Here is a 48,430-nt window from a genome sequence, read left to right as displayed (position 1 = left end):
AGGCAGGTCCCGAGAAGTACGACCGGCTCGCCAAGCACGAGATCCCGTGGACCGACGCGACCGTGGTGAAGGCCCTGACCACCCTCGGGAAGCTGTTCGTGCGCGGCCGTGGCCTCCCGCGCGGCCACCGGCGCCGGGGCCCCCGACGCCTGCGAGGCGGTCAGCGCCGCCATCGCCGCCGCCGCCAGCGCGGTGCCCCTGACGGCCCTGCCCTTGACCGCCCCGCCCTTGAGCGCCCTGAGCCTGACCGTCCTGCCCTTGTCCCCTGCCATGACGTACGCCCTCCCTGTTGCGGCTCCTGTCACCGGCTCTACGGGGCCAGGCCGCCGGTCCGTCGCACCGAGCGGCCCGTAATTTCCGGCCGGGAGACAGGGGCCCGGCAAGATCGGCGGGGCAGGGCCTACCGTGGGGGCATGCAGCGACTGAGAGTGGAGTTCACGACAGAGCCTTTCGACCTGGACGAGGCACCGGCCCACGCGGTCGTGGCCCGTGAGGTCATCCAGGCGGCCGACCTGGACGCCGTGGACGTGGGCCCGTTCGGCAACACGGCCGAAGGCGGGGCGGACGCGGTGCTCACCGCCGTCGACTCGCTGCTGCGCCGGGCCCTGGGCGCCGGCGCCACTCGCGTCTCACTGCAGGTCAACGTGATCGGGGAGACCGGGGAGGACGAGAAGTGACCGAGCCGCGAGATCACCCCCTGATCACCGCCGTGAAGCCGCTGGTGGACGCCATGGGCGCCCGGATTCTGGGGCCTGAGCAGGCGACGGCCGACGATGTGGTCCTCTCCTGGGAGGGCGAGGAGGTGCTCGCCGTACGGCTGCCGCAGCTCGCGGACTCGCTCGACCACATCCTGGCGGCGATGGAGCGGCGGCACGGCATGCCGCTGTCCGAGCTGGACAGGAAAACCAAGCAGGCCGTCGTCCGCACCCTGGAGGCGCGCGGCGCCTTCTCCGTCCGGCACGGCGTGGAGACGGTGGCGGGCGCCCTCGGGGTCAGCCGCTTCACCGTCTACAACTATCTGAACAGGGAAAACGCAGCGAAGAGTGAGTAGCTGAGCACGCTGCGCGGTCGGCCGCCGTCCAGATGCCGGGACGGCGGCTTTTGTGTCACCGAAGTTTCAACAAAGTGTTGACGGGGCGTTGGGCAAGGGCGTTAGCTATCCGCAGCCCGTCCAAGCACAGGAAATACAGCCACGGAGGCTCCCGTGACTTCGAGTACACAGCGCCTTTCGGGGGAGACCCCCGAACCCCCCGCGGGCCTCACACGGTTCAACACCTCCGCGGACAGCGACGCGCTCGCCGCCCTGCACGAGGTGTGTGCCAGCTCGGCGTGGGGGAGCAAGCTGCTCGCCCAGCGCCCGTACGCCACCACCGAGGCCCTGCTCCTCGCCAGCGACGCCGCCATGGCCGAGCTGACCGCGGAGGACCTGGCCGAGGCCATGGCGGGGCACCCGCCGATCGGCCGCCCGAAGCCCGGTGACCCCACCTCCTCCCGCGAACAGAGCGGGATGGCCGGCGCCTCCGAGGAACTCAAGGCGGAGATGCTCGAACTGAACCTGGCCTACCAGGAGAAGTTCGGCCACGTCTTTCTCATCTGCGCCACCGGCCGGACCGGTGAGCAGATGCGCGACGCGGTCCGCGAGCGGATCGGGAACTCGCCCGAGCAGGAGCGGGAGATCGTCCGCGCCGAACTGGGCAAGATCAACCGTATTCGGCTGACCCGTCTCGTAGAGGAAGAGAGCGCCGCATGAGCACCGGAACGACGGCATCGGTGTCCACGCACATCCTGGACACCAGCATCGGCCGCCCCGCCGAGGGCGTCGCCATCTCCCTGTCGGCCCGCAGCGGGTCCGGGGCGGAGTGGGTGGCGCTCGGCGGCTCGGCGACCGACGCGGACGGGCGCTGCAAGGACCTGCCGGCCCTGCCGGAAGGCACCACCCACGTACGTCTCGACTTCGAGACCGAGGCGTACTTCACGCGTTCAACCAAGCCAGTGAAGCAAGCCGAGGCGCAGCAGGACGCCCCCCGCGTAAGGGACAGCGGCGCGTTCTTCCCGGAGGTGGCGATCACGTTCGCCGTCGTGCCGGGCGAGCACTACCACGTACCGCTGCTGCTCAACCCGTTCGGCTACTCCGTTTACCGAGGGAGCTAGCAGACACATGCCCACGATTCTCGGCCAGAACCAGTACGGCAAAGCAGAGAACCGCGTCGTCAAGATCACGCGGGACGGCGACACCCACCACATCAAGGACCTGAACGTCTCGGTCGCCCTCTCCGGCGACATGGACGAGGTGCACTACTCCGGCTCCAACGCCAACGTGCTCCCGACCGACACCACCAAGAACACGGTGTACGCGTTCGCTAAGGAGTACGGCATCGAGTCCGCCGAGCAGTTCGGCATCCACCTCGCCCGTCACTTCGTGACGTCGCAGGAGCCGATCCACCGGGCGCGCATCCGCATCGAGGAGTACGCCTGGGAGCGCATCGAGACCTCCGACGCCAACTCCAAGTTCATCGGCGCGGATGAGGTCAAGCACTCCTTCGTGCGCAAGGGCCAGGAGACCCGCGTCAGCGAGATCACCTACGACGGTGAGAACTGGCAGGTCATATCGGGCCTGAAGGACCTGGTCGTCATGAACTCCACCAACTCGGAGTTCTGGGGGTACGTGAAGGACAAGTACACGACCCTCAAGGAGGCGTACGACCGCATCCTCGCCACCCAGGTCTCCGGCCGCTGGCGGTTCAACTGGACCGACGACGAGCAGCGGATGCCCAACTGGGAGAAGTCCTACGAGCAGGTGCGCAAGCACATGCTCCAGGCCTTCGCCGAGACGTACTCCCTGTCGCTGCAGCAGACGCTGTACCAGATGGGCGCGCGGATCATCAACAATCGCGCGGAGATCGACGAGGTGCGCTTCTCCCTGCCGAACAAGCACCACTTCCTGGTCGACCTGGAGCCGTTCGGGCTCAAGAACGACAACGAGGTCTACTTCGCGGCGGACCGCCCGTACGGCCTGATCGAGGCCACCATCCTGCGGGACGGCGTGGAGCCGCGGATCCCGGTCGACATGACCAACCTCTGAGCCACACCTGAGCCACACGAAGGGCCGATGACCGCCCCGCCCCTCCCGCCCGCGGCCGGGCGGGGCGGCACCGGACCGGAGGGACCAGCAATGGCACACCCAGCGATGGCACAGCCCGCAACGGCACGGTCAGCGATGGCACGGCCAGCACCGGCACGGCCCGCGAAGGGGCCCGGCAGCGCCCCGTTCTGCGTTCCCCGTAGGCCGGCGGGGGAGCGCTCGTCGCGGTCCGGCCCACCTTTCTCTCACCTCCTCGGCACCCGGAGCCGTCGCACGGTCCCGGCACTCAAATCCTCCTAGGGTCCTGCCGTGCCCTCATCGCCACTGCCACTGAAAGAAGAAGGAAGCACCATGGCACCTTCGGCAGCCCAGAGCGCTACCCAGCGCATCGTGATCGAGAACTGTGCGATCGCGACCGTCGACGCCAACGACACCGAGTACGCCTCGGGTCACGTCGTCATCGCGGACAACAGGATCGAGTCGATCGGAGCGGGCAAGGCCCCCGAGGGCCTGGAGAACGTGGTCCGGCGCATCGACGCCACCGGCCACCTGGTCACCCCCGGCCTGATCAACACGCACCACCACTTCTACCAGTGGATCACCCGTGGCCTCGCCACCGACCACAACCTCTTCAACTGGCTCGTCGCCCTGTACCCGACGTGGGCGCGCATCGACGACCGGATGGGGTACGTGGCGGCCCAGGGCTCGCTGGCGATGATGGCCCGCGGCGGCGTCACCACCGCCATGGACCACCACTACGTCTACCCGAAGGGCTCCGGCGACCTGTCCGGCGCCATCATCAAGGCCGCCTCCGAGATGGGCGTCCGCTTCACGCTCGCCCGCGGCTCCATGGACCGCAGCGTCAAGGACGGCGGCCTGCCGCCGGACTTCGCCGTCGAGACCCTCGAAGGCGCGCTCGCCGCCACCGAGGAGACCGTCAAGAAGCACCACGACGCCTCCTTCGACGCGATGACCCAGGTCGCGGTCGCGCCCTGCTCCCCCTTCTCCGTCTCCACCGAACTGCTCAGGCAGGGTGCCGAACTGGCCCGCCGCCTCGGCGTGCGCCTGCACACCCACGGCTCGGAGACCGTGGAGGAGGAGCAGTTCTGCAAGGAACTGTTCGGCATGGGCCCGACCGACTACTTCGAGTCGACCGGCTGGCTCGGTGAGGACGTGTGGATGGCGCACTGCGTCCACATGAACGACTCCGACATCGCCGCCTTCGCCCGTACGAAGACCGGTGTCGCCCACTGCCCGTCGTCCAACGCCCGCCTCGCCGCCGGCATCGCCCGCGTACCCGACATGCTCAAGGCCGGCGTGCCCGTCGGCCTCGGCGTGGACGGCACCGCCTCCAACGAGTCGGGCGAGCTGCACACCGAACTGCGCAACGCCCTGCTGATCAACCGCCTCAACCCGGTGCACCGCGAGGCCGCCCTGAACGCCCGCCAGGCGCTGCGCCTGGGCACGTACGGTGGCGCCCAGGTGCTCGGCCGGGCCTCGCAGATCGGCTCCCTGGAGGTGGGCAAGCTCGCCGACCTGGTGCTGTGGAAGCTCGACACCCTCGCGCACGCCTCCATCGCCGACCCGGTGACCGCCCTCGTCTTCGGCGCGGCGGCCCCGGTCACCGCGTCGTTCGTCAACGGCAAGCAGATCGTCGAGAACAACCGGCTGCTGACCGTCGACGAGGACGCCATCGCGCGCTCCACCCGGGACGAGGCGCAGCGCCTCGCCCGTATCGCCGCCCAGGGCTGATCGCCCAGGGCGCACATCGCCGCCCGCGTCCAGCGACGCGGGTGGGCGATCCACGAAGTCCGGTCGAGGGGGACGGCCCTCGACCGGTCGCCGTGGACCCGAGCGGGGTCCATGGCAGCCGGACCGGGGGGTGCGTACCGCCAGTGGTACCGCCCCCCGGAACGGTGACGCGTGTCGGCGTCCCCGGCGACACGCTTCCGGGCGCAAGACCTGCAACACCTCCCTGAAACCCACGTCGCCAGTACGTGTAACCGACCGGAGGAACCGCTGTGGCCGCCAAGCCCAGGTTTCGCAACGACGCAGACGCCACCGACGCCACCGACGCGAACGCGGACGCGGACGCCCCCGAGGCGCCTGACGCCCCCGACGCTTCTGGCGCCACCGACGCCGGAGCCGCCCGGGACGACCGGAAGCATCCGGTCGACGAGACGCTCCCGCCCCTGAAGATGTTCACCAGCGGCCTCCAGCACGTGGCCGCCATGTACGCGGGCGTGGTGGCCCCGCCGCTGATCGTCGGCGCGGCCGTAGGGCTGTCCGGCACCGAACTGACCTTCCTCACCGGAGCGAGCCTGTTCACCGCGGGCCTCGCCACGTTCCTGCAGACCCTCGGCATCTGGAAGATCGGCGCCAGGCTGCCCTTCGTCAACGGCGTCACCTTCGCCGGTGTCGCCCCGATGCTCGCCGTCATCGACACCACCGACGACAAGGCGGACGCGCTCCCGGTCATCTTCGGGGCGATCATCGTCGCGGGCCTCCTGGGCTTCATCGCCGCGCCGTACTTCAGCAAACTGGTCCGGTTCTTCCCACCGGTCGTCACCGGCACCGTGATCACCCTGATCGGTATCTCGCTGCTGCCGGTCGCCTTCGGCTGGGCCCAGGGCCCCAACCCGGCGGCGAAGGACTACGGTTCGACCACCTACCTCACCCTCGCGGCGTTCACCCTTGTCGTGGTCCTCGTCCTGCGGCGCTTCACCCGCGGCTTCGTCAAGCAGATCGCCGTACTGATCGGCCTGGTGATCGGCACGCTCGTCGCGATACCGTTCGGCGCCACCGACTTCAGCCCGGTCACCGAGGCGGCCGTCGTCGGCTTCCCGACGCCGTTCCACTTCGGCGCCCCGCAGTTCGCGCTCGCCGCGATCATCTCCATGTGCGTGGTGATGCTCGTGTCGATGACCGAGTCGACCGCCGACATGCTGGCGCTCGGGGAGATCGTCGAGCGGCCGGCCGACGAGAAGACGATCGCGGCGGGCCTGCGCGCCGACACCCTCGGGTCGGCGATCAGCCCGCTCTTCAACGGCTTCATGTGCAGCGCGTTCGCCCAGAACATCGGGCTGGTCGCCATGACCCGCATCCGCAGCCGGTTCGTGGTCGCCTGCGGCGGCGGCTTCCTGGTCCTGATGGGCCTGTCACCGGTGGCCGCCTCGCTGATCTCCGTCGTACCGCGCCCGGTCCTGGGCGGCGCGGGTGTCGTCCTGTTCGGCTCGGTCGCGGCCAGCGGCATCCAGACGCTGGTCAAGGCCGGCCTGGAGAAGGACAACAACGTCCTGATCGTGGCGGTCTCCCTGGCGGTCGGGATCATCCCGATCACGGCGCCGGAGTTCTACCACGCCTTCCCGGAGACCGCGAAGATCATCCTGGACTCCGGCATCTCGACGGGCTGCGTCGCCGCCGTCCTGCTCAACCTGGTCTTCAACCACCTGGGCGGCCGCCGCGACGACGATGAGGTGACCGCCCCGATGGAACCGGGTGAGGACATCTCCGGGACACGCGGGACGAAGACCGCCGCCGCGCACTGACGGCGGGCCCCGGCGGGGCGCGTGCGGCCCCGGCGGGTACCGCACGCGCCCCGTCACTCACCGGACCGGGGCGAAAAACAGCGCGCCGCGCCCCGGCACCATCACGCAGGGCCACGCCCCCGAGCGCCGGGGCCTTGCCTCGCCTGCGACGGCCGGGGCGCCCCCCGCCGCCGCGCACCCGAGCCCCCGCGGTCTTGCCCCTCCCCGGCAGGGGTGACCGTGTCAGGAACCCGGCTGCCAGTCCGGGCGGCGGCCGCTGAGGCCGACCACCCGGTCCAGCAGGGGCGCGTCGTCCGGTACCGGGACCGGAGACCCGAACACGCCCTCCTGGCCCGGTCCGCCGGCGGCCGGGGCCAGGAGGGCGCAGCACGCCCGCAGCGAGGCCACGTCCGGCGCGTACTCCTGGCCGGTCGCCCGCGCCAGGTCCCAGCCGTGGACCAGCACCTCGTACAGGGCGACGGCCCCCGCGACCTCGCCCGGCAGGGTGACGCCACCCGCCCGCGTGGTGCCCTGCCAGGCGTCGGGCTCCCGGCGGCGGCGAGTTCGTCGAGCCGGCGGGGAAGCACGGCGCGCCAGTCGTCGCCGAGCACGGGACGGGCGCGCGGGTCCGTGTCCGTGGTGGGCCCGAAGTCCTTTCTCCCCGCGTCCCGGAAGGTGACCGCGAGCCCCACCAGATGGCCCAGCAACTCCCGTACGGCGTAGTCCGGGCATGGCGTCGGGGCGTAGGCCGGTCGTCGGTGATGCCGTCCAGCAGCTCCGCCACCCGGCGGGTCGCGGGTCCGAGATCCAGCATGGTTGTCTCCGTGTGTGCGTCCATGTGAGGGCAGACCGCCCGGGCCCCGGAAACTCATCGTCGCCCCTCACCGGATCCGCCGCGCGCACTCCGCCGCCAGCCGCGGATACGCCTGCGCGATCGCCCGGTACACCCGCTCCCGCAGCAGCCGCTCGGCCTCCGCCCGCCCCGTCGCCCCGAACAGCCCGTCCAGCAGCGCGTCGTACCGGCTCAGCGCATGGCGCAAATAGTCCACCTGCCACCGCACCAACGCCCCACCGGCCGCGGCCCCTCCGGGCGTGGCCCCTCCGGGCCGGGCCACACCGCCCACGGCCGCATCCCGCTCGGTGCCTCCGAGCCCGGCCCCACCGGACCCGGCCCCGCCGGGCGCGGACCCGCCGGGCGCGGTCCCACCGCTGGCGGCCCCACCGCCCCCAGTCCCTCCGCGTCCAGCCCCACCGCGTCCACCCGCGCCGCGCCTTGTGGCCGCGCCGTTCCCGTCCGGCATCCCGCCTCCCCGTGGCCCGTCCAGCAGCCGCCGGTGGCGTACCGCTCGGCGTTCCAGTTCGGCTTCCGGCAGGATCGGCACCCGGATCGGCTCCGCGCGGATCGCCGCGAGGACCGCCTGCCGTCGTCGCTCCGCCGCCACCCGCGCGGCGGCCGCGCCCCGGGCCGCCGTCGCGCAGGCCGCGAACTCCGGCGCCCGCTCCACGGCCTGGACCCGCGCCAGCAGGTACAGCCGTACCGGCGCCACCGACCACCGCCGCGGGTCGCGCCCCTGCACATCGGGCTGGCCCAGCAGGTCCCGCACCATCGCGTCCGTCCACCCGCGCTTGCGCAGCCCGGCGAGCGTCAGAAACGTCATACGATCCGTCATCGTTCCCCCCTGCTCCGTAACGGAGAGTGACGAACCCAGTGAAGCGCACGCCACTGACAATCAGCCCCACCGCCCCCGCCCCACCGCCGACCGACCGCGCCGATCACCCGATTGAGCCATCCGCGCGCGCGAGCGCCGCCCTTCCCCGCCGGGCGGCCCATAGGCTCCCCGAGTGACCCTTGTGACTGTGCTGAACACCGGGCTCGACGACTTCCTCGCCTGGGCCGAGACCCGGCAGGGCGGCGGCGCCCTGCCCGCACGTCCCGCGGACGCCGTGCTCACGCTGCTCGCCCTGCGCGGCGCCGACCGCCGCGCGGGCGTGCCCGAGCCGACGCCCCAGCTCCTGCACCGCGTCCTGCACGAGGACCTGCCCGTGCTGTTCGAGCCGACCGAGGAGGAACGCGCGGCCCTGCCCGGCGTGCTCACCGCGCTCGCCGACCGGGTCAGGGCGGCGAACCGGCTCAACGCCAAGCGTCACGCACGCCTGCTCGACGCCGTACAGGAGGCCCTGCCGGAGTTCGACCGGGTCATGGACGCCCCGTTCCACCTGACCTGGCCGCGCTGGTACGCCCGCCTCCTCCACGCGGCCGGCGTCGACACGGCCGACCCCGAAGCGGTTCGGGCATGGCTGGACGCCTACGCGCGGGGCCCGCGCGCCGCCCGCGCCCCGCTGCCCGCCGGGATCACCCGCGCCCACCTGGCCGGCCGTACCCTCGCCGCCCGCGCCGTGCTCACCGAAGCCGCGCTGGAGGCCGCCGCCCGCGACACCGAGGCTCCCTCACCCGCCGGTCCCCTGCTGCCCGAGCCGCTCACCGAAGCGGCGCGCCCCGACGAAGTGGAACGGCTCGCGGCCGAGCTGAGCGACCGCTGGACCGCCGCCGGTCTCAGCGAGGCGCTCGCCGGACCGTACGCCGACCTCGCGCCCGGTCCCGAGTCCCTTCCGCACAGCGACCTGGCCGACCGCATGCTTGACGAACACCTCGACTACTACGGCTACTCGGGCTACCCGCTGCCGCCCCCGCTCACCCTGCCCGACCCCGACGAGATCCGCGGCCTGCTGCACGCCGCCCCGCTCCCCGCCGCGCTGGCCGAGGGCGCCGACGACGACCTGCGGGAGCTTGCCGAGCGGTGCGGATTCCCCGGTCCCGCCACCACCGTGTGGACCGAGGGAACGCCGCAGGAGCTGACCGAGCTCGCCGCCGACATCCTCGCCGTGACCGTCGAACGCGTCGCCGCGGAGGCCGGGCCCGATGACGAGTACGCCCTCGACGCGGCCCACCTGCTCTACACGCTCTACGAGCGCGGCGGCACTGCCGACTCGGTGGCGCGCAAGGCGTCCGACGTCGCCGGCTGGCAGGTCGTCCCGGAACTGGAGGACGCCCCGGTCCGCGTACCCGACACCGCGCCCGACGCGTACGAGACACCCTCCCCCGAGGACCTGTCGGAGCTGCTCGGTCTTCCCGGGGTCACCGAGACCGACCGGGAGCGACTCGACAGCCACGCCCACGCGCTGGCGGCCCTGATCGACCGGCTGGCCGAAACCGGCTGCGTCTTCCGCACCGGTGACGCCTACGGCCTCACCCCGCTGGGCAACGCCGTCATGCGCCACGTCTTCACCGCCGGTGACGTCGCCGCCCCCGACCGGGAGACCGTGGCCGGCTGGGACGCCGCCGAAACCGTCGTGGCGGTCCAGTTCTGGCCCCCGGCCATCGCCGCGGAGACACTCACCCGGTGGACCGCCGACCGGGGAGGCACCGACGAGGCATGGGAGGAACTGCTCAACGCCGTCTCCGCCACGCACACCGCGGCCGCTCCCCTCCTGCTCAGCACCCTCTTCGGGCACCTGGACCTGGCCGGCATCCCGAGCGGCCCGCTCCGTACCGCCGTCGGCGACCCGGTCATCGGGGCCTATGCGCACCGCCTCCTGGAAGCGCGCAAGGAGGCCCCGCCGGTGGAGGAGGTTCCCCTCAGTGCCCGCGCCGTCCTGCTGGTCTCCGAGCTGCACCGCTTCTGGATGGAGGACATGCGCGCGTCCCTCGCCGCCGCGGCGGGGGAGGAGGAGCCGGAACCGGGCGCCGCGACCCTCGCCGAGGCCTTCGACACCGTCGCCGCGGCCTGGCCGGGCGGCGCGGCCTCCCTCCTCCCCGCCATGGCCGCCGCCGACCCGCCCGGCAGCCTGCCGGTCCTGCGGGCCCTGCGCGACGTGCATCCGGACGGCCGGGTACGGGATCTGGCGGGGCACGCGGCGAAGGCGGCCGAGCGCCGGCTGCCCGCCCACAGCACGCCCGCCGACCGCCACCACTGACCCGGACGCCGACAGCCCGGCCCGCTGTCCCGGCGAACCGGGCCGGCCGGCCGGGTCGCGAACCCTTGAAGCCACCGCCCTCCTGTGCCATACAGGTCTGGACCATTCTCCGTCGTACGCGGAGGTCCAGCCGTGCCACGTCCTCCCGCCATCGCCGCGTTGGCCCTTGCGGCCGCCTTCCTCCTCGCCGCCTGCGGCGGTGAGGACAGGGACACGCAGGCCCCGTCGAAGCCCCTCGGCGTGACCGCCCAGGCCGGCAGCGCGACCTCGGTGCACGTCATGTGGGAGCCCGTCACCGACGACACCGGGGTCACCGGGTACGAGGTGTTCCACCAGGGCCGGAAGGTCAAGACCGTGCCGGGCTCACGGCACATGACCGACGTCGACCGCCTCACCCCGAACACCGCGTACCGCTTCACCGTCCGGGCCCGCGACGCCGCCGGGAACCTCTCCGAACCGAGCGCCACCATCCCCGTGACCACCCCGGCCCGGACCCCCGACGACCGCCGGGCGCCGTCACGGCCCACGTCACTGCGCGGCCGAGCGGAGGGCAGGACGGTCACGCTGACCTGGGCCCGCGCCACCGACGACGTCGCCGTCACCGCGTACGACGTCTACCAGGAGGACTCCCGCGTCCACAGCGTCCCCGCCGGCACCACCACCGCCCGCCTCACCGGACTGCGACCGGGCACCGTCTACACCTTCACGGTGCGCGCCCGCGACGCCGCCGAGAACTCCTCCCCCGACAGCGCTCCGATCGACCTCACCACCGCCCCCGCCCCCGGCGACGGCCCCCCAACCGCCCCCACCCACCTCACGGCGACGGCACTGCCGGGCAGCATCCGGCTGACCTGGACCCCGCCCCGGACGGCCGCCCCGGTCAAGGAGCACCAGCTCCACCTCAACGGCAGGTTCGCCACGACCATCGTCTGGGGCGCCGAACCCCCCGCCGGCACGGCGACATACACCCTCACCGTCACCGACCCACCCGGCACCCGCTACACCCTCAAGCTCCGCGCCAAGCTCCCCGACGGCACATGGGGCGACTTCTCCGCCCAGCGCACGGTCGTGATCGGCCAAGGCTGAGCATCGAGGAGAATCGTCCGTGCAGTGTCACGAACGCGCCAACTCCGAGAGGTGTACCGCCTGATGCTCCACGTGCTCATATCCCCCTCCTATGGCAAGCCGGAGGCACGGCAGCACTGGCACGACACACTCGACCAGGAGGTGCAATTCGATACGCCGTCGCACCGTGGACTCCTGTCCGGCGAGCAGTTCGACGCGCTGATCGGGGTACATCCGGAAGGAAGGGCGCGGTTCTGGGGTGCGAAGCCTTCGCACGACAAGAAGATGGCGCTGGTGGCGCCCGGCGACGTGGTCCTGTTCACGGGCAAGAAGCATGTGCTGGCGATAGGTGAGGTCGGCGTCATCTTCCGGAACGCGGACTTCGCCGCCCGCCTGTGGCCTCCGAAGGGAAGCGCCCCGGGGTGGCACACCGTATACAGCCTGGTCGCGTTCGAGCGGACGGACATCACGTACGCGGAGCTCAACGAGATCATCGGCTACAAGAACAACCATGATTTCCCAGGGCAGATCCTGCTCACCGACGACCGGGCTCAGGCCGTCTGCGAGGCCTTTCTGCTCACACCCCGTCAGAGGCCGGCCAGAGTCACCGACACCTTGTCCGACAGGTCCGTACGCATCGCCGCTGCCGAAGAGGTGCGCACCGCGCACACCACGTATGAGCGGCCCGGCGCCACCCAGCTCGTGCGGCGCCGGGAAGGTGCGCTCGTGCGGGAGTACCGGAGAGCTTCCGGCCTGACGCACGGCACAAGGTATTACTGCCCAGCGGGGATCACCGACCTGTACGTGGAATCGCCGGTCGTGGAACTCATCGAGGCCAAGGGTGGTACGACGCGTGGACATGTACGCCAGGCGCTGGCGCAGCTGCTGGACTACGCACCTCACTGTCCCAAGCCGGCCGCGCGGCTGACGGCTCTCTTCCCCGCGCCGCTGGAGTTCGCGGAGACAACGCTTCTGCACCGGTACGGAATCGACTGCGTGCACCGCGTCGCGGAAGGTCATTTCGAGCGGCTGCCCGCACCGGACGAGACGCGCAAGCGCATGGTCGAGCTGGTGCGGCGCGACGCGTGACCGCTGACACGCCACCGCCCCCCGGTGCAGTGCGGCACCAGGGGGCGGGGGAACTCGGTGACAGCGGTCAGCCGACGAGTTGTTCGTAGGCCGGGAGCGTGAGGAAGTCCGCGTAGTCGTCGTCGAGCGAGACCTTCAGCAGCAGGTCGTGGGCCTGCTGCCACCTGCCGGCCGCGAAGGCGTCCTCGCCGATCTCGGCGCGGATGGCGGCGAGTTCCTCGGCCGCGACCTTGCGGGCCAGGTCGGGGGTGGCCTGTTCGCCGTTCTCGAAGACGACGCCCGCGTTGATCCACTGCCAGATCTGCGAGCGGGAGATCTCGGCGGTCGCCGCGTCCTCCATCAGGTTGAAGATGGCGACCGCGCCCAGGCCGCGCAGCCACGCCTCGATGTAGCGGATGCCGACCTGGACGGCGTTGCGCAGGCCCTCGTACGTCGGCTTCGCGTCGAGAGAGTCGATGGCGATCAGGTCGCCGGGCGCGACCGAGACGTCCTCGCGGAGGCGGTCCTTCTGGTGGGGCCTGTCGCCGAGGACGGCGTCGAACGAGGCCATCGCGATCGGGACCAGGTCGGGGTGGGCGACCCAGGAGCCGTCGAAGCCGTCGTTCGCCTCGCGGTCCTTGTCGGCCTTGACCTTCTCGAAGGCGACCTTGTTGACCTCGGGGTCCTTGCGGGAGGGGATGAAGGCCGCCATGCCGCCGATCGCGTGCGCGCCGCGCTTGTGGCAGGTACGCACCAACAGTTCGGTGTACGCGCGCATGAACGGCGCCGTCATCGTCACCGCGTTGCGGTCCGGAAGGACGAACTTCGGCCCGCCGTCACGGAAGTTCTTCACGATCGAGAACAGGTAGTCCCAGCGGCCGGCGTTCAGCCCGGAGGCGTGGTCGCGCAGCTCGTAGAGGATCTCCTCCATCTCGTACGCCGCCGTGATCGTCTCGATCAGGACGGTCGCGCGGACGGTGCCCTGCGGGATGCCGACGTAGTCCTGCGCGAAGACGAAGATGTCGTTCCAGAGGCGGGCCTCCAGGTGCGACTCCGTCTTCGGGAGGTAGAAGTACGGGCCCTTGCCCAGGTCGATGAGGCGCTGCGCGTTGTGGAAGAAGTACAGGCCGAAGTCGACCAGCGCACCCGGGACCGGGCGGCCGTCGAACCGCAGGTGGCGCTCCTCCAGGTGCCAGCCGCGCGGGCGCATGACCACCGTCGCGAGCTGGTCGGCGGGCTTGAGGGCGTACGACTTGCCCGTCCGCGCGTCGGTGAAGTCGATCTTCCGCTCGTAGGCGTCGATCAGGTTGAGCTGGCCGAGGACGACGTTCTCCCAGGTGGGGGCGGACGCGTCTTCGAAGTCTGCGAGCCAGACCTTCGCGCCCGAGTTCAGGGCGTTGATGGTCATCTTGCGGTCGGTCGGGCCGGTGATCTCGACACGGCGGTCGTTCAGCGCGGCCGGGGCCGGCGCGACCTTCCAGCTGTCGTCCTCACGGAGCTGTGCGGTCTCCGGGAGGAAGTCCAGGGTGCTGGTGCGGGCGATCTCGGCGCGGCGCTCGGCGCGGCGGGCGAGGAGCTCGTCACGCCGCGGCGTGAACCGCCGGTGCAGCTCGGCCACGAAGGCCAGGGCCGCGTCGGTGAGGACCTCGTCCTGCCGGGGCAGGGGCTCGGCTTCGACGATGGCCAGCGGGGACGGCGCTGGTGCGGACATGAGCTGTCACTTCCTTCAGCGGGGACTGTGGCACGGCGCCGTGCAGCGGCCGCCGGGCATACGCGCGCGGCACTGAGTGCCGTGGGAGCCGAGATACGGTCACAGGCGCCTTCTGACGATCGGGTGCTTCTGAACAGTGGATACTAGTTTTCTCATAGTGGAAGTTCAATGGTTTGTTGATGTCGAGATTCTCCGGCTCGACAGAACATGGCTCTGGGTGCCATCCCGTTCACTCAAGGTGCGCCAAGTCCTCGGCCGTGTCGATGTCGTACGGCTCCGCCACGTCCCCGCACTCGACGAGGACGATCGACGCCTCGTGCTCCTTCAGGTAGGCGCGTGCCCCCCGGTCGCCCTCCGCACGCGCGGCGACATCCGCCCACCGGTCCGCCCCGAGCAGCACCGGATGGCCGCGCTTCCCGGCGTACGCGGCCGCCACCAGGGAGGAACGCGAGCGGTACGCCGCCACCACCCGGCCGACCGCCTCCGCGCCGATCCCCGGCTGGTCCACCAGGGACACGACCGCCGCGTCCGCGCCCGTCCCGTTCAGTGACGCGAGCCCCGCGCGCAGCGACGAGCCCATGCCCTCCTCCCACCCCGGGTTGTCGACCAGTACGCAGCCCGGCAGCGAGGCCCGCTCCCGTACGGAACCGGCGGCGGCGCCCAGCACTACGTGGACCACCTGGCAGCCGCCGGCCCGCAGCACGCCCACCGCGTGCTCGACCAGCGGGCGGCCGCGGTGCTCCAGCAGGGCCTTGGGGCGCCCGCCGAGCCGCCGGCCACCGCCGGCCGCCAGCAGAAGCCCGGCGACGCGTGGTCCCTCTGTCGTCGTCTGTCCCATGAGCAGTCCCATGAGGAGTGCATACCGCATGCGCTCCGCCCCGGGCCGCTCCAGGTGCGCCGGCGCCGGAAGCGTCGCCCTGAGTTTCGTCAGGGGAGTGGCGTGTCGCGCCCGGGATGGCGTTAAGTACAGGGACGGGCGCACAACGTAGTGCGTGCAAGGGCGGGAGAGCTTTTGTTGCGAAGCATGGGGCAGAGGCGTGTGACGGGCAGCGGAGAGGACCCGAGGGTGGCTGAGCTGAGCGCCGCCGTCTCCCGCCTGCGCCGCGAACTGGCCGGCCACCCCGCCGACTTCATGGACCGTGGCATCGCCGAGGACGAACTGGCCGCGCTCGCCGCCATGGCCATCGGCGGGGTGCCCGAAGTGCGGCGGCTGCGCCGGTCGTTACTGCTCATCGCGGGAGCGATCGGTTCGGTGAGCGCGCTCGGCGCCGCGCTCACCGACGTACGCAACGCGGTGGAGCTGTTCGGCGAGCCACCGCGCTGAGCCGCCGTGCTGAGCCGCCGGACTGAGCCCCGCGCTGAGCCGCCGCACCGAGCCCGCCGGACTGAGCCGCCGCGCCGAGCCGGCCGCTGCACCGAGCCAGCCGCCGCGCCGAGCGCTCAGCGGCGGATCAGGCGGCGGGCGGTGGCCGCGGCCACCGCCGCCGTACGGGAGTCGACGCCCAGCTTGGCGAAGACGTGCACCAGATGGGACTTCACCGTCGCCTGGCTGAGGAAGAGCCGCTTGCTGATCTGCTGGTTGGACAGGCCCTCGCCGACCAGCTGGAGCACCTCCAGCTCCCGCCTGGTCAGCGCCTCGGCCGGGGCGCGCATCCGGTCCAGCAGGCGGTGCGCGACGGCCGGGGCGAGCGCCGACCGGCCGGCCGCCGCCGTGCGGACCGCCGCCGCCAGCTCCTCCGGAGGCGCGTCCTTGAGCAGGTAGCCGCTCGCGCCCGCCTCCACGGCCGCCAGGATGTCGGCGTCGGAGTCGTACGTCGTCAGCACCAGCACCCGTGGCGCCCCGGGGCGCGCGGTGATGGCGGCCGTCGCCTCCGCGCCGTGCATACCGGCGCCGAACTGGAGGTCCATCAGGGCGACGTCCGCCCCGTGGGCCAGCTCGACGGCACGCTCGGCCGTGGCGGCCTCCGCGACGACCGCGAAGTCCGGTTCGGTGTCGAGGACGGCGCGCAGTCCGGCCCGTACGACCGGGTGGTCGTCGGCGAGCAGCAGACGGATCGTCATACGAGGGCCTCTTCCGTACGCAGGGGAAGGCTGACGGCGACGGCGGTGCCCTGGCCGGGCGCCGACTCCACGGTGAAGCTCCCGCCCAGCGACCGGGCACGCGAGCGCATCGCCTGGAGCCCGAAACCGCCGCCGCCCGCAGGCGGGGCCCCGGAGTGGGGGTCGAAGCCCTTGCCGTCGTCCACGACGTCCAGCGTGACCGACGCGTCCATGAAGGTCAGCGTGATCTCGGCGCGTCGCGCGGCCGCGTGCCGCACCGTGTTGGCCAGCGCGGACTGGGCGATGCGCAGCAGCGCCACCTCGTACGGCGTCGGCAGCTCAACCGGCGTACCGCTCAGCGAGAACCGCACCCGCGGGCCATCGTGAACCGGCTCGCACAGCCGCTCCAGCGCCGCCGCCAGTGAGCCCCGCGCCAGATCGGCCGGCGCCAGCGCCCGTACGAAACGCCGCGCCTCCGCCAGGTTGTCCTGGGCCGCCCGCCGCGCCCGCTCGATGTGCCCCGCCGCCGGGGAACCGGCCGGCAGGGTACGTTCGGCCGCCCGCAGCAACAGTTGGATCGACGACAGGCCCTGCGCGAGCGTGTCATGGATCTCGCGTGCGAGGCGCTCGCGCTCGGCCAGCGTGCCCGCGTGCCGCTCGGCGGCGGCCAGTTCCGCGCGGGTGGAGACCAGCTCCTCGATGAGCCGCCTGCGCCGCTCGCTCTCGCGGTACAGCGCCTGATAGCCGAGGACGGTCGCCACGGCGACGGCCGCACCCAGCAGCGGCCCGATGAACGCGCCCGGGTTGAGCGGTGAGCCATGGTGTACGTACGACATGATCGCCGCGCCCGCGGTGGCGGCGACGGCCGGCAGGGACCAGCGCACCGGCAGCAGGTGCAGATGCAGGAAGTACAGGGGAAAGGCCGCCCAGAGTCCGTCGGGCGTCAGGGCCAGCAGCACCAGCCAGGCGGTGCTCAGCGCGCCCAGCCACAGGGCGGCGGCGGACCGCGAGTCGCGTACGGCGCGAAGGGCCGGACCCGCCGCGTACACCGCGCCCACCACGGCCGCCGCCGCGACGACGGCCGGGTCGCCGGCCGCCCGGAGCGCGGCGAGCGCGAGCAGCGCCGCCATCAGCAGGTGCAGACAGACGCGCAGGAGGCGCAGGGCGGGGGTGAGGGAACGGGGATCCATGACCCGTTCAGCGTAGACAGGCCCCGCCCCCGCCGTACTCAACCGAAAGGTTGATCAGGGGCCCATCCATGGCGCGATGCCCGTGCGCGCCGGCGGCGACAGGCTGGGCGCCATGTTCGTGGCATGGAGGGATCTGCGGTTCGCCAAGGGGCGGTTCGCGCTGATGGGCACGGTGATCGTGCTGATCACGCTGTTGGTGGGGCTGCTGTCCGGGCTGACGGCCGGGCTCGCGCGGGAGAACGTCTCGGCGATCACCGGGCTGCCCGCCGACCGGCTGGCCTTCGCCGCCCCGCCCTCGGGCCGGTCCGTGTCGTTCACCGACTCGACCGTGGCGGAGAGCGCGTGGCGCACGTGGCGGCGGCAGGCGGGCGTCACCGCCGCCGAACCGGTCGGCATCAGCACCCTGAACGCGGTGGCCGGTTCCGCTACGGCGGCGGTCTCCGTCTTCGGTACGGCTCCGGGGGCCGGGCTCGCCCCCGACAGCGCGCGGCTGGGGCCCGGAAGGGCGGTCCTGTCACGGTCGGCCGCCGACGAGCTCGGCGGCGCGGGCGTCGGCGCGCGGGTACGGATCGGCTCCCGCGAGGTGACGGTGGCCGGGGTCGCGGGAGACGCCTCGTACAGCCATACGCCAGTGGTGTGGACGTCGCTGGACGACTGGCACGCCCTCGGGCACAGGGGCGCCACGGTCGTCGCGGTGAGAGGCGAGGGCATCGACGTCGCGGCGGGGGACCGGGCCGCCGGTACGCGGACGCTCACCGTGGACGAGGCGCTCACCGCCATAGGGTCCTACCAGGCCGAGAACGGCTCCTTGCAGCTCATGCGCGGCTTCCTCTTCGCCATCTCCGCGCTCGTCATCGGGGCGTTCTTCACGGTGTGGACGATCCAGCGCGGCGGCGACGTGGCCGTGCTGAAGGCGCTCGGCGCCTCCACCCCGTACCTGCTGAGGGACGCCCTCGGGCAGGCGGCGGTCATGCTGGGCGCCGGGACGCTGCTCGGGACCGGGCTCGCGGCGGGCATCGGCGCGCTGGTGAGCGGCGGCGACGTGCCCTTCGTCCTGGAGCCGTCGACCGTTCTCGGCCCGGCCGCCGTGATGATCGTCCTCGGGATGCTCGGGGCGGCCCTGTCCATTCGCCGGATCACCGCCGTCGACCCGCTGACGGCGCTCGGGAGTGCCCGATGACCCTTCTCCTGGACGGCGTGACGCTGACCTACCCCGATGGGGACGGCCGGCTGACGGCCCTGGACGCCGTGTCGCTGAACGTCCCGTCCGGCAGCCTCACGGCGGTCGTCGGCCCCTCCGGGTCGGGCAAGTCCAGCCTGCTGGCGGTCGCCGCGACCCTGGGGACACCGGACCGGGGACGGGTGGTCGTGGCGGGGACGGACACCGGGACACTGGACCGGGCGGGCAAGGCGGCGCTGCGGCGCGAGCGGATCGGGATCGTCTTCCAGCAGCCGAACCTGCTGCCGTCACTGACGGCCGCGGAGCAACTGACGGTGATGGCCCACCTGGCGGGCCGCAGGAACGTCAAGGCCCGCGCCCTCGAACTCCTCGACGCGGTGGGCCTCGCCGACCAGGCCGCCCGCCGCCCGCACCAGCTGTCCGGCGGCCAGCGTCAGCGGGTGAACATCGCCCGGGCGCTGATGAACGACCCGGAGGTGCTGCTGGTCGACGAGCCCACGAGCGCCCTCGACCACGAACGCGGCGCGGCGGTCCTGGACCTGCTGGTCACCCTGACCCGCGAGCGGAACACGGCGACGGTGCTGGTGACCCACGACCGCGCCCACCTGGCCCGCCTCGACCGAACGGTGACCGTCGAGGACGGCCGGCTCTCCGATCCGACACGCCCCTGAGCCCGAGGCCCGCCCTGGGCCCGGCGCCCGGCCTGGGCCCGGCGCCTCGGCCTGGGCCCGAGGCCCCGCCTGGGCCCGCCCGCGCGGGGGCTGGGTCGGCCCTGCCCGTTGGTCTCAGGCTCGCCCGACCGGGGTCGAGGGTCAGCCCGGGCCGTTGCCTGGGCGCCCGCCCGCGCGTGGGACGCGTGGGTCAGCCCTGTCCGTTGGCCGCCGTGTTGGCGAGGGCCGTGGAGAGGTCCTGGGCCACTTCCTGGAGGATCGGGACGATCTTCTCCGTCGTCGTCTCCGTCAAGCGACCCGCCGGGCCGGAGATGGAGATGGCGGCTGCGGTGGGGGAGTTGGGCACCGAGACCGCGATGCAGCGCACGCCGATCTCCTGCTCGCTGTCGTCGAGGGCGTACCCCAGCTGCCGCGTGTGCTCCAGGGCGTCCAGGAAGCCTTCGGGCGTGGTGATCGTCTTCTCGGTGGCGGCGGGCATGCCGGTGCGGGCGAGCAGCGCCCGTACCTCCTCGGGCGAGGTGTGCGCCAGCAGCGCCTTGCCCACACCCGTGGAGTGCGGCAGGACGCGGCGGCCGACCTCGGTGAACATGCGCATCGAGTGCTTGGAGGGCACCTGGGCGACGTACACGATCTCGTCGCCGTCGAGCAGCGCCATGTTCGCGGTCTCGCCGGTCTCCTCGACCAGCCGCGCCAGGTACGGGCGGGCCCAGGTGCCCAGCAGTCGCGCGGCGGACTCGCCGAGGCGGATCAGCCGGGGGCCGAGCGCGTACCGGCGGTTGGACTGCTGGCGTACGTAACCGCAGGCGACCAGCGTCCGCATCAGGCGGTGGATGGTGGGCAGCGGCAGTCCGCTGCTGGAGGAGAGCTCGCTCAGCCCGACCTCGCCCCCGGCGTCGGCCATCCGCTCCAGAAGGTCGAAGGCACGCTCCAGGGACTGGACGCCGCCGGTCGCGGCGGCGGGCTTGGCGGCGTCGGTGGTGCTGGCGCTGGACGTCGACACGTCAACGGTCCTTTCGAGGCGGATGGGCAAGTCAGCAGCCTACCGGGCCGTCCGGCCGGGCACATCGTCCGCGGTGGGGCGTCCTGGCCGGTCAGGCGCTGTTTGTCCGGCTGGCGGCGGTGGTCCGCGGACGTCTGCCCGTACGCCTCATGTGGGTAGCTACGTTCTCCTGTATGAAATTATGTTTCCACTTCATGGAAACATCCAAGCGGCATCGCCGCCACTCGGCGGCCGCCCGGGTCACTCTTGACGGAGTGGGGTCCGAAGTGAAGACTCCTTCAACAGTTCGTTGAAATTGAAGGATGCGGACGGCATCGCGGACGACATTGCGGATGGCATCTGGATGGGGACGGGAACGTGGATGGGAACGTGGACGTGGACGTGACTCTGGTACTGCGCTCGACGCGGGTCATCACCCCCGAGGGGACGCGCGCCGCATCGGTCGCCGTCGCGGGCGAGAAGATCGCGGCGGTACTGCCCTACGACGCCGAGCCACCCGCCGGCGCCCGGCTGGAGGACGTCGGCGACCATGTGGTCCTGCCCGGCCTCGTCGACACGCACGTCCATGTGAACGACCCCGGCCGCACCCATTGGGAGGGCTTCTGGACCGCCACCCGCGCGGCCGCGGCCGGTGGCATCACCACCCTCATCGACATGCCGCTCAACTCCCTGCCGCCCACCACGACGGTGGAGAACCTGCGGATCAAGCAGGAGGTGGCCCGCCCCAAGGCGCACATGGACGTCGGCTTCTGGGGTGGCGCCCTGCCGGACAACGTCAAGGACCTCCGCCCGCTGCACGACGCCGGTGTCTTCGGCTTCAAGTGCTTCCTGTCGCCCTCCGGCGTGGAGGAGTTCCCCCAGCTCGACCAGGAGCAGCTCGCCGCCTCGCTCGCCGAGATCGCCGGCTTCGGCGGCCTGATGATCGTGCACGCCGAGGACCCGCACCACCTCGCCGCGGCTCCGCAGAAGAGCTCGCCGAAGTACGCCGACTTCCTCGCCTCCCGGCCGCGCGACGCCGAGAACACCGCCATCGAGAACCTCATCAACCAGGCCAGGCGGCTCAACGCGCGCGTGCACGTGCTCCACCTCTCCTCCAGCGACGCGCTGCCGATGATCGCCGCCGCCCGCCGCGAGGGTGTGCGGATCACCGTCGAGAGCTGCCCGCACTTCCTCACCCTGACCGCCGAGGAGATCCCGGACGGGGCGACGGAGTTCAAGTGCTGCCCGCCCATCCGGGAGGCCGGCAACCAGGACGCCCTGTGGGAGGGCCTCGCGGACGGGACGATCGACTGCATCGTCTCCGATCACTCGCCCTCCACGGCCGACCTGAAGACCCCCGACTTCGCCACGGCGTGGGGCGGCATCTCCTCCCTCCAGCTCGGCCTGCCCGCCATCTGGACCGAGGCCCGCCGCCGCGGCCACACCCTGGAGGACGTCGCCCGCTGGATGTCCACCGCCCCCGCCGAACTCGCGGGCCTGAACCGCAAGGGCGCCATCGAGCCCGGCCGTGACGCCGACTTCGCGGTTCTCGCGCCCGATGAGACCTTCACCGTCGACCCGGCCGAGCTCCACCACCGCAACCAGGTGACGGCATACGCGGGCAAGACCCTGCACGGCGTCGTCAAGTCCACCTGGCTGCGCGGCGTACGCATCGCCGACAACGGCACCCTGGCCGAGCCCACCGGCCGGCTGCTCGAAAGGAACAAGTGACCCCCGTGACCGCCATAGAACGCTTCACCGGCGACGCGAACCCCTACGGCGGCGGCGACCCGTACGCCGACTACCGCACCGCCGACTTCCCCTTCACCGGCCTCGTCGACCTGGCCGACCGGCGGCTCGGCGCGGGCGTCATCGCCGCCAACGACGAGTTCTTCGCCGAGCGCGAGAACATGCTCAAGCCCGAGCCGGCCGAGTTCGACCCGGAGCACTTCGGTCACAAGGGCAAGATCATGGACGGCTGGGAGACGCGCCGCCGCCGCGGCGTCTCCGCCACCGAGCCCCACCCGACCGAGGAGGACCACGACTGGGCCCTGGTGCGCCTCGGCGCGCCCGGCGTCGTACGCGGCATCGTCATCGACACCGCCCACTTCCGCGGCAACTACCCGCAGGCCGTCTCCGTCGAGGCGACGTCCGTGGCCGGCTCCCCGTCGCCCGAGGACCTGCTCGCGCCGGACGTCGAGTGGACGACCCTCGTGCCGCGCACCGCCATCGGCGGCCACGCGGCGAACGGTTTCGCCGTCGACGCCGAGAAGCGCTTCACGCACCTGCGCGTCAATCAGCACCCCGACGGCGGCATCGCCCGCCTGCGCGTGTACGGCGAGGTCGCGCTCGACCCGGCGTGGCTCGGCGTGCTGGGAACCTTCGACGTCGTCGCGCTGGAGAACGGCGGCCGTGTCGAGGACGCGTCCGACCGCTTCTACTCGCCGGCCACCAACACCATCCAGCCCGGCCGCTCCCGCAAGATGGACGACGGCTGGGAGACCCGCCGGCGCCGCGACAAGGGCAACGACTGGATCCGCTACCGGCTGGTCGAGCAGTCCGCGATCCGTGCCGTCGAGATCGACACCGCGTACCTGAAGGGCAACAGCGCCGGCTGGGCGGCCCTGTCCGTACGTGACGGGGAGAGCGGCGACTGGACGGAGATCCTGCCCCGCACCCGCCTCCAGCCGGACACCAACCACCGGTTCGTGCTGCCGGAGCCGGCCGTGGGCACCCATGTCCGCATCGACATCTACCCGGACGGCGGCATCTCCCGCCTCCGCCTGTTCGGCTCGCTGACCGACGAGGGCGCCAAGCGCCTGACGACCCGCCACGACGAGCTGAGCTGACCGACCCGGGCAGCACGACACCTGCCCGTAGGAGGGCGCACCGGCCTGACAGCACCGGTGCGCCCTCGCGCTTTTCTACCGGCCCACCGGACCGGCCGAGTTCGGCGCGTTCGAGCTCGGCGAGTGACGGAGGCGGCGGCCGGAGGCGGGGCCGGGCGGGGCGGCTCTCCTGGGCGGCCTCGCCGGCCCGGTTCCCTCACCGCAGGCAGTCAGCGCCGTGGCCGGCCTGCCCGCCCCGGCCGTGCCGCCCCGGTCAGGGCGTCGTGGTGATCTCCTCCAGCCGTACCGGGCGGCGCTCGCGGCGTGACCGCTCGCAGGCCTCGGCGACGCACAGCGCCCGCAGCGCCTCGCGGCCGTCGCAGGGGTTGGCGATCTCCCCGCGCACCAGGCGGATGAAGGCGTCCAGTTCGGCTTCGTACGCCGGCGTGAACCGCTCCAGGAAGCCCGGCCACGGCTTGTCCGCCGGGGGAGGGCCGAGTGGTTCGGTCGAGGTGATGGGCGTGCGGTCGTCAAGGCCCACCGCGATCTGGTCCAGCTCGCCGGCGAGTTCCATGCGTACGTCGTAACCGGCGCCGTTGCAGCGGGTGGCCGTCGCCGTGGCGAGGGTGCCGTCGTCAAGGGTGAGGAGCGCGGCGGCCGTGTCCACGTCGTCCGCCTCGCGGAACATCGCGTGGCCCGCGTCCGAGCCCGTCGCGTACACCTCGGTGACCTCGCGGCCGGTGACCCAGCGCAGCATGTCGAAGTCGTGGACCAGGCAGTCCCGGTAGAGCCCGCCGGAGAGGGGGAGGTAGGCGGCGGGCGGCGGCGCCGGGTCGGAGGTGATGGCCCGGACGGTGTGCAGCCGGCCGATCCGCCCGGCGGTGACGGCCTCGCGGGCGGCCCGGTAGCCGGCGTCGAAGCGGCGCATGAAGCCCAGTTGGAGCTGGGTGCCGGCCGTCTCGACCTCGCGGAGCGCGCCGAGCGTGCCGGGCAGGTCGAGGGCGATGGGCTTCTCGCAGAAGGTGGGCAGGCCGGCGCGGGCGGCGCGGCCGATGAGGTCGGCGTGGGCGGAGGTGGCCGAGGCGATGACGATCGCGTCCACGCCCCAGGTGAAGATGTCGTCCACGGTCCGGGCGGCCGTGGCGCCGGTGAGTCCGGCGACCTGAGCCGCCCGGCCGGGGTCGGCGTCGGCGACCACGAGTGCTCCCACCTCGGCGTGGCGGCTGAGCACGCCCGAGTGGAAGGTCCCGATACGTCCCGTTCCGATGAGTCCGATGCGCATGGCCCCCAAGGTGGTGGCGCGGCAGTCATCATGTCAAGCGTTTGTCCTGACAACATGACTTCACAACTTCCCGTCATCATTTCCTGCCGATACGCTCGGGCCGTGCCCAAGCAGACCCGAGCAGCCAGAGAAGAGACCGGTCCCGTCGTGCGGCTCCCGCTGAGCGTGGACCGCACCAGCCCGGTCCCGCTCTACTTCCAGCTGTCCCAGCAGCTGGAGGCGGCCATCGAGCGCGGGACGCTCACCCCGGGCAGCCTCCTCGGCAACGAGATCGAGCTGGCGGGCCGGCTCGGGCTGTCCCGGCCCACCGTCCGCCAGGCCATCCAGGCCCTCGTGGAGAAGGGCCTGCTGGTGCGCCGCCGCGGCGTCGGCACGCAGGTGGTGCACAGCCAGGTCAAGCGGCCGCTGGAGCTCAGCAGCCTGTACGACGACCTGGAAGCGGCCGGCCAGCGCCCCGCCACCATCGTCCTGACCAACCGCATCGAGCCGGCCACCGCCGAGGTGGCCGCCGCCCTAGGCGTACAGGAGGGCACCGACGTCCGGTTCGTGGAGCGGCTGCGGTTCGCGCACAACGAGCCGATGGCGCGGCTGCGCAACCACCTGCCGCTCGGCCTGCTGGACCTGGACACGGAACTGCTGGAGGGCACCGGCCTCTACCGGATGATGCGCGGCGCGGGCATCACCCTGCACAGCGCCCGGCAGCGGGTCGGCGCGCGGGCCGCCACCGGCCTGGAGGCAGAGCTGCTCACCGAGGAGAAGGGCGCCCCGCTGCTGACGATGGAGCGGACCACGTTCGACGACACCGGCCGGGCGGTGGAGTTCGGGTCGCACATCTACCGGGCGTCGCGGTACGCGTTCGAGTTCCAGCTCCTGGTACGCCCCTGAGCGCCCGTAAATGCGCGCAAACGCGCGTGCGCAAGCGTGCGTAAGCGCGTCCGTACGTCATCGCGTAAGAATGTTCGGACAAAGTATTGACGGGTCCGCCCCGCCCCCGTAGAAACTCACCCAGCCGCAATCGGGCGGCGCCGGGCAGAGAAGGCGGACCCACGATGCGCACCACCCGCACGGCGGCGGCAGCCCTGCTGGCCGCAGCCGCACTCACCCTCACCGCCGCCGGATGCAGCAGCTCGGGCGGCAAGGACTCCGAGGACAAGCCCTCGAACGGCTCCGGCGGCGGCAGACCCGCCGCCACCGCCCGTATGACCGTCGCGATGGTCACCCACTCCGGCGAGGGCGACACCTTCTGGGACATCGTCCAAAGCGGCGCCAAGACCGCCGCCGCCAAGGACAACGTCGACTTCCTCTACGCCGCCAACAAGGATGGCAAGGAGCAGTCCCAGCTCATCGACTCCTATGTGGCCAAGAAGGTCGACGGCCTGATCGTCACCCTTGCCAAGCCCGAAGCGGTCAAGGCGTCCGTCGCCAAGGCCGTGGCCGCCGGCATCCCGGTCGTCACGATCAACTCCGGCGGGCAGCACTCCAAGGCCTTCGGCGCGCTCAGCCACATCGGCCAGGACGAGGCCGTCGCGGGCGAGGCCGTCGGTGAGGAGCTCACCGCCCGCGGCAGGAAGAAGGCCCTGTGCGTCATCCACGAACAGGGCAACGTCTCCCTCGAAGAGCGCTGCGCCGGCGTGAGGAAGACCTTCAAGGGCACGGTCGAGAACCTCAACGTCGAGGGCACCAACATGCCCGCCGCGACCTCCTCCATCGAGGCCAAACTGCAGAGCGCCAAGGACATCGACGCGGTCGTCACCCTCGGCGCGCCGTTCGCCGCCGCCTCCGTCAAGGCCAGGGAAGGCGCCGGGTCCCGCGCCGAGATCGGCACCTTCGACCTCAACCAGGCGGTCGTCGGCCGGCTCAAGGCCGGGCAGATCGGTTTCGCCGTCGACCAGCAGCCCTACCTCCAGGGCTACCTCGCCGTCGACGGGATCTGGCTGCACCGGACCAACCTCAACATCACCGGCGGCGGCAAGCCGGTCCTCACCGGCCCGGCCGTGGTCACCGCCAAGGACGTGCCGGTGCTGGAGGAACTGACCGCCCGCGGTACCCGATGAAAACCGGGCACATCACCATGACCGATACTTGGCCGGTACAGCGAACACGGCAAGAAGGGCACGGCTTCGTGGCAAGGGTTCGGACAGGAGTACGCGCGCTGCGCGCGGTACTGGCGACGGCGCTCGGAGTGTCCCTGGCGGGAGCCCTCGCCGGGTGCAGCGCCACGGGTGGCAAGCGCGCCGAGGACGCCCGCAAGGCCGCCGCCGCCCAGGGCCGCGCCGCCGTGAACACCCCGGAGTGGACGATCGCGATGGTCACCCACTCGGGAGACGGCGACACCTTCTGGGACATCGTCCAGAATGGCGCCAAGCAGGCGGCCGTCAAGGACAACATCAACTTCCTCTACGCGCACAGCGACGAGGGACAGCAGCAGGCCCAGCTCGTCGACTCCTACGTCGACAAGAAGGTCGACGGGCTGATCGTCACCCTCGCCAAGCCCGACGCGATGAAGGCCGCCGTCGCCAGGGCCGTCAAGGCCGGCATCCCGGTGATCACCGTGAACTCCGGCGCCGAGCAGTCCAAGGCCTTCGGCGCGCTCAGCCACATCGGCCAGGACGAGACGATCGCCGGCGAGGCGGTCGGCGACGAGCTCGACAGGCGCGGGAAGAAGAAGGCCCTGTGCGTCCTGCACGAGCAGGGCAACGTGGGCCACGAGCAGCGCTGCGCCAGCGTGAAGAAGACCTTCGACGGCAACCTGCAGAACCTCTACGTCGACGGCACCAACATGCCCGACGTACAGGCGTCCATCGAGGCGAAGCTCCAGACCGACCGCTCCATCGACGCCGTCGTCACCCTCGGCGCGCCGTTCGCCGACGCCGCCGTCCAGGCCAGGAGGACCGCCGGGTCCGACGCGGAGGTCGACACCTTCGACCTCAACGCCAAGGTCGCCGCCGGGCTCAAGGCCAAGGAGATCGGCTTCGCCGTCGACCAGCAGCCCTACCTCCAGGGGTACGAGGCCGTCGACCTGCTCTGGCTCCACCGGTACAACGCCGACGTGCTCGGCGGCGGCAGGCCCGTCCTCACCGGCCCGCAGATCATCACCCAGCAGGACGCCGCCAGGCTCACCCGATACACGGAGCGGGGAACCCGATGACAGCGACCGCACCACCCGTGAAGAAACCGGCCGGCCCGACCGGCGACGAGCGGCTGCTGCGCACCTCGCCGCTGCGCACCCTGCTCAGCCGACCGGAACTCGGCTCGGTGGTCGGCGCCGTCGCCGTGTTCCTCTTCTTCTCGATCGTCGCCGACAGTTTCCTGCGGGCCTCCAGCTTCGGCACCGTCCTCTACGCGGCCTCCACGATCGGCATCATGGCCGTGCCCGTGGCGCTGCTGATGATCGGCGGGGAGTTCGACCTGTCGGCCGGTGTGATGGTGACGAGCGCGGCGCTCATCTCCTCGATGTTCAGCTACCAGATGACGGCGAACGTCTGGGTCGGCGTCGCCGTGTCGCTCCTGGTGACGCTCGCCATCGGCTTCTTCAACGGCGTCATGCTGACCCGCACCAAACTGCCGAGCTTCATCATCACGCTCGGTACGTTCCTGATGCTGACCGGCCTCAACCTGGGCCTCACCAAACTCATCAGCGGCACGGTGTCGACCAGGACGATCGCCGACATGGAGGGCTTCGCCTCCGCGCGGAAACTCTTCGCCTCCCAGCTCACCATCGGCGGCGTCGACCTCAAGATCACCATCCTGTGGTGGTTCGCCCTGGTCGCGCTCGCCACCTGGATCCTGCTGCGCACCCGCTTCGGCAACTGGATCTTCGCGGTGGGCGGCGGCGCGGACGCGGCCCGCGCGGTCGGCGTCCCGGTCCACCGCACCAAAATCGGCCTCTATATGGGCGTGGCTTTCTGCGCCTGGGTGTCCGGCCAGCACCTGCTCTTCTCGTTCGACGTCGTCCAGTCCGGCGAGGGCGTCGGCAACGAGCTGATCTACATCATCGCGGCCGTGATCGGCGGCTGCCTGATCACCGGCGGCTACGGCTCCGCCATCGGCTCGGCGGTCGGCGCGTTCATCTTCGGCATGACCAGCAAGGGCATCGTGTACGCCGAGTGGAACCCGGACTGGTTCAAGTTCTTCCTCGGGGCGATGCTCCTTCTCGCGACCCTGCTCAACGCCTGGGTCCGCAAGCGCGCGGAGGCAACACGATGAGCACCCCTCTTGCCCGTACCCCTCTGGCGAGCACCCCTCTGGTGGAGCTGGACGACGTCAGTAAGTACTACGGCAACATCCGCGCCCTGGAGGGCGTCTCCCTGGAGGTCCACGCCGGCCGGATCACCTGCGTGCTGGGCGACAACGGCGCCGGGAAGTCCACCCTCATCAAGATCATCGCCGGGCTGCACACGCACGACGGCGGCACCTTCCGCATCGACGGCGAGGAGACCTCCCTGTCGTCGCCGCGCGAGGCGCTGGACCGGGGCATCGCCACCGTCTACCAGGACCTGGCCGTCGTCCCCCTCATGCCGGTCTGGCGGAACTTCTTCCTCGGCTCCGAGCCCACCAAGGGCGTCGGCCCCTTCAAGCGCCTCGACGTCGAGCTCATGCGCGAGACCACCCGCGCCGAGCTGCTCCGCATGGGCATCGACCTGCGGGACGTCGATCAGCCGATCGGCACCCTCTCGGGCGGCGAACGCCAGTGCGTGGCCATCGCCCGCGCGGTCCACTTCGGCGCCAAGGTCCTCGTCCTGGACGAGCCCACGGCGGCGCTCGGCGTCAAGCAGTCCGGCGTGGTCCTCAAGTACGTGGCGGCCGCCCGCGACGCGGGCCTCGGCGTGGTGTTGATCACGCACAACCCGCACCACGCGTACCTGGTCGGTGACCGGTTCGTCCTCCTCAAGCGCGGCGTGATGGCGGCGAGCCACACCAAGGACTCCGTCACGCTCGATGAGCTCACCCGCCAGATGGCGGGCGGCAGCGAACTCGAAGACCTCCGCCACGAACTGGAACGAGCCCCCGCCCCGTCCCGGGTCGGCGGCCACGACGCTCCCCCTGCGCCCTGAGGACCTGGGGGACCCCCACCCGCCCCCGGCTCCCCGACCACGCCGCCGCCCCCCAGCCGCCCGACCACGCCGCACCGCCGCCCCCGGCCCCGTACCTGGCAGAATCGGGGGCGGCGGGCGCCGTCCGCCGCCGGGCCCCCCCACCCTCCCGGCCCCCCACCACCAGGACGACAGGACCCGTGAGCACGTACCGCGATTTCGCCCATCGGGGCTCCGCCCGCGCCACCGTCCTGCGGACCGTCTCGGCCCGCGAGCGCCGCTCGCACCTGACCGCGCCCCGCGTCCCCACCGTCGGCATCGACATCGGCGGTACGAAGGTGATGGCGGGCGTCGTGGACGCCGACGGCCGGATCCTGGAGCAGATCAAGACCGAGACCCCGGACAAGTCCAAGAGCGCCAAGGTCGTCGAGGACACCATCACCGAGCTGGTCCTCGACCTCTCCGACCGCCACGACGTCCACGCGGTGGGCATCGGCGCCGCCGGCTGGGTCGACGCCGACCGCAGCCGCGTGCTGTTCGCCCCGCACCTGGCCTGGCGCAACGAACCGCTGCGCGACTCCCTCCAGGCCCGCCTCGCCGTCCCCGTCATGGTCGACAACGACGCCAACACCGCCGCCTGGGCGGAGTGGCGCTTCGGCGCCGGCCGCGGCGAGGACCACCTCGTCATGATCACGCTGGGTACCGGAATCGGCGGCGCCATCCTGGAGGACGGCCAGGTCAAGCGCGGCAAGTACGGCGTCGCCGGCGAGTTCGGGCACATGCAGGTGGTGCCCGGCGGCCACCGCTGCCCGTGCGGCAACCGCGGCTGCTGGGAGCAGTACAGCTCCGGCAACGCCCTGGTCAGGGAGGCCCGCGAGCTCGCGGCGGCCGACTCCCCGGTCGCGTACAACATCATCGAGCGCGTCAAGGGCAGCGTCCCCGACATCACCGGCCCGCTGATCACCGAGCTCGCCCGCGAGGGCGACGCCATGTGCATCGAGCTGTTCCAGGACATCGGCCAGTGGCTCGGCGTCGGCATCGCCAACCTGGCCGCCGCGCTCGACCCCTCCTGCTTCGTCATCGGCGGGGGCGTCAGCGCCGCGGACGACCTGCTCATCGGCCCCGCCCGGGACGCCTTCCGCCGCCACCTCACCGGCCGCGGCTACCGGCCCGAGGCCCGTATCGCCAAGGCGCAGCTCGGCCCCGAGGCCGGCATGGTCGGCGCCGCCGACCTCGCCCGGCTCGTCGCGCGCCGCTTCCGCCGCGCCAACCGCCGCCGCCTGGAGCGGTACGAGAAGTACGAGCGGTACGCCCAGGCCATCCGTAACGGCGGCGTCGCAGGCCGCGGCACCCGCACCAGCCAGGAACCGTGACCATGTCCGTGCTCCACCAGCCCGCGTCCCCCGAGGAGCGGCGGCACATGATCCGCCGCCGGGTGCTCACCGCGATCGTCATCGTCCTGCTGATCGGCATCCCGGCCGGCTATCTGGTGATCTCCGCCCAGCAGAGCCGCGACAGCGGCCGCGACAAGGAGGCCGAGTCCTCCGTCACCGGACTCCAGGACAGCTGGCCCTCCCGGATGAAGCGCCGCGTCTTCGAGGTGCCCATCCCGGCCGGCTCCACCGAGGTCGCGTACTTCGAGACGAGCAACTGGAAGTCCAGCAGGCTGTACGTGGAGTTCACCACCAGCGGCACGGGCCTGGACGACTTCCTGTACGACGTCGGAACGAGCCGTTCCGCGCTCGGTCCCGGTGACGTCACCATCAGCGCACGCGACGCGGACACCGTCGGCTGGGAGTTCCCGCCCGGCCGGGACTGGGCCGCCACCACCCACCGCCAGGCAGACCCCCGACCCACCCAGGACATCACGGTGGACCTCACCGATCCGGCCGTCCCCCGGGTGTACGTCGTCTCCACCGCGACGCCCTGACGCCACGGCCGGCCGTGATCAGGCCCGGTCAGCGGCGACCGCCTTGCCGCGTGGTCCACCGCGGTTCATGCGGTTCATGCGGTTCATGGCCGGGGGTGCAGCTTGGGCTCGGTGGGTGGCTCACCGGAGAGGCCGGCCAGCAGATCGGCGCACAGGTCACGCAGTTTGATGTTGCGGTGCTGTGAAGCCGTGCGCAGGATCGCGAAGGCTTCGTCCGCCGTGCACCGCTGCTGTCCCATGATGACGCCGATGGCCTGGTCGATGACCGTGCGGGACGCGAGCGCGGTCTGCAGATCGGCCGCGAACTGCTGGGCGTCGCCGATCCGCTGCGCCAGCGCGATAGCACCGGTGGCCTGCGCTGCCAGCCCTCGCAGGAACGGCGCGTCGACCTTCGTATGGCCGTCCGGCGTGGCGAAGTACAGGTTCAGCGCACCGGCGGTGTGCGTGTGGGCGGCGATCGGCAGGGACATGGAGGAGCGGGTGCCGCATGCCAGGGCGTAGGCCGGATAGTCGCCCCACCGCCGCTCGTCGGCCATGTCGGCGATGATGACTTCCTCACCGGCACGCAGCGCCTGGAGGCACGGGCCGTCGTCCTGGCCGTACTGCTTCTCATCCAGTTCCTTGGCACTCGGGCCCGCGTTGGCCACGGTCAGGGGCCGGCCTCGGCGCTCCAGCGTGATGCCGGACCCGTCAGCCGCCGGGCTGCGTTCGAGGGCACGGTCGACCAGGGCCTGAAGAAACTCATCGACGCCATCGGCTTCCAGCAGCAGAGAGGTCAGGTCCAGTACGTCGGCGGTGGGTCCGTCATCCATGGTCGTTCCCCTTCCGGGCCGGCAGGCCCGCGATAGGCGGGGCATGTTGCCGGGGACCACGGAATTCAACCCGAGGGGAATCCCTCCAGCGCGCTGAGCCCGCCCGGCCTCGAGGGAGGCGACAAGAGCGGCGGCTCTTTCATTGTCGCACCGTGGGCACGGCAGGGAGGGGGCCGACCGACAGGAGTCCTCTGCGGTCCGTCTGCCACGGAGTGCCGGGGCTCTCGGGCGTCCGGTGGCTGCGGTTTCCCCTGTGACGGCTGGGGCACTGGGAGGGCTATGCGCGCCGATCGTCGCCCTGTGGGCGACCGCTCCCCGCCCCGGCTGGTGGCCGTTCGGTGAACGTGGACGCCGGGACCGACCAAGGAGGCGGGCCGTGCGGGATTCTGATGAGGAACTGCTGAACTTCGACACCGGTGCGCTCGAAGACTGGGACGAGGACCGCGCGCGAGCCGCACTCAACGGTGAACACGGTGCGCTGTACCGCAACCACCTGCGTGTGGCCCTGCACCTGGACGAGTGGGCGCGGGCCGAGAGCCGGCGCACCGACACCGACGAGCGCTACAGAGCCGGCTACGCCCAAGCACTCGAAGACATGGCCGCGTTCTTGAGGCAGACCTACTACCTGCCCGCCGACCGGGATTGAGTGGTCGCCGCGTCCCGTGACTGATGGACCGGTGAGGTGCCGGAGGTGCGGACGCGACGTCGTCGGACCTTCTGGTGGAAACCATGACCTACAGGCTTTATATGACCTTTCCGGGGAAACCGCTCACGTGAACCGACAGCTGAGGCAAGCGGACGGTCACGCGAGGAGGCACCATGAGTGACGAGCAGATGGCTGACGACGTCTACCAGCCCACCGGCAGCAACGAGGAGCAGGAGGACGCGGCGCCGCTCGACCTCCAGGACGCTCTGGAGGAGCGCACGTACGACGACATGCTGGACGAAGGCTACTCGCCTCCGGAGAAGCCGTTGGGGGTCACGAAGCACGGCACGACGGCGTCGGAGCAGCACGAGGGCGAGACCCTGGACGAGCGGCTGTCCCAAGAGGTTCCCGATGTGGCGCCACCGGCGGGCGACGGCCTGGGCGACCTGCCCGGTGGCGAGGGCGAGCTGATCGACCCCGAAGCCGGCGGCGAACGGGCCGGCCGTCTCACCGCACCCGACGAGGGCGCGCGCCCGGACACCACCAGGGAACTCGTGGCGGACGACCAGGGCATCGACGCCGGCGCCGCGAGCGCGGAAGAGGCCGCCGTCCACGTCGTGCAGGACGATCTCCTGACCGACGTGGACGGCAACAGCTCCGACTGACCACTCGTCGTCTCGTCGGCCGCGCCCGCTGGAGCGAGGGCGTCGCCGACGCCCCGCGCGACTGACCAGGGCGATCCCCCAGGACGGGTAGGCAGAGCCCTGGAAGGTGCCGATGCCGCAGCCGCAGCTGATCACTTTCGGCCACAGCACTGCCGGTCGGCCGGCGTTGGCGGAATTGCTGCACCGGACCGGCATCGCGGCCGTGGTGGATGTCAGGACGGCCCCGGGCAGCCGCCGGGACCCGGACCTGTCACGGCAGCGGCTTGCCCAGTGGTTGCCGGAGGAGGGCATCGGGTACCGGTGGGAGCACCATCTGGGTGGGTTCCGTAAACCGGCGCCGGACTCGCCCGACACGATGTGGCGGCATGCCTCCTTTCGCGGCTACGCCGCCCACACCCGCACGCCGCAGTTCGTCACCGCCATGGAGGGACTGCTGCGGCAGGCGGCACACGAGCGCACGGCGGTCATGTGCAGCGAAGCGGTGTGGTGGAGGTGCCACCGGCGCCTCATCGCCGATTTCGCTGCTCTCGCTCGCGGTGTGCCCGTCCACCACCTCATGCACGACGGTCGCCTGATGGCGCACTCGCCGACACCAGGAGTGCGCCTCCGTGAGGACGGCCTCCTCGTCTACGACGGCAAGGGCTCACCGCCGCCGTGACGGCACGTACGCCACCGGCCGTATCACGAGAATCAGGGCAGCGGCCGGTCCTGCGGCGGCTTCCCGTGCCGAGGCCGGCCGGTCGCGTGTCGCCTGTCACCTCGCGCGGGGGTGGGTGAACGGACGACCGCGGTGCGCCCATGCCGGCGCGGTGCTCAGCCGGTGCTCAACCGGTGCTCAGTCGGCGTTCTCAAGGGGCTGAGACGGCCAGCCCAGCAGACGCGCACCCAACGTCGCGGTCTGGAGGATGTACCGCTGGTCGGGGTCGGTGGGGTCGTATCCGGTCAGTTGCCGAATACGGGCCAGCCGATAACTGACGGTACGGACGCTGACCCCCAATCGGTGGGCGGTTGTGGTGTTGACACAGCCGGTGGAGAAGTACGCGGTGAGCGTCTCCAGCAGCGGCCTCGGACCGCCCCGTCCGGCCTCCAGCGCTCCCAGCACGGTGGCCACCAGGTCCGTGATGGCCGCGCGGTCCCTGCCCAGTACCTGGAAGACCAGCAAGCTGGAGGCGTCGACCACCCGGCTGTCCAGGCCCAGTCGGTCAGCAAGGTCGAGAGTGCTGCGTGCTTCCTGGTAGGAACGGACGATGCCACTGGGGCCGGGACGCGGACGGCTGACGGCGACCTGGCATCCCCTGGCGCCCGCGTTCCCCACATGCGCGGCAAAGCGGGCGGGGACGTCGGCTTCGGAGGCGGAAGCCACGCAGACCAGCAAGCTGTCCTTGGTCGTGATGAAGACATCCCGCACGCTGAACGCGGCGGTCATCGCGTCCTCGACGTAGCGAGTGGGAACATCGCCCGCCCGGAAAGCCGTCGCGGCCCGCGCTACGGCAACGGTGTGCAAGCCGGCGAGGCGCAGTGCGAACCGCTCGGCCCGCTCAGCGAGCTGGCCGAGACCGGTACGCCCGTCGAGAAGGTCGTCGACGAACTCCCGCCGCATCGCCTCCTCGCGGCGGATGGCCGCCCGGTGGCCGGTCTCATAGCCCTCGGTGAGTGCCACCGTCATGTCACGGATCGCCTCCAGGGCGGGAGGGCATCCGCCGGGAGAGTGGCCCTCGGCGGTGACCTTGATCTGCTCGGGCACCTCAGGCCATACCTGGCAGGCGGCGGTGAGCCAGTCGTCGATCACACTGCGCAGCGCGACGCTGTGCTCGGCCGCTGCGGCGGCCAGCTCACGCAGAATGTCGGCTTCGTCATCTCGCAGCCTCCCTCCGTCCTCTCGGATCCGGGCCAGGATGCGCAGGCAACGGCCGGCAAGGTCCGCAGGCGCAGGCGCGGCTGCCGACATGTTCAGCGCCGAAACGGACGTCATGTTCTCCCCATGGGCGTTGATCGGCCTTGACATCCATATTGCCGAAGCCCGGCAAAGAACGGCGGGCCGAAACGGCCGTCCATGGCGGCCGTGGAAGGGCGTCCGCCCGAGCGGCACGGGTACTGGGCCCTACACGAACGAATCACCTCCGTGAATCACCTCCCTGAATCACCCCCTGCGATTCGGCAAGGAGAGGGGGCGTCGTCTTGCTCCCGGGCCGCACCGTGGTGTCACCGCTCCAGCTGCTTGCTGTTGCGCTGCTGGCGGCCTTGACCTGCGCCCTTGCCGCCCCGGTGACCGCCGTGGCGCAGACACCGACGGTCCTGGCGACCCGCGTCGACGGGGCGATCACGCCCGTCGTCGCCGAGCACCTCGACGACGGCATACGCGTTGCCGAGCGCGACAACCATGGGGCGGTCCTGGTCGAGGTGGACACCCCAGGGGGGCTGCTCGAGTCGACGAGGGACATCGTCCAGACCTTCCTGGACTCCCCGGTCCCCGTCGTCGTCCATGTCACCCCCTCGGGGGCCCGAGCCGCATCGGCCGGGGCCTACATCACGATGTCGGCCCACGTCGCCGCGATGGCCCCGGGCACCCATATCGGTGCCGGCACACCTGTCACCGGCGAGGGTGAGAAGGCGAGCGCGAAGGTGGTCAACGATGCCGCCGCGTTCGCCGTGTCGATGGCCGAGGAGCGTGGACGGAGCACCGCGTTCGCCGACGACATGGTCCGCGAGGGTACGTCCGTCTCCGACCGGGAAGCGCTGCGCAAGGACGTCGTCGACCTGAGAGCGCCCTCCCGGGACGCCTTGCTGACGGCGCTCGACGGCCGCCGGGTGTCTCTTGCCTCGGGCAACGAGGTGGTGCTGCACACGGCCGGAGCCCACGTTGCCGAGCATGAACTCGGGTTTCTCGGTGAACTCCGGCAGATGCTGGCAAGCCCCGAGCTGGCCTACCTGTTTCTGTCGATCGGCACCCTCGCTGTGATCTACGAACTCGCCAGCCCCGGGATGGGGATCGCCGGCGTCACCGGGCTGATCCTGCTGGTCCTCGGTTTCGTGGCCCTCAGCGTGCTGCCGTTCAACGCGGCCGGACTGCTGCTGCTTGGACTCGCCGCCGCCCTGTTCATCGGCGAAGTGCTCACCCCGGGAGTCGGGGTCTTCGCCGCCGGCGGCACGGCGGCCCTCCTGCTGTCCGGCATCTTCCTCTTCCGGGGCGAGGTGGGCGTCGCCCCGGAAGTCCTCTGGCCGACCGCACTCGTCGTCGGAGCGGGCTCCCTTCTCGCCGGCCGGCTCGCCTGGCGGGCCCGGCGCGCCTCTTCCACCACGGGAGGGGAGGCACTGATCGGCCGTGAGGCCGTGGTCCGCCGTGTCGGGGACGGCACCGGTCAGATCCTGCTGGACGGGGCGTGGTGGACCGTCCGCGGCCGCGACGCGCCGCTCACCGAGGGGCGGCAGGTCCGTGTGGTGGGCCGTGAGGGCCTGGACCTGATCGTCGAAAGCGCCGAACCGGACCCCGGCCGGCGCACTGCGGAGAAGGGAGAGTCATGAGTTCCGTACTGACCGGCATTCTGCTTGCCGGGGGTCTCGTACTGATCCTCGCGATGATGGCTGTCAAGATCGTGCCCGAGTACGAACGAGGTGTGATCTTCCGCCTCGGCCGCATCATCGGGGCCAAGGGCCCCGGGCTGTTTCTCATCATCCCCGTGGTCGACCGGATGGTGCGCGTGTCCCTGCGGACCGTGACGATGGATATTCCCCCGCAGGATGTGATCACCAGGGACAATGTCACGGTGCGGGTCAACGCCGTCACATACTTCAACGTTGTCGACCCGAACCGGTCGGTCGTGGCCATCGAGGACCACGTCAAGGGCACCTCGCAGATAGCCCAGACGACGCTGCGCAGCATTCTCGGCCAGGTCGACCTGGATGAGCTTCTGATCAACCGGGACGAGATCAACCAGCGGCTCCAGCGGATCATCGACGACGTGACCAACCCGTGGGGCGTGAAGGTGACGCTGGTCGAGGTCAAGGACGTCGAGCTGCCGGAGGCCATGCGGCGGGCCATGGCCCGGCAGGCCGAGGCCGAGCGCGACCGGCGGGCCAAGGTCATCCACGCCAAAGGCGAGTTCGAGGCCGCGGAGACCCTGGCTGACGCTGCGGAGCGGCTCGAAGGTCACCCCGCGGCCATGCACCTGCGGATCCTGTCCACCATGTCGGAGATCTCCAGCGAGCGGAACTCCACGCTCATCTTCCCCCTGCCCATGGAGATCCTCCGGCTGGTCGACATGCTCCGTCCGCCCGACGGCCGGAAGCCCGCGGTCTCCGCCGAACGCGCATAGCGACAGCCACGGACCGCGCACTCCCCACGCGGTCGACTGTCTCCCCGGAAGCAGGTGGTGGGCATGGAACCAGAAATGGACGAGGAACGTATCCTCGCGCAGATCGAAGAGCGCCTCTCCCGTGACGATCCCGAGCTTGTCGCACGTATCGACACGCTCAACGAGCAGTTCCCCAGCAGCCAGGAGCAGGAGCAGGAGCAGGAGCAGAGGGAGGGGGAGGAGGGGCGGGCTCGCCACGCGCAGCACAGAGACTGGCAGAAGACGGCCGTCATCGTGCTGATCATCGTCGCCATCGCGGGATTGCTGCTGACGGCGGCTCTCGGCGCGTCATCGGCGGACGCGGACTCCTCCACACCGCCGACCAGTCTCGTCCCACCCGGGTCCCTGTACGTCCAGCCGATGTGATCATCCACAGGCACCGCCTCCGGGAGCGCAGAACCATGCCCAACCGGAAACCTGGCAGTCGAACGGTTCTCGGCCGTCCGTCGCCGGCGGAGCGGACCTTCGTGGTGGACGCCCTGCGCACCGAGACGGTCGGCGGCACGGTGCTCCTGGTGTCGGCGGCGATCGCACTGGTGTGGGCCAACACGCCGCTGAGCGGTCTCTACGAGTCCGTACGCGAGGCCCACTTCGGTATCGAGGCAATCGGGTTGAACCTTTCCGTTGCCCATTGGACGTCCGAGGGCTTGCTGACGATCTTCTTCTTCGTCGCGGGAGCGGAGCTCAAGCGAGAGCTCCTGATCGGTGAACTCCGCCACCCCGGCGCGGCCGTGTTGCCCGTAGTCGCGGCCGTCAGCGGCATGGTGGCGCCGGCGCTGGTGTACGGCCTGGTGGCCACCACGCAAGGAGGCACATGGAACGGGTGGGCCGTTCCCATCGCCACCGACATCGCCTTCGCCCTGGGCATACTGGCGGTGATCGACACCCACCTGCCGTCCGGGCTGCGCGCTTTCCTCCTCACCCTGGCGGTGATCGACGACTTGGGCGCCATCGTCGTCATCGCCGTGTTCTACACCTCGACGATCAACCTGGCGGCTCTCATCGGGGCGGTCATCGGGCTGGGACTCTTCTTCCACCTGCACGACCGCAGGCGGGTGCACGGCTGGTACTGGTACCTCCCGCTGGCGCTCGTCATCTGGGGGCTCACGTACAACAGCGGTGTTCACGCCACGGTTGCCGGGGTCGCCATGGGCCTGCTGCTACGGGTGGCCCCGGACGGCCCCAACGGCCGCCGGCCGGCCGAACACATCGCGCATCTGATCCGACCGGTGTCCGCCGGGGTGGCCGTTCCGCTGTTCGCCCTCTTCGCGGCCGGAGTAACCGTCTCCGGCAGCACCCTGGCGGAGATCGTCAGCCGTCCTGAACCGGTGGGCGTGACACTGGGCCTGGTCGTCGGCAAGACCCTCGGCATTTTCGGCGGGTCCTACCTGGCCGTACGTCTCACCCGGGCGCGGCTCGCCCGCGGGCTCGCCTGGGCGGACGTTCTCGCGGTGGCCATGCTGGCCGGAATCGGCTTCACCATCTCGCTGCTGATCGGCGAACTGGCCTACCGTGACGCTGAAGACGTCGAGCGCATCAAGGGCGCGGTTCTGCTCGGCTCCGCCATAGCGGCGGTTCTGGCAACCATTCTGCTGAAACTGCGAAACCGGAAATACAGGCAGCTCGACGAGGCCGAGGATCCCGGCCATAACGGCGTCGCCACGTAGCCGTGCGCGGCACGGCACTGCGAGCGAGTCTTCCGGCCGGGCTGTACGGTCAGCGCACAGCGAGCGCAGGAGATGTCCCGCCTTTCTCATCGCACGAGCGGGTGCCGGCCGAGACGTGTCGCGATCAGTTTGCGGAGGCCGATCACGGCCGCCGCGGTGGCGATGCTGCTCCACGATGGTTCGTCTGCGAGCCTGATCAGCCCGGCAGCGGTGAGGAAGTCGAGCAGCACTCCCAGCGAGAGGCGCACTTGCCTCGTCGCCAGGTAGGCCGCGCATGCGCTCAGCACCCCCGCAGCGGTTGCCAGCATGGCCGCGGTGTGCAGCCAGGCGGTCATGAGGTGGTGGCCTTGTTGTCCTTGTCGAGTTCGGCGCGTTCGCGGGCGATCTCCCGGCCCAGGAAGTAGTTGAGCGCGGTACGAATTGCCGCGATGGCCGCGAGTTGCCCGATCTCCGCGAAGCTCGGCGCCACGGCCGTACGCAGCACGTCACCGGCGAGCTGGAATTCGAGCCCGAGGACAAGGAATCGACCCAGGCTGAGACGGATGCGGTTGAAGCCGGCCACCCGCCGGCCACTGCGCATCCCAGCAAGGATGAACTGGGCAAACGCCCAGATGGCCCCGACGAAGACGATCAACGCTCCAGCGGCCTCGACCACTCTGACGAGCAGGCCGATCACGTCGCGCAGAGTGGACTCGGGCAGCAGTTCCATCGACAGGGGCATGCTCACGCCGGTACCCGTCGTACTGGCCGACTCACCTGCTGCTTGGGTGTCTCACCCAGGCGGTCCATGGCGGGAGCGCCCCGCGTCGACCAAGCGCTGCCCGACCCGCGGGGCGCCGCCGGCGAGCCGCAGCGGACTGAGTCCGGGCCTGGAAGGCTGCTTGCCGGGGGCCGGGGTCGCGCAGCGCCCAGTGGAGGCCGCGTCGCAACCGTGCCGCCGGGCGGCGGTGGTGTATGGCTGGGGGATGGTGTCACTGCCGGGCAGGCGTACTCCGCGCGCCGAGGGATCGAGGAGCCCGTTGTGGCTGCCGCCCACCGTGGGCGGTGTCGTGGCATTCGCCGCTGCGCTGCTCCTTGCGCGTGTCCGGCCTGCGCCGGGAAGCCCAGCGGCAGGTCTGTGGCCGGGGGATGTCAACTCCGCCGCCACAGCCCTGCAGGCGGTCGCCACCACGTCGGTGACCGTCACCACCCTCACCTTCAGCCTGACGGTGGTAACGCTCCAGCTGGCGTCCCAGCAGTTCTCTCCCCGGCTGCTCCGGCGCTACGCACGCGACACCGCCGCCAAGTCGGTGCTTACGGTGCTGACGTGCGCCTTCGTCTTCACGATCACCACGCTGTCGTTCCTCGACACCAAGAACCCGGTGCCTGGCTTGGCTCTTGTGACCTCGATGGTGCTGGGCGTCGCATCGCTGGCGGCGGTCCTGGCCTACCTCACGCATATCGTGCGTGAGGTGCGGGTGGATTCCATGATGCAAGGCGTTCACCAGGAGACGGCGACCGCGATCGGCATCTTCTACCCGGCTCACGACGACCCACGCCCCCACTCACCGGACGAGATGGAGCTCGACGAAGCGGCCGGGGTAACGGTGTACGCGACGGACAGCGGGTTCGTACGGCTGGTCGACGTCCACGCTCTCGTGGAGTGCGCCCGCCGCCGCGGCGCATTGGTGCGCCTCAACACACGGCCTGGCGACCTGGTCATCGCCCGCAGCCCGCTGGCCACCGTCTGGGCCCGTGCACAGGGAGCCGGGCCTCCTGAGCCGGAGGCGGACGGGACAGCCGCGGAGATCAACGCGGCCGTCACGCTCGGGTACGAGCGGACACTCGACCAGGATGTGGCGTTCGGCTTCCGCCAGCTGGAGGACATCGCCGTCAAGGCCATGTCACCGGGCATCAACGACCCGGTCACCGCGGCTGCCGCCGTGGGACACATGGCCGACCTTCTCGTGCGGCTCGCCGACTGCCGGCTCGGTCCGATCGTGCACGTGGACGGCGACGGCGAGCCGCGTGCCATCGTGCCGGACCGGGACATGCGCTACTACCTCGACCTGGCCTGCGGCCAGCTCAAGCGCTTCGCCTCCAGGGAGCCCACCGTCCTCGCTGCCCTCCTGCGGATGCTGCGGGACCTCGCGGTCGTCGTGCACGACCGCGAGCACGTCGACGAAGTACGGCGCGCGGCCGATGCCGTACGGAACGCGCTCTCCCCCGCCGTGTCTGAAGCGGATGCGGAGCAGGTGCACGACCTGCACCGGCGCGTCCTGATTGCCCTGGAGGGGCACGCGATGCGGGCGTATGGCGACCGCAGCGGTGAGACCCGCTCCGTATGACCGCGGCCCAGCGTCATGCTCCCGCCCCGGAGATCCGCCTGTCGCGCTGAGCGCGCTCGTCCTCGAACGCCGGACGGGCGCGGCGCGCCACCCCTTGTGCCTCAAGACCGTTCAGCGGTCAGGACCAACGGCCGGCGGCCCTGCCCCCGGTCCGGGTGATTTCCAGAGGTCGGGCCGCCGGGCTGTCCGGTCGGTCGTCAGGCGCGGCAGCGCAGCATCTCCAGCGGGGGGTTGGCGAGGCAGTCCGCCCAGAAGTCCGCACCGAACGCGCGCACGCCGGCCTCGGACACCTCCACCGGGACCCAGGTCAGCTCGCCGAATCCGGCCGCCCGCAGGCACTTCTCGTAGACCTCGCGGCGCGGGCAGGCGCTGACGAACGAGATCGGCGGGTCGAGCAGCGCCGTGATCCTCACTCGCGGTCCGGTCTCGATCTCCTCGCCGGTCGGCTCGCAGAGAAAGCCGTACTTGGCCAAGGACGGCCCGTCGAAGCGGAAGTCGGGTGACTGCGCGAACACGAAGAACTCGGCGCCGGGCTTCAGGCTCCGGTGCACGTTGCGGCACATCCGCTCCATGGCGGCGATGTCCTCCGCGTAGTTGAGCAGCTGGACCCCCGTGGCGACGTCGAAGCGCTGCTCAAGGGGCCGCAGTTGGGACACATCGCCCACCTCGTACCGCACACCCAGCGGATCGCGCTCCTCGAACGCCCGTGCCGCGGCGACCATTTCACGGGAGATGTCGACCCCGAGCACCTCCACGGCGCCGCGCCGCTTGAACTCCCTGCTGTAGAAGCCGGTGCCGGAGGCCAGGTCGAGGACCGCCTTGCCGCGTACGTCCCCGACCATGGCCAGGAAGCTGGGCACCTCCCCGTACTGCGCCAGCGGCAGGGACTTGAAGCCCTCGAACGCCTCACCGATCTCGTCGTACTGCTGCACGCTCACCGTGGTGTCCTCCCCTGTGCTCCGTCATGTTCTCGGCCTCGGCTTCCCGGGTCTCCGGGGCGCGCCGCGGCCTCTGGCTGGCAGTCTCTACGAACCCCGGCGGGCCGTCGTACTGGCAGAACACACAAAGATCCGGGCATCGTCCGGTGTCGTGTACGGGCCGGCGTACGGGTTCGAGCGGATGACGGGCGTCCTGGGCGCGATCTCCGGCCTGGGCGCCTGATCTCTGGTCGCCTGGCTCGGCTAGCAGTGGGCCATCGGCATGTCCGTCATCCCCGGCCTGCCGGCCGCCGCCGCGATCGTTGACGCGATCCGGCGGGCCCCCAAGATCCTGCTGCCCGGGACAAGGTGGCGCTGAAGACCCGCATCCGGCCTCTGCTGAAGGGATCATTCACCGGCTCGGCATCGGTGTGCAGTGGCGTGAGCTGCCCGAGGGCTTCGGCCCGTGGCAGACCGCCCGCAGGCGCGGCACCTGCTGTGGTCTTCCGGCGCCGATGGAGCCCTAGCCGCGAGGGTTGGTGTGCAAGACCGCGAACAGCCCGCGAGCACGGGCGCCGTCCGGCGTGCGCCAGGAGCCGGCGACGTGGCCGGTCGCGCCCGGTGGAAGGAGAAGGCGGCCGCCCGGCGTGGGCCGCAGGACCCGGTGCACGCGGAGGGTCATACCCTGCGGCGCGGGCAGCTCGGTGCCCTCCTGGTCGTCGGTGGCAGTGGTGGGGACGTCCGGAGAGGCGAACTCCTCACCGGTGTAGGCACGGGTGACCTCCCGGTCGGGGACGTCACTGGTGTCTTGGTCCTGCGCCTGCGCCCGGCCGGCGACCAGGGCCAGCAACTGGGCGATCGACACAGGGTCGTGGCAGCCGTCGTAGGCCCATCGCCGCCCCAGCACCCCGTGCTCCATGGTGCCGACGAGGGCGTGCTCCAGCCCGTTGAGCGGGGCGCCGCGATAGGTGAGTGGCACCAGGTAGGTGGACGGGTGGAGACCGGAGGTGTCGGTGGCCACCATGAACTCGATCCCGACCTCGCCCTGCGGGTCGTCCAGTCGGAAGCCGCCGGCCTTGGCCAGGACCGGTTCACGGGTGTCGCCGCGGTACCACGGGCGGGACGGCAGCCAGGAGGTGAGCAGTTCCAGCTTCGTCGGCTGGAGGGAGGTGTGGTGGATGACGGCCATGCCGAAGACCTTTTCCGTTGAGCGGACGCGAGCTTCCACACCTTCGCATCCGTACGGTGCTCGAAGCACGGTTTCCAGCCGACAAGGTCCACGAGACCGGCTTTCCGCTATCCGACCCGCGCACTCCGCCACTCCACTTCGTCGGCGGTCATCGGGGCGTGGATCGTGTAGACGTCGCCGACCCGTAGCTTGTCCGGGGTGCTGTACTCCCCGTAGGTGCCGATGACGGAGACGGCCACCTGGGAGTCGGGCTGCCAGAACGCCCGGTAGTACGGCGCGTTGGCCGGGCCTGCCGGGATTTCCAGCAGGGGGACACCGCGCCGCTGAAGCAGGCGCTGCAACTTCTCGAACCGAAGCCTGGGAGCGAACCGCCCGTACCGGGCCCGGAGCCGCTCATTGGCGAGCGTGCGCCCCCCGTGCGCGAGCCTGTGCACCTGCAACGTGAAGTGGTGACCCGACCAGGGGCGGTTGGCGGAAGCGCGGTCCCAGAAGAACTCGGCCAGGCCGTAGTCACGGCACATGCCGCGGTTGTCGAAGCTGTTCTCGGCGAAGTCCGGCCCCAGGACCTCGGCGACGCGGTCGGGAGAGTCCGTGGGCCGCAGGCCGAGCACGGTGCCGGTGGTGACGACGTCCACGTAGAACGCCAGGGAGTACGGGGTCAAGACTGATCCTCGATGGGGTGTTGGCCAACGTGATGCGGGACCCCCGCCCAGGGCCCCGCCCGGGCCGGCCGACATGCGACCGGCCCGGGACTGCGGCCCACCCTGCCCGACGCCCGCCTGGAAGTCCTGTCCGACGTCAATGGTCCACATGCCCGCCAGGTTCCGCGATCTGCTGACCGCGCTCCGCGCGGCGGCGGAGGCGCTGGTGGCATCCCCGACCGGTGAACGATCGCGAAGGCTTGCGGGAGGTCGGCTGGTGGGCCGGCTGGTGGGCATGCGTACGACCAACCGGTGGTCCGGCGCGCCTCTCTGAGCGAGCGTCAGAATCTGCCGACGGGGAGCTGGAGCAAGCAGTACGAGCGGGCACACGAACTCGCCCCCGAAGAACGCGGCCAGCCACAGTCCAAATGCCTCGGCCGCGGTCCGTGTAGTCGAGCTTGGACATGGCCAGGGTGAGGAGGGAGGGCAGGAGGAGGCCCGTACCGAGGCAGTTGAGGACTGCCCCGACGACCAGAACAGTGGGGTTGACGGCGAGGGCCATCACCACGAATCCGGCGGCGCACAGCGCGAATACGGCGGGGAGCCTGCGCGCCGGTGTGCCGGAAAACTTGGTGAAGGCGATGGAGCCGGTCACGGTCGCGGCGCTTGCGAGCGCGGTGGCCGCCCCGATGGAGCCCGTGGATTCCACCCCCAAGCCGTCCATCAGGTACGCCATTTCGACCGGAACGGTGTAGAAGACCATGGCGCCGAGCACGGTCAGCCCGCAGATCCCCCGCCAGCCGCCGCACCGGAAACGGAGTCGGCCGTTGCGACGCACCGGCGGAAGCCGCCTCACCACCGCACTGCGGTGTGGGAAGGAAGGCGGCCATGGCAGGAGCGATCAGCAGGCTGACGGCGTAGATCCAGAACGGGGCCCGCCAGCCCGCCGAACCCACCACTCCGCCGAGTACGAAGAAGGCCGTCGCGGAGGCGGAGGCGCACATCGTCTGCAGAGCGAGGTAGCGATCACGCACGCGCCCGCTGTAGTAGTCGCCGATCAGCGTGGTGCAGCAGGACATGATCGCCGCTTCGACGACACCGACCAGCGCCCGGCTCGCGACGATCGCCCCGAGAGAATCCAGCCACAGCGGGGCGGTGCCGAAGACGGCATACAGCACGGTCGCCACGACCAGCAGCCGTTTGCGGCCCAGCCGGTCCACGATCACGCCGGCAAAAGGGGCGAGCAGGGCGAGCGCGAGGGCCGGAATCGTCAGTGCCACGGGAACCAGCGCTTTCGCACCGGCCACACCTTCGAAGTGGTCCTGCATCCTCGGCAGCACCGGAGCGATGAGGACGGCGCCCAGGATCGGCAGGCAGCTGCCGAGGGCAAGGACACCGCGGCCACCCTCGGCCCCCACCTCGTCACCGCCGATGAGCTGGAGCCCTACCACGACACCGACGGCTTCCTGCGCCTGGCCCTGACCGCCGAGGTCAACGGCAAGGTCATCGGCAAGGACCTGCTGTCCAACATGAGCTGGACGTTCGAGGAAATGGTCGCCTACGCCTCACGCGGCACGTACGTGAGGCCCGGCGACGTCCTGGGCTCGGGCACCTGCGGGAACGGCGGCTGTCTCGCCGAACTGTGGGGCGTACGAGGCGCACAGACGCCCCCGCCGCTGACGCCCGGTGACACCGTCACGCTCACCGTCGAAGGCATCGGCACGGTGTCCAACACCGTGGTGCCCGGCACGGCCCCTCTCCCGGTGCCCACCGCCCGCAAGCGCCCCAGGGCCCGGCCGTCACCGCCTCACCCGGCTGCCGCCGCCGCGAACACCAGGAGGCGGCCGCCCGGCGGAGGAGCCCGCCGGACGGCCGCGCGCGCGTGTTGACTAGAAGAGCGAGTAGAGCAGCTTGTTCGGGGAGCCGCTGCCCGCGCTCTGTACGACTCCGCTGGTCGCGTTCGCCGAGAGGGCGTCGCTGACCTGGGCCGGGCTCGCCGACGGGTTGGCCGCCAGGTAGAGCGCGGCTGCGCCGGCGACGTGCGGGGTGGCCATGGAGGTGCCGCTGATGGTGTTGGTGGACGTGTCGCCGCTGTGCCAGGCCGAGGTGATGCCGACGCCGGGTGCGAAGAGGTCCAGGCAGGTGCCGTAGTTGGACCACGATGCCTTGGTGTCGGTCTTGTCCGTCGCGCCGACCGTGATGGCCTCGGGGACGCGGGCGGGGGAGTACTTGCAGGCGTCCTGTGCCCGGCCGCCGGTGTTGCCGTTGCCCGCGGCGACCGCGTAGCTGACGCCGGAGGCGATGGAGTTCTGCACGGCCGCGTCGAGCGAGGAGTTGGCGCCGCCGCCCAGGCTCATATTGGCCACGGCCGGCTTGACCGCGTTGGCGGTCACCCAGTCGACCCCCGCGATGACGCCGGAGATGGTGCCGGAGCCCTCGCAGTTCAGCACGCGTACGCCGACGATCGAGGCGGACTTGGCCACACCGTACGTCGATCCGGCGGCGGTGCCGGCGACGTGGGTGCCGTGGCCGTTGCAGTCGTTGCCGTTCTGGCCGTCGCCGATGGTGTCGGTGCCGATGCTGGCGCGGCCACCGAAGTCGCTGTGGCTGACGCGGACTCCGGTGTCGATGACGTACACGTGGACGTTGGACGCCGTGGTGTTGTACGTGTACGACGCGTCGAGCGGCAGTGGGCGCTGGTCGATGCGGTCCAGGCCCCAGGTGGGGTCGGACTGTACGGCGGTCGCGGTGACGCGGGAGTCCTGTTCCACGTACGCGACCCGGGAGTCGGCGGCGAGCCGGTGGGCCCGGTCGGCGGTCATCCGGACGGAGAAGCCGCGCAGCGAGGAGCTGTACACATGGGCGAGGTCGCCGTCGTACCGGTCGGCGAGGCCCTGGGCGGTCGGCCGGACCGACGCCTTGGCGGTGGTGTCCTTGAGCGCCACGATCCAGCTGCCGGATATCGCGGTGCCGGCGGGTGCGAGGCGGACGTCGGAGTGGTCCGCGCTGTGGGCGGGGGTGGCCGCGAGCAGTCCTGCTGCGAGGGCGGCGGCGGGTATGAGCGCGCGAATCCGTCGCGCGGGGGATCTCATGGTGATGAACCAGACCTTTCGTTGTCCGGGTTACGGGCAATTCGGGCCGTGCGGTTGCGCTGCCGCTCAGGGTCGCCGAGCGGCTCCTGGTGACGGTTGGTCAGGCCGTACCAGGGAGCGTCCACGCCGCCGGCCGCGCACCTGTGGCACGCGTTGCCGGGCACCGCGGACGGCAGGAACTGTCCCATGGGGAAACGCCCGCCACAAGAGGGATGAACGTCCGTCGTCATCAAGGTTCCAGCGGGCGGCCCCGGTCGAGCCCGCGAGGGCGACAAGCCGCCGGCACGGCGCAGCCCGGCAATGTCACCCAGCCCAGATCAGGGCGCGCCGAACCGAGTACGCGCGGGACCGCACCCACCCCCGCCAGACGCTCCGCGATGGCAACGGGCGCGCGCCAGAGCTGTGGCCGTGCCGCGCTTGCCGAGGCGCGTGCCGCCATGAACAGCGCTGGAGCGGTTCCCCCTGTGCACCCCCAAGGGTGATCTGTGATTGCCCGGTGAGCTTCGGGGAACCAGCAGGCAGACGAAGGTGGACGTGCAGGTGACGCGAATCCGTTCGCGG

At 71.3% G+C, this 48,430-nt stretch carries 46 protein-coding genes and 3 pseudogenes; 31 read left to right on the top strand and 18 right to left on the bottom strand.

Annotation, left to right across the window (positions count from 1 at the left end; all coding sequences use genetic code 11):
• Nucleotides 1–272: pseudogene (locus tag QWM81_RS08250) on the bottom strand (hypothetical protein); the annotation flags it as partial.
• A 141-nt stretch (nucleotides 273–413) separates the two neighbouring features.
• Here QWM81_RS08250 and QWM81_RS08245 point away from each other — a divergent pair.
• The 7 genes from QWM81_RS08245 to QWM81_RS08215 all read left to right on the top strand — a co-directional run bounded on the left by QWM81_RS08245 (nucleotide 414) and on the right by QWM81_RS08215 (nucleotide 6,630).
• Nucleotides 414–677, top strand: coding sequence for a YkoF family thiamine-binding protein (locus QWM81_RS08245; RefSeq protein ID WP_290111027.1), 264 nt, complete (start codon nucleotides 414–416; stop codon nucleotides 675–677).
• The gene (locus tag QWM81_RS08240; protein ID WP_290111025.1) at nucleotides 674–1,051 is read left to right on the top strand and encodes a helix-turn-helix domain-containing protein; all 378 of its coding nucleotides are present in this window, start codon (nucleotides 674–676) and stop codon (nucleotides 1,049–1,051) included. Before QWM81_RS08245 ends, QWM81_RS08240 begins: the two co-directional genes overlap by 4 nt.
• 153 nt (nucleotides 1,052–1,204) lie before the next feature.
• Nucleotides 1,205–1,750, top strand: coding sequence for a 2-oxo-4-hydroxy-4-carboxy-5-ureidoimidazoline decarboxylase (gene uraD / locus QWM81_RS08235; RefSeq protein ID WP_290111023.1), 546 nt, complete (start codon nucleotides 1,205–1,207; stop codon nucleotides 1,748–1,750).
• Entirely contained in the window at nucleotides 1,747–2,151 is a 405-nt protein-coding gene (gene uraH / locus QWM81_RS08230; protein WP_290111021.1) for a hydroxyisourate hydrolase, read from the top strand. Before uraD ends, uraH begins: the two co-directional genes overlap by 4 nt.
• Before the next feature lie 7 nt (nucleotides 2,152–2,158).
• A complete protein-coding gene (gene pucL / locus QWM81_RS08225; RefSeq protein WP_290111019.1) occupies nucleotides 2,159–3,082 on the top strand; it encodes a factor-independent urate hydroxylase in 924 nt (307 codons plus the stop codon).
• A 351-nt stretch (nucleotides 3,083–3,433) separates the two neighbouring features.
• Nucleotides 3,434–4,834 carry an 8-oxoguanine deaminase gene (locus QWM81_RS08220; protein ID WP_290111018.1) on the top strand — a complete coding sequence of 467 codons (1,401 nt, stop codon included), beginning with the start codon at nucleotides 3,434–3,436 and terminating at the stop codon, nucleotides 4,832–4,834.
• A 446-nt stretch (nucleotides 4,835–5,280) separates the two neighbouring features.
• A complete protein-coding gene (locus QWM81_RS08215; RefSeq protein ID WP_290111042.1) occupies nucleotides 5,281–6,630 on the top strand; it encodes a nucleobase:cation symporter-2 family protein in 1,350 nt (449 codons plus the stop codon).
• 222 nt (nucleotides 6,631–6,852) lie between these two features.
• Here the strand turns inward: QWM81_RS08215 and QWM81_RS08210 are convergent, their stop codons facing one another.
• Together QWM81_RS08210 and QWM81_RS08205 are read right to left on the bottom strand one after the other, a co-directional pair.
• Nucleotides 6,853–7,341 (bottom strand): TIGR03086 family metal-binding protein, encoded by a 489-nt coding sequence (locus QWM81_RS08210; protein WP_290111017.1) that lies wholly within the window; start codon nucleotides 7,339–7,341, stop codon nucleotides 6,853–6,855.
• Between the two features lie 149 nt (nucleotides 7,342–7,490).
• Nucleotides 7,491–8,267 (bottom strand): hypothetical protein, encoded by a 777-nt coding sequence (locus QWM81_RS08205; protein WP_290111016.1) that lies wholly within the window; start codon nucleotides 8,265–8,267, stop codon nucleotides 7,491–7,493.
• 184 nt (nucleotides 8,268–8,451) lie between these two features.
• On the opposite strand from QWM81_RS08205, the gene QWM81_RS08200 reads away from it, so the two are divergent.
• The 3 genes from QWM81_RS08200 (at nucleotide 8,452) to QWM81_RS08190 (ending at nucleotide 12,738) form a co-directional block, all read left to right on the top strand.
• A complete protein-coding gene (locus QWM81_RS08200; protein ID WP_290111014.1) occupies nucleotides 8,452–10,584 on the top strand; it encodes a hypothetical protein in 2,133 nt (710 codons plus the stop codon).
• A 132-nt stretch (nucleotides 10,585–10,716) separates the two neighbouring features.
• The gene (locus QWM81_RS08195; protein ID WP_290111012.1) at nucleotides 10,717–11,670 is read left to right on the top strand and encodes a fibronectin type III domain-containing protein; all 954 of its coding nucleotides are present in this window, start codon (nucleotides 10,717–10,719) and stop codon (nucleotides 11,668–11,670) included.
• Between the two features lie 63 nt (nucleotides 11,671–11,733).
• Nucleotides 11,734–12,738, top strand: a complete 1,005-nt coding sequence (locus QWM81_RS08190; protein WP_290111011.1) for a hypothetical protein — start codon at nucleotides 11,734–11,736, stop codon at nucleotides 12,736–12,738.
• 67 nt (nucleotides 12,739–12,805) lie between these two features.
• Here the strand turns inward: QWM81_RS08190 and aceB are convergent, their stop codons facing one another.
• Both aceB and QWM81_RS08180 read right to left on the bottom strand, forming a co-directional pair.
• Nucleotides 12,806–14,428, bottom strand: coding sequence for a malate synthase A (gene aceB / locus QWM81_RS08185; RefSeq protein ID WP_290111010.1), 1,623 nt, complete (start codon nucleotides 14,426–14,428; stop codon nucleotides 12,806–12,808).
• Nucleotides 14,429–14,657: 229 nt separating this feature from the next.
• Complete coding sequence (locus QWM81_RS08180; RefSeq protein WP_290111009.1) at nucleotides 14,658–15,278, bottom strand: nucleotidyltransferase family protein; 621 nt, start codon at nucleotides 15,276–15,278, stop codon at nucleotides 14,658–14,660.
• A 162-nt stretch (nucleotides 15,279–15,440) separates the two neighbouring features.
• On the opposite strand from QWM81_RS08180, the gene QWM81_RS08175 reads away from it, so the two are divergent.
• A complete protein-coding gene (locus QWM81_RS08175; protein WP_290111008.1) occupies nucleotides 15,441–15,752 on the top strand; it encodes a DUF5955 family protein in 312 nt (103 codons plus the stop codon).
• A 116-nt stretch (nucleotides 15,753–15,868) separates the two neighbouring features.
• Here QWM81_RS08175 and QWM81_RS08170 read toward each other — a convergent pair whose 3' ends face one another.
• Together QWM81_RS08170 and QWM81_RS08165 are read right to left on the bottom strand one after the other, a co-directional pair.
• Nucleotides 15,869–16,489 carry a response regulator gene (locus QWM81_RS08170; RefSeq protein ID WP_290111007.1) on the bottom strand — a complete coding sequence of 207 codons (621 nt, stop codon included), beginning with the start codon at nucleotides 16,487–16,489 and terminating at the stop codon, nucleotides 15,869–15,871.
• Nucleotides 16,486–17,658: a sensor histidine kinase gene (locus tag QWM81_RS08165; RefSeq protein ID WP_290111006.1), complete on the bottom strand. Its 1,173-nt coding sequence runs from the start codon at nucleotides 17,656–17,658 to the stop codon at nucleotides 16,486–16,488. Before QWM81_RS08165 ends, QWM81_RS08170 begins: the two co-directional genes overlap by 4 nt.
• Nucleotides 17,659–17,770: 112 nt before the next feature.
• Here QWM81_RS08165 and QWM81_RS08160 point away from each other — a divergent pair, with 112 nt between their 5' ends.
• Together QWM81_RS08160 and QWM81_RS08155 are read left to right on the top strand one after the other, a co-directional pair.
• Entirely contained in the window at nucleotides 17,771–18,838 is a 1,068-nt protein-coding gene (locus QWM81_RS08160) for an ABC transporter permease (RefSeq protein ID WP_290111041.1), read from the top strand.
• Nucleotides 18,835–19,509, top strand: a complete 675-nt coding sequence (locus tag QWM81_RS08155; protein WP_290111005.1) for an ABC transporter ATP-binding protein — start codon at nucleotides 18,835–18,837, stop codon at nucleotides 19,507–19,509. Before QWM81_RS08160 ends, QWM81_RS08155 begins: the two co-directional genes overlap by 4 nt.
• A 190-nt stretch (nucleotides 19,510–19,699) precedes the next feature.
• On the opposite strand, the gene QWM81_RS08150 is transcribed toward QWM81_RS08155, so the two are convergent.
• Nucleotides 19,700–20,509 carry an IclR family transcriptional regulator gene (locus tag QWM81_RS08150; protein ID WP_290111003.1) on the bottom strand — a complete coding sequence of 270 codons (810 nt, stop codon included), beginning with the start codon at nucleotides 20,507–20,509 and terminating at the stop codon, nucleotides 19,700–19,702.
• Nucleotides 20,510–20,884: 375 nt separating this feature from the next.
• On the opposite strand from QWM81_RS08150, the gene allB reads away from it, so the two are divergent.
• A complete protein-coding gene (allB, locus tag QWM81_RS08145; protein WP_290111001.1) occupies nucleotides 20,885–22,219 on the top strand; it encodes an allantoinase AllB in 1,335 nt (444 codons plus the stop codon).
• Nucleotides 22,220–22,224: 5 nt separating this feature from the next.
• Nucleotides 22,225–23,337 (top strand): allantoicase, encoded by a 1,113-nt coding sequence (gene alc / locus QWM81_RS08140; protein ID WP_290111000.1) that lies wholly within the window; start codon nucleotides 22,225–22,227, stop codon nucleotides 23,335–23,337.
• Nucleotides 23,338–23,590: 253 nt separating this feature from the next.
• Here the strand turns inward: alc and QWM81_RS08135 are convergent, their stop codons facing one another.
• Nucleotides 23,591–24,598 (bottom strand): Gfo/Idh/MocA family protein, encoded by a 1,008-nt coding sequence (locus QWM81_RS08135; protein WP_290110999.1) that lies wholly within the window; start codon nucleotides 24,596–24,598, stop codon nucleotides 23,591–23,593.
• A gap of 165 nt (nucleotides 24,599–24,763) precedes the next feature.
• Here QWM81_RS08135 and QWM81_RS08130 point away from each other — a divergent pair, with 165 nt between their 5' ends.
• From QWM81_RS08130 to QWM81_RS08100, 7 genes are all read left to right on the top strand, one after another.
• A complete protein-coding gene (locus tag QWM81_RS08130) occupies nucleotides 24,764–25,483 on the top strand; it encodes a GntR family transcriptional regulator (protein WP_290111039.1) in 720 nt (239 codons plus the stop codon).
• Nucleotides 25,484–25,647: 164 nt separating this feature from the next.
• Nucleotides 25,648–26,652, top strand: coding sequence for a substrate-binding domain-containing protein (locus QWM81_RS08125; protein WP_290110997.1), 1,005 nt, complete (start codon nucleotides 25,648–25,650; stop codon nucleotides 26,650–26,652).
• Nucleotides 26,653–26,720: 68 nt separating this feature from the next.
• Complete coding sequence (locus QWM81_RS08120) at nucleotides 26,721–27,746, top strand: substrate-binding domain-containing protein (RefSeq protein ID WP_290110995.1); 1,026 nt, start codon at nucleotides 26,721–26,723, stop codon at nucleotides 27,744–27,746.
• Nucleotides 27,743–28,804 carry an ABC transporter permease gene (locus QWM81_RS08115; protein WP_290110994.1) on the top strand — a complete coding sequence of 354 codons (1,062 nt, stop codon included), beginning with the start codon at nucleotides 27,743–27,745 and terminating at the stop codon, nucleotides 28,802–28,804. The genes QWM81_RS08120 and QWM81_RS08115 overlap by 4 nt, the downstream gene beginning before the upstream one ends.
• Entirely contained in the window at nucleotides 28,801–29,652 is an 852-nt protein-coding gene (locus QWM81_RS08110) for an ATP-binding cassette domain-containing protein (protein WP_290110992.1), read from the top strand. The genes QWM81_RS08115 and QWM81_RS08110 overlap by 4 nt, the downstream gene beginning before the upstream one ends.
• 179 nt (nucleotides 29,653–29,831) lie before the next feature.
• A complete protein-coding gene (locus QWM81_RS08105; RefSeq protein WP_290110990.1) occupies nucleotides 29,832–31,004 on the top strand; it encodes an ROK family glucokinase in 1,173 nt (390 codons plus the stop codon).
• A gap of 2 nt (nucleotides 31,005–31,006) precedes the next feature.
• The gene (locus QWM81_RS08100; protein WP_290110989.1) at nucleotides 31,007–31,561 is read left to right on the top strand and encodes a hypothetical protein; all 555 of its coding nucleotides are present in this window, start codon (nucleotides 31,007–31,009) and stop codon (nucleotides 31,559–31,561) included.
• Nucleotides 31,562–31,644: 83 nt separating this feature from the next.
• On the opposite strand, the gene QWM81_RS08095 is transcribed toward QWM81_RS08100, so the two are convergent.
• Complete coding sequence (locus tag QWM81_RS08095; protein WP_290110988.1) at nucleotides 31,645–32,373, bottom strand: GAF and ANTAR domain-containing protein; 729 nt, start codon at nucleotides 32,371–32,373, stop codon at nucleotides 31,645–31,647.
• A gap of 376 nt (nucleotides 32,374–32,749) precedes the next feature.
• Between QWM81_RS08095 and QWM81_RS08090 the strand changes: the two genes are divergently transcribed.
• The 3 genes from QWM81_RS08090 (at nucleotide 32,750) to QWM81_RS08080 (ending at nucleotide 34,342) form a co-directional block, all read left to right on the top strand.
• The gene (locus QWM81_RS08090) at nucleotides 32,750–33,019 is read left to right on the top strand and encodes a hypothetical protein (RefSeq protein WP_290110987.1); all 270 of its coding nucleotides are present in this window, start codon (nucleotides 32,750–32,752) and stop codon (nucleotides 33,017–33,019) included.
• Nucleotides 33,020–33,192: 173 nt separating this feature from the next.
• Nucleotides 33,193–33,684 (top strand): DUF5709 domain-containing protein, encoded by a 492-nt coding sequence (locus tag QWM81_RS08085; protein WP_290110986.1) that lies wholly within the window; start codon nucleotides 33,193–33,195, stop codon nucleotides 33,682–33,684.
• A gap of 112 nt (nucleotides 33,685–33,796) precedes the next feature.
• Nucleotides 33,797–34,342: a DUF488 domain-containing protein gene (locus tag QWM81_RS08080; protein WP_290110985.1), complete on the top strand. Its 546-nt coding sequence runs from the start codon at nucleotides 33,797–33,799 to the stop codon at nucleotides 34,340–34,342.
• 177 nt (nucleotides 34,343–34,519) lie between these two features.
• On the opposite strand, the gene QWM81_RS08075 is transcribed toward QWM81_RS08080, so the two are convergent.
• Complete coding sequence (locus QWM81_RS08075) at nucleotides 34,520–35,632, bottom strand: PucR family transcriptional regulator (RefSeq protein WP_290110984.1); 1,113 nt, start codon at nucleotides 35,630–35,632, stop codon at nucleotides 34,520–34,522.
• 230 nt (nucleotides 35,633–35,862) lie between these two features.
• Here QWM81_RS08075 and QWM81_RS08070 point away from each other — a divergent pair, with 230 nt between their 5' ends.
• The 4 genes from QWM81_RS08070 (at nucleotide 35,863) to nhaA (ending at nucleotide 39,703) form a co-directional block, all read left to right on the top strand.
• Nucleotides 35,863–37,206 (top strand): NfeD family protein, encoded by a 1,344-nt coding sequence (locus QWM81_RS08070; RefSeq protein WP_290110983.1) that lies wholly within the window; start codon nucleotides 35,863–35,865, stop codon nucleotides 37,204–37,206.
• Nucleotides 37,203–37,997 (top strand): slipin family protein, encoded by a 795-nt coding sequence (locus QWM81_RS08065; protein WP_290110982.1) that lies wholly within the window; start codon nucleotides 37,203–37,205, stop codon nucleotides 37,995–37,997. Before QWM81_RS08070 ends, QWM81_RS08065 begins: the two co-directional genes overlap by 4 nt.
• 75 nt (nucleotides 37,998–38,072) lie before the next feature.
• On the top strand, nucleotides 38,073–38,402 hold the full coding sequence (locus tag QWM81_RS08060) for a DUF3040 domain-containing protein (protein WP_290110981.1): 330 nt from the start codon (nucleotides 38,073–38,075) through the stop codon (nucleotides 38,400–38,402).
• Between the two features lie 35 nt (nucleotides 38,403–38,437).
• Nucleotides 38,438–39,703 carry a Na+/H+ antiporter NhaA gene (gene nhaA / locus QWM81_RS08055; protein WP_290110980.1) on the top strand — a complete coding sequence of 422 codons (1,266 nt, stop codon included), beginning with the start codon at nucleotides 38,438–38,440 and terminating at the stop codon, nucleotides 39,701–39,703.
• A gap of 86 nt (nucleotides 39,704–39,789) precedes the next feature.
• On the opposite strand, the gene QWM81_RS08050 is transcribed toward nhaA, so the two are convergent.
• Together QWM81_RS08050 and QWM81_RS08045 are read right to left on the bottom strand one after the other, a co-directional pair.
• The gene (locus tag QWM81_RS08050; protein WP_290110979.1) at nucleotides 39,790–40,038 is read right to left on the bottom strand and encodes a DUF1622 domain-containing protein; all 249 of its coding nucleotides are present in this window, start codon (nucleotides 40,036–40,038) and stop codon (nucleotides 39,790–39,792) included.
• A complete protein-coding gene (locus tag QWM81_RS08045) occupies nucleotides 40,035–40,424 on the bottom strand; it encodes a DUF1622 domain-containing protein (RefSeq protein ID WP_290111038.1) in 390 nt (129 codons plus the stop codon). The genes QWM81_RS08050 and QWM81_RS08045 overlap by 4 nt, the downstream gene beginning before the upstream one ends.
• Between QWM81_RS08045 and QWM81_RS08040 the strand changes: the two genes are divergently transcribed.
• Nucleotides 40,315–42,030, top strand: coding sequence for a DUF2254 domain-containing protein (locus QWM81_RS08040; protein WP_353938283.1), 1,716 nt, complete (start codon nucleotides 40,315–40,317; stop codon nucleotides 42,028–42,030). The genes QWM81_RS08045 and QWM81_RS08040 overlap by 110 nt on opposite strands.
• Nucleotides 42,031–42,227: 197 nt before the next feature.
• Here QWM81_RS08040 and QWM81_RS08035 read toward each other — a convergent pair whose 3' ends face one another.
• From QWM81_RS08035 to QWM81_RS08020, 4 genes and pseudogenes are all read right to left on the bottom strand, one after another.
• Complete coding sequence (locus tag QWM81_RS08035; RefSeq protein ID WP_290110976.1) at nucleotides 42,228–42,968, bottom strand: class I SAM-dependent methyltransferase; 741 nt, start codon at nucleotides 42,966–42,968, stop codon at nucleotides 42,228–42,230.
• A 502-nt stretch (nucleotides 42,969–43,470) separates the two neighbouring features.
• Nucleotides 43,471–44,136 carry a maltokinase N-terminal cap-like domain-containing protein gene (locus QWM81_RS08030; RefSeq protein ID WP_290110975.1) on the bottom strand — a complete coding sequence of 222 codons (666 nt, stop codon included), beginning with the start codon at nucleotides 44,134–44,136 and terminating at the stop codon, nucleotides 43,471–43,473.
• Nucleotides 44,137–44,243: 107 nt separating this feature from the next.
• Nucleotides 44,244–44,798: a hypothetical protein gene (locus QWM81_RS08025; RefSeq protein WP_290111037.1), complete on the bottom strand. Its 555-nt coding sequence runs from the start codon at nucleotides 44,796–44,798 to the stop codon at nucleotides 44,244–44,246.
• A 345-nt stretch (nucleotides 44,799–45,143) separates the two neighbouring features.
• Nucleotides 45,144–46,228: pseudogene (locus QWM81_RS08020) on the bottom strand (MFS transporter); the annotation flags it as partial.
• On the opposite strand from QWM81_RS08020, the pseudogene QWM81_RS08015 reads away from it, so the two are divergent.
• Nucleotides 46,160–46,576, top strand: a pseudogene (locus QWM81_RS08015) (fumarylacetoacetate hydrolase family protein); the annotation flags it as partial. The pseudogenes QWM81_RS08020 and QWM81_RS08015 sit on opposite strands and share 69 nt — an antisense overlap.
• Nucleotides 46,577–46,666: 90 nt before the next feature.
• Here the strand turns inward: QWM81_RS08015 and QWM81_RS08010 are convergent.
• Nucleotides 46,667–47,869, bottom strand: a complete 1,203-nt coding sequence (locus QWM81_RS08010; RefSeq protein ID WP_290110973.1) for a S8 family peptidase — start codon at nucleotides 47,867–47,869, stop codon at nucleotides 46,667–46,669.
• Between the last annotated feature and the right edge of the window lie 561 nt (nucleotides 47,870–48,430).

The sequence above is a fragment of the Streptomyces ficellus genome (genome assembly GCF_030406405.1).
Taxonomy (GTDB): domain Bacteria; phylum Actinomycetota; class Actinomycetes; order Streptomycetales; family Streptomycetaceae; genus Streptomyces; species Streptomyces ficellus_B.
This window is presented reverse-complemented; position numbering and strand designations above follow the sequence as displayed.

Excerpts from the sequence above, each read along its gene's own strand:
- QWM81_RS08245 (WP_290111027.1), top strand. The coding sequence starts at position 414 with ATGCAGCGACTGAGAGTGGAGTTCACGACAGAGCCTTTCGACCTGGAC.
- uraH (WP_290111021.1), top strand. The coding sequence starts at position 1,747 with ATGAGCACCGGAACGACGGCATCGGTGTCCACGCACATCCTGGACACC.
- pucL (WP_290111019.1), top strand. The coding sequence starts at position 2,159 with ATGCCCACGATTCTCGGCCAGAACCAGTACGGCAAAGCAGAGAACCGC.
- QWM81_RS08220 (WP_290111018.1), top strand. The coding sequence starts at position 3,434 with ATGGCACCTTCGGCAGCCCAGAGCGCTACCCAGCGCATCGTGATCGAG.
- QWM81_RS08215 (WP_290111042.1), top strand. The coding sequence starts at position 5,281 with ATGTTCACCAGCGGCCTCCAGCACGTGGCCGCCATGTACGCGGGCGTG.
- QWM81_RS08210 (WP_290111017.1), bottom strand. The coding sequence starts at position 7,341 with ATGCCCGGACTACGCCGTACGGGAGTTGCTGGGCCATCTGGTGGGGCT.
- QWM81_RS08205 (WP_290111016.1), bottom strand. The coding sequence starts at position 8,267 with ATGACGTTTCTGACGCTCGCCGGGCTGCGCAAGCGCGGGTGGACGGAC.
- QWM81_RS08190 (WP_290111011.1), top strand. The coding sequence starts at position 11,734 with ATGCTCCACGTGCTCATATCCCCCTCCTATGGCAAGCCGGAGGCACGG.
- aceB (WP_290111010.1), bottom strand. The coding sequence starts at position 14,428 with ATGTCCGCACCAGCGCCGTCCCCGCTGGCCATCGTCGAAGCCGAGCCC.
- QWM81_RS08180 (WP_290111009.1), bottom strand. The coding sequence starts at position 15,278 with ATGGGACTGCTCATGGGACAGACGACGACAGAGGGACCACGCGTCGCC.
- QWM81_RS08170 (WP_290111007.1), bottom strand. The coding sequence starts at position 16,489 with ATGACGATCCGTCTGCTGCTCGCCGACGACCACCCGGTCGTACGGGCC.
- QWM81_RS08165 (WP_290111006.1), bottom strand. The coding sequence starts at position 17,658 with ATGGATCCCCGTTCCCTCACCCCCGCCCTGCGCCTCCTGCGCGTCTGT.
- QWM81_RS08160 (WP_290111041.1), top strand. The coding sequence starts at position 17,771 with ATGTTCGTGGCATGGAGGGATCTGCGGTTCGCCAAGGGGCGGTTCGCG.
- QWM81_RS08155 (WP_290111005.1), top strand. The coding sequence starts at position 18,835 with ATGACCCTTCTCCTGGACGGCGTGACGCTGACCTACCCCGATGGGGAC.
- QWM81_RS08135 (WP_290110999.1), bottom strand. The coding sequence starts at position 24,598 with ATGCGCATCGGACTCATCGGAACGGGACGTATCGGGACCTTCCACTCG.
- QWM81_RS08125 (WP_290110997.1), top strand. The coding sequence starts at position 25,648 with ATGCGCACCACCCGCACGGCGGCGGCAGCCCTGCTGGCCGCAGCCGCA.
- QWM81_RS08115 (WP_290110994.1), top strand. The coding sequence starts at position 27,743 with ATGACAGCGACCGCACCACCCGTGAAGAAACCGGCCGGCCCGACCGGC.
- QWM81_RS08110 (WP_290110992.1), top strand. The coding sequence starts at position 28,801 with ATGAGCACCCCTCTTGCCCGTACCCCTCTGGCGAGCACCCCTCTGGTG.
- QWM81_RS08100 (WP_290110989.1), top strand. The coding sequence starts at position 31,007 with ATGTCCGTGCTCCACCAGCCCGCGTCCCCCGAGGAGCGGCGGCACATG.
- QWM81_RS08095 (WP_290110988.1), bottom strand. The coding sequence starts at position 32,373 with ATGGATGACGGACCCACCGCCGACGTACTGGACCTGACCTCTCTGCTG.
- QWM81_RS08085 (WP_290110986.1), top strand. The coding sequence starts at position 33,193 with ATGAGTGACGAGCAGATGGCTGACGACGTCTACCAGCCCACCGGCAGC.
- QWM81_RS08080 (WP_290110985.1), top strand. The coding sequence starts at position 33,797 with ATGCCGCAGCCGCAGCTGATCACTTTCGGCCACAGCACTGCCGGTCGG.
- QWM81_RS08075 (WP_290110984.1), bottom strand. The coding sequence starts at position 35,632 with ATGTCGGCAGCCGCGCCTGCGCCTGCGGACCTTGCCGGCCGTTGCCTG.
- QWM81_RS08065 (WP_290110982.1), top strand. The coding sequence starts at position 37,203 with ATGAGTTCCGTACTGACCGGCATTCTGCTTGCCGGGGGTCTCGTACTG.
- QWM81_RS08060 (WP_290110981.1), top strand. The coding sequence starts at position 38,073 with ATGGACGAGGAACGTATCCTCGCGCAGATCGAAGAGCGCCTCTCCCGT.
- nhaA (WP_290110980.1), top strand. The coding sequence starts at position 38,438 with ATGCCCAACCGGAAACCTGGCAGTCGAACGGTTCTCGGCCGTCCGTCG.
- QWM81_RS08050 (WP_290110979.1), bottom strand. The coding sequence starts at position 40,038 with ATGACCGCCTGGCTGCACACCGCGGCCATGCTGGCAACCGCTGCGGGG.
- QWM81_RS08040 (WP_353938283.1), top strand. The coding sequence starts at position 40,315 with ATGGCCCCGACGAAGACGATCAACGCTCCAGCGGCCTCGACCACTCTG.
- QWM81_RS08045 (WP_290111038.1), bottom strand. The coding sequence starts at position 40,424 with ATGCCCCTGTCGATGGAACTGCTGCCCGAGTCCACTCTGCGCGACGTG.
- QWM81_RS08030 (WP_290110975.1), bottom strand. The coding sequence starts at position 44,136 with ATGGCCGTCATCCACCACACCTCCCTCCAGCCGACGAAGCTGGAACTG.
- QWM81_RS08010 (WP_290110973.1), bottom strand. The coding sequence starts at position 47,869 with ATGAGATCCCCCGCGCGACGGATTCGCGCGCTCATACCCGCCGCCGCC.